Annotated in this window: 52 protein-coding genes and 2 tRNA genes (1 of these 54 running past the window's edge); 29 read left to right on the forward strand and 25 right to left on the reverse strand. The window is 66.4% G+C overall.

The window, feature by feature from the left end; translation table 11 throughout:
- Positions 1–85: 85 nt before the first annotated feature.
- On the reverse strand, positions 86–565 hold the full coding sequence (locus tag ACVOLJ_RS12355) for a glutathione peroxidase (RefSeq protein ID WP_475281209.1): 480 nt from the start codon (positions 563–565) through the stop codon (positions 86–88).
- A gap of 160 nt (positions 566–725) precedes the next feature.
- Between ACVOLJ_RS12355 and ACVOLJ_RS12360 the strand changes: the two genes are divergently transcribed.
- A complete protein-coding gene (locus ACVOLJ_RS12360) occupies positions 726–2,894 on the forward strand; it encodes a M3 family metallopeptidase (protein ID WP_481564242.1) in 2,169 nt (722 codons plus the stop codon).
- Between the two features lie 140 nt (positions 2,895–3,034).
- On the opposite strand, the gene cfa is transcribed toward ACVOLJ_RS12360, so the two are convergent.
- Genes cfa through ACVOLJ_RS12375 form a run of 3 tightly spaced genes read right to left on the reverse strand, consistent with a single transcriptional unit; the run spans position 3,035 to position 5,394 of the window.
- Complete coding sequence (cfa, locus tag ACVOLJ_RS12365; protein ID WP_481564243.1) at positions 3,035–4,153, reverse strand: cyclopropane fatty acyl phospholipid synthase; 1,119 nt, start codon at positions 4,151–4,153, stop codon at positions 3,035–3,037.
- A 20-nt stretch (positions 4,154–4,173) separates the two neighbouring features.
- Positions 4,174–5,055: a DUF3298 and DUF4163 domain-containing protein gene (locus ACVOLJ_RS12370; RefSeq protein WP_475281212.1), complete on the reverse strand. Its 882-nt coding sequence runs from the start codon at positions 5,053–5,055 to the stop codon at positions 4,174–4,176.
- 36 nt (positions 5,056–5,091) lie between these two features.
- On the reverse strand, positions 5,092–5,394 hold the full coding sequence (locus ACVOLJ_RS12375) for a GNAT family N-acetyltransferase (RefSeq protein WP_475281213.1): 303 nt from the start codon (positions 5,392–5,394) through the stop codon (positions 5,092–5,094).
- Positions 5,395–5,603: 209 nt separating this feature from the next.
- On the opposite strand from ACVOLJ_RS12375, the gene ACVOLJ_RS12380 reads away from it, so the two are divergent.
- Positions 5,604–5,765, forward strand: coding sequence for a hypothetical protein (locus tag ACVOLJ_RS12380; RefSeq protein ID WP_475281214.1), 162 nt, complete (start codon positions 5,604–5,606; stop codon positions 5,763–5,765).
- Between the two features lie 60 nt (positions 5,766–5,825).
- Here ACVOLJ_RS12380 and ACVOLJ_RS12385 read toward each other — a convergent pair whose 3' ends face one another.
- Together ACVOLJ_RS12385 and ACVOLJ_RS12390 are read right to left on the reverse strand one after the other, a co-directional pair.
- A complete protein-coding gene (locus tag ACVOLJ_RS12385; RefSeq protein ID WP_475281215.1) occupies positions 5,826–6,452 on the reverse strand; it encodes a rhomboid family intramembrane serine protease in 627 nt (208 codons plus the stop codon).
- Between the two features lie 7 nt (positions 6,453–6,459).
- Entirely contained in the window at positions 6,460–8,025 is a 1,566-nt protein-coding gene (locus tag ACVOLJ_RS12390) for a POT-type proton-dependent oligopeptide transporter (protein WP_475281216.1), read from the reverse strand.
- Positions 8,026–8,187: 162 nt separating this feature from the next.
- On the opposite strand from ACVOLJ_RS12390, the gene ACVOLJ_RS12395 reads away from it, so the two are divergent.
- Positions 8,188–9,033, forward strand: a complete 846-nt coding sequence (locus ACVOLJ_RS12395) for an endonuclease/exonuclease/phosphatase family protein (RefSeq protein ID WP_481564244.1) — start codon at positions 8,188–8,190, stop codon at positions 9,031–9,033.
- A 103-nt stretch (positions 9,034–9,136) separates the two neighbouring features.
- On the opposite strand, the gene ACVOLJ_RS12400 is transcribed toward ACVOLJ_RS12395, so the two are convergent.
- Entirely contained in the window at positions 9,137–9,748 is a 612-nt protein-coding gene (locus ACVOLJ_RS12400) for a superoxide dismutase (protein WP_089236174.1), read from the reverse strand.
- Positions 9,749–9,970: 222 nt separating this feature from the next.
- Between ACVOLJ_RS12400 and ACVOLJ_RS12405 the strand changes: the two genes are divergently transcribed.
- Positions 9,971–10,426, forward strand: coding sequence for a guanyl-specific ribonuclease (locus ACVOLJ_RS12405; protein WP_475281218.1), 456 nt, complete (start codon positions 9,971–9,973; stop codon positions 10,424–10,426).
- Positions 10,423–10,836, forward strand: coding sequence for a barstar family protein (locus tag ACVOLJ_RS12410; protein WP_475281219.1), 414 nt, complete (start codon positions 10,423–10,425; stop codon positions 10,834–10,836). The genes ACVOLJ_RS12405 and ACVOLJ_RS12410 overlap by 4 nt, the downstream gene beginning before the upstream one ends.
- A 175-nt stretch (positions 10,837–11,011) precedes the next feature.
- Here ACVOLJ_RS12410 and ACVOLJ_RS12415 read toward each other — a convergent pair whose 3' ends face one another.
- Both ACVOLJ_RS12415 and ACVOLJ_RS12420 read right to left on the reverse strand, forming a co-directional pair.
- Positions 11,012–12,766, reverse strand: a complete 1,755-nt coding sequence (locus ACVOLJ_RS12415) for a hypothetical protein (protein WP_481564245.1) — start codon at positions 12,764–12,766, stop codon at positions 11,012–11,014.
- Positions 12,767–12,776: 10 nt separating this feature from the next.
- Positions 12,777–13,376 (reverse strand): NfuA family Fe-S biogenesis protein, encoded by a 600-nt coding sequence (locus ACVOLJ_RS12420; protein WP_481564246.1) that lies wholly within the window; start codon positions 13,374–13,376, stop codon positions 12,777–12,779.
- Positions 13,377–13,465: 89 nt separating this feature from the next.
- On the opposite strand from ACVOLJ_RS12420, the gene ACVOLJ_RS12425 reads away from it, so the two are divergent.
- The 3 genes from ACVOLJ_RS12425 (at position 13,466) to zupT (ending at position 15,137) form a co-directional block, all read left to right on the forward strand.
- A complete protein-coding gene (locus ACVOLJ_RS12425) occupies positions 13,466–13,816 on the forward strand; it encodes a 4a-hydroxytetrahydrobiopterin dehydratase (protein WP_475281222.1) in 351 nt (116 codons plus the stop codon).
- Positions 13,813–14,229, forward strand: a complete 417-nt coding sequence (locus tag ACVOLJ_RS12430; protein ID WP_475281223.1) for an energy transducer TonB — start codon at positions 13,813–13,815, stop codon at positions 14,227–14,229. Before ACVOLJ_RS12425 ends, ACVOLJ_RS12430 begins: the two co-directional genes overlap by 4 nt.
- Positions 14,230–14,327: 98 nt before the next feature.
- Positions 14,328–15,137 (forward strand): zinc transporter ZupT, encoded by an 810-nt coding sequence (gene zupT, locus ACVOLJ_RS12435; RefSeq protein ID WP_481564247.1) that lies wholly within the window; start codon positions 14,328–14,330, stop codon positions 15,135–15,137.
- 122 nt (positions 15,138–15,259) lie between these two features.
- On the opposite strand, the gene ACVOLJ_RS12440 is transcribed toward zupT, so the two are convergent.
- Positions 15,260–16,234 (reverse strand): RluA family pseudouridine synthase, encoded by a 975-nt coding sequence (locus ACVOLJ_RS12440; RefSeq protein ID WP_475281225.1) that lies wholly within the window; start codon positions 16,232–16,234, stop codon positions 15,260–15,262.
- 406 nt (positions 16,235–16,640) lie between these two features.
- Between ACVOLJ_RS12440 and ACVOLJ_RS12445 the strand changes: the two genes are divergently transcribed.
- On the forward strand, positions 16,641–19,931 hold the full coding sequence (locus tag ACVOLJ_RS12445) for an Rne/Rng family ribonuclease (protein ID WP_481564248.1): 3,291 nt from the start codon (positions 16,641–16,643) through the stop codon (positions 19,929–19,931).
- 131 nt (positions 19,932–20,062) lie between these two features.
- Here ACVOLJ_RS12445 and ACVOLJ_RS12450 read toward each other — a convergent pair whose 3' ends face one another.
- The 10 genes from ACVOLJ_RS12450 to ACVOLJ_RS12495 form a co-directional block, all read right to left on the reverse strand.
- Positions 20,063–20,950 carry an endonuclease/exonuclease/phosphatase family protein gene (locus ACVOLJ_RS12450; RefSeq protein ID WP_481564258.1) on the reverse strand — a complete coding sequence of 296 codons (888 nt, stop codon included), beginning with the start codon at positions 20,948–20,950 and terminating at the stop codon, positions 20,063–20,065.
- Between the two features lie 2 nt (positions 20,951–20,952).
- Complete coding sequence (locus ACVOLJ_RS12455; protein ID WP_481564249.1) at positions 20,953–24,120, reverse strand: discoidin domain-containing protein; 3,168 nt, start codon at positions 24,118–24,120, stop codon at positions 20,953–20,955.
- Positions 24,117–24,953, reverse strand: coding sequence for a carbohydrate ABC transporter permease (locus ACVOLJ_RS12460; protein ID WP_475281228.1), 837 nt, complete (start codon positions 24,951–24,953; stop codon positions 24,117–24,119). Before ACVOLJ_RS12460 ends, ACVOLJ_RS12455 begins: the two co-directional genes overlap by 4 nt.
- The gene (locus tag ACVOLJ_RS12465) at positions 24,950–25,831 is read right to left on the reverse strand and encodes a carbohydrate ABC transporter permease (RefSeq protein WP_475281229.1); all 882 of its coding nucleotides are present in this window, start codon (positions 25,829–25,831) and stop codon (positions 24,950–24,952) included. Before ACVOLJ_RS12465 ends, ACVOLJ_RS12460 begins: the two co-directional genes overlap by 4 nt.
- Entirely contained in the window at positions 25,828–27,204 is a 1,377-nt protein-coding gene (locus ACVOLJ_RS12470) for a sugar ABC transporter substrate-binding protein (protein WP_475281230.1), read from the reverse strand. The genes ACVOLJ_RS12465 and ACVOLJ_RS12470 overlap by 4 nt, the downstream gene beginning before the upstream one ends.
- Positions 27,173–28,777 (reverse strand): glucoamylase family protein, encoded by a 1,605-nt coding sequence (locus ACVOLJ_RS12475; protein ID WP_475281231.1) that lies wholly within the window; start codon positions 28,775–28,777, stop codon positions 27,173–27,175. Before ACVOLJ_RS12475 ends, ACVOLJ_RS12470 begins: the two co-directional genes overlap by 32 nt.
- 249 nt (positions 28,778–29,026) lie before the next feature.
- Entirely contained in the window at positions 29,027–32,107 is a 3,081-nt protein-coding gene (locus tag ACVOLJ_RS12480) for a TonB-dependent receptor (protein ID WP_475281232.1), read from the reverse strand.
- A gap of 80 nt (positions 32,108–32,187) precedes the next feature.
- A complete protein-coding gene (locus ACVOLJ_RS12485) occupies positions 32,188–33,210 on the reverse strand; it encodes a LacI family DNA-binding transcriptional regulator (protein ID WP_475281233.1) in 1,023 nt (340 codons plus the stop codon).
- Positions 33,211–33,373: 163 nt separating this feature from the next.
- The gene (locus ACVOLJ_RS12490) at positions 33,374–33,649 is read right to left on the reverse strand and encodes a BolA family protein (protein WP_475281234.1); all 276 of its coding nucleotides are present in this window, start codon (positions 33,647–33,649) and stop codon (positions 33,374–33,376) included.
- Positions 33,646–33,945 (reverse strand): YciI family protein, encoded by a 300-nt coding sequence (locus tag ACVOLJ_RS12495; protein WP_475281261.1) that lies wholly within the window; start codon positions 33,943–33,945, stop codon positions 33,646–33,648. The genes ACVOLJ_RS12490 and ACVOLJ_RS12495 overlap by 4 nt, the downstream gene beginning before the upstream one ends.
- 374 nt (positions 33,946–34,319) lie before the next feature.
- On the opposite strand from ACVOLJ_RS12495, the gene ACVOLJ_RS12500 reads away from it, so the two are divergent.
- From ACVOLJ_RS12500 to ACVOLJ_RS12515, 4 genes are all read left to right on the forward strand, one after another.
- A complete protein-coding gene (locus tag ACVOLJ_RS12500; RefSeq protein ID WP_475281235.1) occupies positions 34,320–35,225 on the forward strand; it encodes a segregation and condensation protein A in 906 nt (301 codons plus the stop codon).
- Between the two features lie 13 nt (positions 35,226–35,238).
- Entirely contained in the window at positions 35,239–36,108 is an 870-nt protein-coding gene (gene scpB / locus ACVOLJ_RS12505; RefSeq protein ID WP_475281236.1) for an SMC-Scp complex subunit ScpB, read from the forward strand.
- Positions 36,101–37,828 carry a pseudouridine synthase gene (locus ACVOLJ_RS12510; RefSeq protein ID WP_475281237.1) on the forward strand — a complete coding sequence of 576 codons (1,728 nt, stop codon included), beginning with the start codon at positions 36,101–36,103 and terminating at the stop codon, positions 37,826–37,828. Before scpB ends, ACVOLJ_RS12510 begins: the two co-directional genes overlap by 8 nt.
- 161 nt (positions 37,829–37,989) lie before the next feature.
- The gene (locus ACVOLJ_RS12515; protein ID WP_475281238.1) at positions 37,990–38,283 is read left to right on the forward strand and encodes a hypothetical protein; all 294 of its coding nucleotides are present in this window, start codon (positions 37,990–37,992) and stop codon (positions 38,281–38,283) included.
- On the opposite strand, the gene ACVOLJ_RS12520 is transcribed toward ACVOLJ_RS12515, so the two are convergent.
- The 3 genes from ACVOLJ_RS12520 to ACVOLJ_RS12530 all read right to left on the reverse strand — a co-directional run bounded on the left by ACVOLJ_RS12520 (position 38,270) and on the right by ACVOLJ_RS12530 (position 40,797).
- Positions 38,270–38,707, reverse strand: coding sequence for a hypothetical protein (locus tag ACVOLJ_RS12520; protein WP_481564250.1), 438 nt, complete (start codon positions 38,705–38,707; stop codon positions 38,270–38,272). The two genes, ACVOLJ_RS12515 and ACVOLJ_RS12520, sit on opposite strands and share 14 nt — an antisense overlap.
- Positions 38,708–38,827: 120 nt before the next feature.
- Positions 38,828–39,634, reverse strand: a complete 807-nt coding sequence (locus ACVOLJ_RS12525) for an amidohydrolase (protein ID WP_475281240.1) — start codon at positions 39,632–39,634, stop codon at positions 38,828–38,830.
- 14 nt (positions 39,635–39,648) lie between these two features.
- Positions 39,649–40,797, reverse strand: a complete 1,149-nt coding sequence (locus tag ACVOLJ_RS12530; protein WP_475281241.1) for a pyridoxal phosphate-dependent aminotransferase — start codon at positions 40,795–40,797, stop codon at positions 39,649–39,651.
- A 215-nt stretch (positions 40,798–41,012) separates the two neighbouring features.
- On the opposite strand from ACVOLJ_RS12530, the gene ccmA reads away from it, so the two are divergent.
- The 11 genes from ccmA to ACVOLJ_RS12585 all read left to right on the forward strand — a co-directional run bounded on the left by ccmA (position 41,013) and on the right by ACVOLJ_RS12585 (position 49,401).
- Positions 41,013–41,642, forward strand: a complete 630-nt coding sequence (gene ccmA, locus ACVOLJ_RS12535) for a heme ABC exporter ATP-binding protein CcmA (protein WP_481564251.1) — start codon at positions 41,013–41,015, stop codon at positions 41,640–41,642.
- A complete protein-coding gene (ccmB, locus tag ACVOLJ_RS12540; protein ID WP_475281243.1) occupies positions 41,639–42,334 on the forward strand; it encodes a heme exporter protein CcmB in 696 nt (231 codons plus the stop codon). The genes ccmA and ccmB overlap by 4 nt, the downstream gene beginning before the upstream one ends.
- 43 nt (positions 42,335–42,377) lie before the next feature.
- Positions 42,378–43,154 (forward strand): heme ABC transporter permease CcmC, encoded by a 777-nt coding sequence (ccmC, locus tag ACVOLJ_RS12545; RefSeq protein ID WP_475281244.1) that lies wholly within the window; start codon positions 42,378–42,380, stop codon positions 43,152–43,154.
- Positions 43,151–43,336, forward strand: a complete 186-nt coding sequence (gene ccmD, locus ACVOLJ_RS12550) for a heme exporter protein CcmD (protein WP_475281245.1) — start codon at positions 43,151–43,153, stop codon at positions 43,334–43,336. The genes ccmC and ccmD overlap by 4 nt, the downstream gene beginning before the upstream one ends.
- Complete coding sequence (gene ccmE, locus ACVOLJ_RS12555) at positions 43,333–43,794, forward strand: cytochrome c maturation protein CcmE (protein ID WP_475281246.1); 462 nt, start codon at positions 43,333–43,335, stop codon at positions 43,792–43,794. The genes ccmD and ccmE overlap by 4 nt, the downstream gene beginning before the upstream one ends.
- Complete coding sequence (locus tag ACVOLJ_RS12560) at positions 43,795–45,714, forward strand: heme lyase CcmF/NrfE family subunit (RefSeq protein ID WP_475281247.1); 1,920 nt, start codon at positions 43,795–43,797, stop codon at positions 45,712–45,714. It abuts the gene before it with no gap.
- A 9-nt stretch (positions 45,715–45,723) separates the two neighbouring features.
- Positions 45,724–46,341 carry a DsbE family thiol:disulfide interchange protein gene (locus tag ACVOLJ_RS12565; protein WP_475281248.1) on the forward strand — a complete coding sequence of 206 codons (618 nt, stop codon included), beginning with the start codon at positions 45,724–45,726 and terminating at the stop codon, positions 46,339–46,341.
- Between the two features lie 4 nt (positions 46,342–46,345).
- Positions 46,346–46,804: a cytochrome c-type biogenesis protein gene (locus tag ACVOLJ_RS12570; RefSeq protein WP_475281249.1), complete on the forward strand. Its 459-nt coding sequence runs from the start codon at positions 46,346–46,348 to the stop codon at positions 46,802–46,804.
- The gene (locus ACVOLJ_RS12575) at positions 46,798–47,790 is read left to right on the forward strand and encodes a tetratricopeptide repeat protein (protein WP_475281262.1); all 993 of its coding nucleotides are present in this window, start codon (positions 46,798–46,800) and stop codon (positions 47,788–47,790) included. The genes ACVOLJ_RS12570 and ACVOLJ_RS12575 overlap by 7 nt, the downstream gene beginning before the upstream one ends.
- A gap of 154 nt (positions 47,791–47,944) precedes the next feature.
- The gene (gene metX / locus ACVOLJ_RS12580) at positions 47,945–49,057 is read left to right on the forward strand and encodes a homoserine O-acetyltransferase MetX (RefSeq protein WP_475281250.1); all 1,113 of its coding nucleotides are present in this window, start codon (positions 47,945–47,947) and stop codon (positions 49,055–49,057) included.
- Positions 49,057–49,401, forward strand: a complete 345-nt coding sequence (locus ACVOLJ_RS12585) for a DUF1294 domain-containing protein (protein WP_475281251.1) — start codon at positions 49,057–49,059, stop codon at positions 49,399–49,401. Before metX ends, ACVOLJ_RS12585 begins: the two co-directional genes overlap by 1 nt.
- 126 nt (positions 49,402–49,527) lie before the next feature.
- Here the strand turns inward: ACVOLJ_RS12585 and cydC are convergent, their stop codons facing one another.
- A complete protein-coding gene (cydC, locus tag ACVOLJ_RS12590; RefSeq protein ID WP_481564252.1) occupies positions 49,528–51,207 on the reverse strand; it encodes a thiol reductant ABC exporter subunit CydC in 1,680 nt (559 codons plus the stop codon).
- Positions 51,204–52,949 (reverse strand): thiol reductant ABC exporter subunit CydD, encoded by a 1,746-nt coding sequence (gene cydD, locus ACVOLJ_RS12595; RefSeq protein ID WP_481564253.1) that lies wholly within the window; start codon positions 52,947–52,949, stop codon positions 51,204–51,206. Before cydD ends, cydC begins: the two co-directional genes overlap by 4 nt.
- A gap of 227 nt (positions 52,950–53,176) precedes the next feature.
- On the opposite strand from cydD, the gene ACVOLJ_RS12600 reads away from it, so the two are divergent.
- From ACVOLJ_RS12600 to ACVOLJ_RS12620, 5 genes are all read left to right on the forward strand, one after another.
- A complete protein-coding gene (locus ACVOLJ_RS12600; protein ID WP_475281254.1) occupies positions 53,177–54,760 on the forward strand; it encodes a cytochrome ubiquinol oxidase subunit I in 1,584 nt (527 codons plus the stop codon).
- 15 nt (positions 54,761–54,775) lie between these two features.
- The gene (cydB, locus tag ACVOLJ_RS12605; protein WP_481564254.1) at positions 54,776–55,930 is read left to right on the forward strand and encodes a cytochrome d ubiquinol oxidase subunit II; all 1,155 of its coding nucleotides are present in this window, start codon (positions 54,776–54,778) and stop codon (positions 55,928–55,930) included.
- Positions 55,931–55,984: 54 nt separating this feature from the next.
- Positions 55,985–56,098, forward strand: coding sequence for a cytochrome bd-I oxidase subunit CydX (cydX, locus tag ACVOLJ_RS12610; protein ID WP_025876452.1), 114 nt, complete (start codon positions 55,985–55,987; stop codon positions 56,096–56,098).
- Positions 56,099–56,154: 56 nt separating this feature from the next.
- Positions 56,155–56,231 (forward strand) — tRNA-Pro (locus ACVOLJ_RS12615).
- A 140-nt stretch (positions 56,232–56,371) separates the two neighbouring features.
- Positions 56,372–56,396 (forward strand) — tRNA-Pro (locus tag ACVOLJ_RS12620) (it continues 52 nt past the right edge of the window).

A 56,396-nucleotide genomic window follows, 5' to 3' on the forward strand; every position in this document is an offset into this window, starting at 1 on the left:
TCTCTACAACACGCCGGCCGCCGCCGCGCGGGGGCCCGCGCGCGCGTCCCCCTCGGCGCCTCCGGCCGCCCCGCCCGGGGGCCCGCTACAACAGCGCTTCTACCGCGCTGCGCAGCTGCTCCGGGGTGGTGGTCGGCGCGTAGCGCGCCACCACCTGGCCCTGGCGGTCGAGCAGGAACTTGCTGAAGTTCCATTTGATCCTGGCAATTCCCAGCAGCCCGCGCTTTTCATGCGACAGCCATGCCCACAGCGGGTCGGCGCCCGCGCCGTTGACCTCGATCTTCTGCGACAGCGGGAAACTGACCGGGTAGTCGAGCGAGCAGAACTGGCGGATCTGCGCGGCATCGCCCGGCTCCTGCGCGCCGAACTGGTTGCAGGGGAAGCCGACCACCACCAGCCCGCGATCACGGTAGTCCTGCCACAGCTGCTCCAGCCCGGTGTACTGCGGGGTGAAACCGCAGCGGCTGGCCACGTTGACCAGCAGCAGGGGGCGCCCCTGGTACTGCGCCAGCGACTGCGGCTGGCCATCGAGGTCGCGGAAGCTGAAGTCGTAGGCGGTGGGCATGACGGCAGGTCCAGGGGCGGTGATTGCATGGTACCCGGGCCGCCACCGATGGGGTGGTTCTACGGCTGCGCGGCAGCGCCAGCATGCCTTTTGACACAAGTGCGGGCGCGCCGGACCGGGTTACCCTCGGGCCCTTGTTTGCCTTACCGGAGTATCGACCTTGACCACCCGTCTTGCCCTTGCCGTGGCCATGACCCTCGGCCTTGCCCTGCCCGCCTACGCTGCCAGCGCCGCCACCCCGGCCGCCGCCAGCAACGCCCAGCAGGCCAACCCGTTCTTCGCCGACAGCCCCCTGCCGCTGCACTTCCCGCAGTTCGACAAGATCAAGGACAGCGACTTCGCCCCGGCCTTCGACGCCGGCATGGCGCAGCAGCTGAAGGAAGTGGAGGCCATCGCCAACACCAAGGCCAAGCCGACCTTCGACAACACCATCATCGCCCTGGAAAAGAGCGGTGACACCCTGGATCGCGCGACCACCGTGTTCTTCAGCCTGGTCGGCGCCGACACCAACGACACCCGCAAGAAGCTGCAGGCCGACTACTCGGCGAAGTTCGCCGCGCACAGCGATGCGATCGCGCTGAACGGCAAGCTGTTCGCCCGCATCCAGGCCCTGTACGACAGCCGCACCACCCTGGGCCTGGACGCCGAAGGCGTGCGCCTGGTCGAGAAGTACTACGACAACTACGTGCGCGCCGGCGCCAAGCTGTCCGAGGCTGACAAGACCAAGCTGAAGGAAATGAACGCCGAACTGGCCAACCTGGGCACCAAGTTCAGCCAGAACGTGCAGTCTGAAGTGAACGCCTCGGCGATCACCGTCAACGACGTCAAGGAGCTGGACGGCCTGTCCAAGGAGCAGATCGCTGCCGCTGCCGAAGCCGCCAAGGCCCGTGGCCTGGACGGCAAGTACGTGATCACCCTGCTCAACACCACCGGCCAGCCGCCGCTGACCAACCTGGCCAACCGCGCCCTGCGCCAGAAGATCTACGAAGCCTCCACCACCCGCGGCAGCCGCGGCGGTGACTTCGACAACACCGCGCTGGTGTCGCGCATCATGCAGCTGCGTGCCGACAAGGCCAAGCTGATGGGCTTCCCGAACTTTGCCGCCTACAACCTGACCAACCAGACCGCCAAGACCCCCGAAGCGGTCAACGCGATGCTGGGCAAGCTGGCCCCGGCCGCCGTGGCCAACGCCAAGCGCGAAGCCGCCGACCTGCAGGCGATGATCGACAAGGAACAGAAGGCCGCCGGCAAGAAGACCTTCGCCCTTGAGCCGTGGGACTGGGCGTTCTACAGCGAGAAGGTGCGCCAGGCCAAGTACAACTTCGACGAATCGCAGCTGAAGCCGTACTTCGAAATGAAGAACGTGCTGGAGAACGGCGTGTTCTACGCGGCCGGCCAGGAGTTCGGCCTGACCTTCAAGCAGCGCACCGACCTGCCGGTCTACCACGACGACGTCACCGTCTACGACGTGTTCGATGCCGACGGCAGCCAGCTGGCGATCTTCATCTTCGATCCGTACGCACGCGCCTCCAAGCGTGGCGGTGCATGGATGAACTCGTACGTCTCGCAGTCCAAGCTGACCGGCTTCAAGCCGGTGGTCGCCAACCACCTCAACATCCCCAAGCCGCCGGCCGGCCAGCCGACCCTGCTGACCTGGGATGAGGTGAGCACCACCTTCCACGAGTTCGGCCACGCCCTGCACGGCATGTTCTCCAACGTGAAGTACCCGTACTTCTCGGGCACCGCCGTGCCGCGCGACTTCGTCGAGTTCCCCTCGCAGGTCAACGAGATGTGGGCCGACAACCCGGCCATCCTGAAGAACTACGCCAAGCACTACCAGAACGGTTCGGCGATGCCGCAGGCGCTGCTGGACAAGGTGCTGGCGGCGGCCAAGTTCAACCAGGGCTTTGCCACCACCGAATATCTGGGTGCGGCCATGCTGGACCAGCGCTGGCACCAGATCGGCCCGGACCAGGTGCCGGCCGCCAAGGACGTGATGGCCTTCGAGCGCGCCGCGCTGGAGAAGGACGGCATCTACTACGCGCCGGTCCCGCCGCGCTACAAGACCCCGTACTTCAGCCACATCATGGGCGGCTACTCGGCCGGCTACTACGCCTACATCTGGTCGGAGGTGCTCGACGCCAACACCCAGAAGTGGTTCAACGACAACGGTGGCCTGAGCCGCAAGAACGGCGACCATTTCCGCGCGACCCTGCTGTCCAAGGGCGGCAGCGTGGATGCGATGCAGCTGTTCCGCGATTTCGCCGGCCACGAGCCGCAGATCGAACCGCTGCTGGAAAAGCGTGGCCTGACCGGCGCCGGCAACTGATTGCCAGTGCGGTAGTGTGAAATGAAAACCGCCCGGGAAACCGGGCGGTTTTTCTTGTGCGCCATCCACGCATGGCATGGATCTACCGCCTGGCTGCGTGGTTCCCGTGGATCCACGCCATGCGTGCATGCCCGTTCCGGTCAGCGCGGCGCCACGTAGCCACCCGGTACGCCCTGCGGCGACAGCACCAGCTGCCACAGCTGCGCATGCCGGCTACGGAACGTTGCCATCGACCCCGCCAGGTAGAACCGCCACAAGCGACGGAAGCGCTCGTCGTAGCGCTGCGCGTCCAGGGCCGGCCACGTCGCCTCGACGTTGCGTCGCCACGCCTGCAGGGTCAGGTCATAGTCGGCACCGAAGTTGTGCCAGTCCTCAAGCACGAAGTGCCCTTCGAAGGCCCTGGTGATCTGCACCGCCGACGGCAGCATGGAATTGGGGAAGATGTAGCGCGCGATCCAGGGATCGGTGCGATGCCGCGAGATGTTGCTGCCGATGCTGTGCAACAGCAGCAGCCCGCGCGATGACAGGCAGCGACGTGCCACCTCGAAGAAGCTGCTGTAGTTCTTGTCGCCGACATGTTCGAACATGCCGATCGAGAACACCGCGTCGAATGGCTCATCCAGTTCGCGGTAATCCTGCAGGCGGATCTGGATCGGCAGCCCGGCGCACAGCTCACGGGCGAAATCGGCCTGCTCCTGCGATATGGTCACCCCGACCCCGCTGACACCGTAGCGCTCGGCGGCGAACTTCAGCGCCTCGCCCCAGCCACAACCGATATCAAGCACGCGCTGACCGGGACGCAGCCCGAGCTTGCGGCAGACCAGATCCAGCTTGGCTTCCTGCGCGGCATCGAGCTCATCGGCATGGCGCCAGTAGCCGCAGCTGTACACCAGGCGCCGGCCAAGCATCGCCTGGTACAGATCATTGCCGAGGTCGTAATGGCGGCGGCCCACTTCATAACTGCGCTGGCCGGCCTGCAGATTGAACAGCCGCGCCTTCAAGGCGTCTGCCACCTCACGCCAGCCATGCACGCGCTCGTCCAGATGCGCCTGCATCAGATGGACAAGAAATTCATCCAGGACGTTGGCATCCCACCACCCGTCCATGTAGCTTTCGCCCAGCCCGAGCGAGCCGTGCGCCATGACCCGCGCGAAAAAGCGCGGGTCATGCACCTGGATATCCTGCGGCCGGGTTCCATCGATCTGGACCCCGGCTTCCTGGAGCAGGCCGGCAACCCGCTCCTGCAACCCTGTATCCACGCCTCCTCCTGCCTCTGCGGTTACCCGCGTGCGAACAGCTCCACGTAGTCCTTGGCCACGTGTGGCAACAGCACCGCCGCCGGCACATCGGCAGTCTGGGTGCCATCCGAGTATGGACCCACCTGGTAGGGCGGGAATACGAAACGCAGCGCGGTGATATGGCCCTGCGGATCGGTGACCGGCTGGAACTGGCTGAAATTGTCGGCCTGCGGCCCGGTGCCATCGGCAATCATCCGCGACGCATTGCGCAGTGATTCCTGCAGCTGGGCCGGGTCCATGTCCTCACCGCTCAGGCGGGTGGCCACGCGCTCGCGCAGCTGATCGGCGACGAAATCGCTGATCGCCTTCCAGCCCTTGGCGTCGGCCACCAGCTTGTCGGCACTCAGCATCTGCTGCTGGGCCGGCAGCCAGACAAAACGCGCCACCAACGGCTCGCCGTGGGCGCCACCGGTATAGCGGCTGCCATCGGCACTCACCACCACCAGTTGCGGGGTTTCCAGCAGCTTCTCGAAACTCAGGGAAAGCTCGTACGGCATGGTCGGCTTGTCGTTGCCCAACCCGTCCAGCGCCTGCTGCAGGTCGCTGCGCGCAGCGGTAGCGTAGTCCTGCAGCGCACGCGCCAGGCCCGGGTAGCGGTCGATACCTGCCGGGTAGCTGATCCCGACCACTTCGCGTTCGTTGTTCTCGATCACGTCGCGCAGGTCCAGCGGTGCTTCCGCGGCAGGCGCCTGTGCGACGGCCGGAGCGTCGACCGCAGGCGCTGCGTCGGCGGCCGGTGCCGCCTCGTTTTCACGCTGGCAACCCGCCAGCAGCAACACGCCCACCGCGCCGGCCAGCACGCTCGCGCGCAGTGGCCGGTTGTTTCCAATCTTCATCGGGATCCCCTGTTCATGTTCATACATCATCGCCTGCCCTGGCTGAAGCGTGGCCCGCTGGATTCAGCCTACCAATAGATCGTGATATTCCTCGTGCCGCTGCAGGAACGCCTCGGCGTAGGCACATGCCGGCACGACCTTGTATTTCTTCTCGCGGGCGAACCGCAGCGCAACGCGGGTCAACTCACCGGCAATGCCGCGCCCGGCAATCGCCTCGGGCACCTCGGTGTGGGTAATGACCATCCGCCTGCGTTTGATCTGGTACTCCAGCAGTGCCACCTGCCCGCGGACATGCGCGGTGAAACGATGGTTTGCCTGATCGTGTTCGACCTCGTAAGCCAGACCGGGGGGCGTGACCGAAGCCATGGGACTGTCTCCTGCGGCGACTGCGTGGATGGTGCGCAGGCGGGCGCCATGATCGCGTGAAGCCTGAACAGGGGCAAGTCGCGGCCGAATACGTCAGTTGTTGCCCCTCAAGCTCCAGCCGGGGCTGCCGCTAACCCCTCTGCAGGGGTGCGCCACGCTGGCATGGCCCTTGCGAAAGCTGACTTTGCGACCTGCCGTGGAGGCCCGTCATGACCCCGAGCGATTCCCATACCGACCCTGACCACGCCCTGCTGGAGGGCCTGCTGCAGCTTGCCGTGGAAGGCCAGACTGAAGACCAGGCGTTCCAGAGCATCGGCGAGGAAGTGTTTTCCCGCCTGCTGGATACCTACGGGCAGGAAACCCGGGCCTGACCCGGATCGGGGCGGCGACCCCGAGGGGGCCGGATCCATCGGATCCGACCCCGCCAGACCTCAACCGCCGCCGAGGCGGAAGGTCGGGTTGGACAGCTCACGCAGGAAGTGGGTGAAGATGCTCGGCTGCATGGCCAGCATGAAGATCACGCCGAACGCGGCACCTGCCAGGTGCGCGCTGTGGTTGATGCGATCGCCGCCGCGCTTGTCCATCCAGATGCTGTAGCCGACGTAGAACGCGGCGTACACGATGGCCGGTGCCGGGATGAAGAACACCAGGATGATCGACCACGGCTTGATCAGGATGAAGGCGAACAGCACCGCCGACACCGCACCGGACGCGCCGAGGCTCAGGTAGTTCGGATTCTTCTGGTTCTTCAGGTAGCTGGGCAGGATCGAAACCACCAGCGCCCCGATATAGAACGCCGGATAGGTCAGGTAGCTGCCGGTCAGCTGCACCATCACGCTCTCGATGAATCCCCCGAAGAAGAACAGGGTGATCATGTTGAAGATCAGGTGCGACCAGTCGGCGTGGATGAAGCCATAGGTGACCAGGCGGTCGTACTGGCGGTGGCGGTCCACCGCCGGCGGCCACAGGATCAGGCGGTCGGCCAGCTTGCGGTTGTTGAACGCCATCCACGACAGGATGGCGGTGATGGCGATCAACAGCAGATTGACGGGGGTCATGTCAGGCTCAGGCGGTACGGTAGTTGTCGACCATACGATAGCGCTTGGCATACCAACCGAAGGCCAACGCCGCCACGAACGCAAAGCCGGCGAAGAAGAACATCAGGAATGCCGCCTCGCTCAAGCCGGTACTGGCGATCTTGTGGGTCACCGTGTCGTTGCGTACCGCCGCGTTGGACAGCAGCACCCACAGGTTGCCGATGGTGGTGGTCAGGTTCCAGAAACTCATCACCACCCCCTTCATCGCCTGCGGCGCCTGGCTGTAGGCGAACTCCAGGCCGGTCGCCGACACCAGCACCTCACCGAAGGTCAGCAGTGCGTAGGGCAGCATCTGCCAGAAGATCGACATCGCGTTGCCGCCATCCATCACCACCTGGATGCCACCTACCACGATCCAGGCCAGGCCACTGAAGGCGATGCCGGCGGTCATCCGGCGCAGCGCGGTCGGCTCGAAGCCGAAGCGGCGCAGGGTTGGATACAGCACCAGGTTGTTGAACGGAATCAGGATCATCACCAGCAGCGGGTTCAGCGCCTGCATCTGCGAGGCGGTGAACCAGCTCGGCATCTGCATCTGCTGGCCCTGCAGCACCCAGGTCGATGCCTTCTGGTCGAACAGCGAGAAGAACGGCGTGGTCAGGGCGAAGATCACCAGCACGCGCAGCACCGAGCGCACGCCCTCCACCGCCTCGGCCGGATGCTGGCCGCGGGCGCGGTCCAGCTGCAGCCAGGTGCCGCCACCCACGCCTGCCAGGATCGCAACCAGCGCCAGGCACAGGCAGATGACGATGCCCAGCGAACCGACCAGCCCGAAGGAAGCCACTGCCAGCACGAAGCCGGTGATCGCGATGACCAGGCCCGGACGGCCCTGGCCGGCGATGCGCGTGGTCAGCGCCGTGCGCACCACGTTGGCGAACGAATGCGGATCCTTCGGCGGCAGCGGCACCAGCACGTAGCGCTTGCGGCCCAGCCAGAACACGAAGGTGGCAATGAACATCAGGATGCCCGGGATGCCGAACGCCCACTGCGGGCCCCAGTTCTTCAGCACCAGCGGGATCAGCAGCGAGGCGAACAGCGAGCCGAAGTTGATGATCCAGTAGAAGGCATCGAATACGAACTTGGCCAGGTGCTTGTTGCTCTGGTCGAACTGGTCGCCCATGAACGAGGCCACCAGCGGCTTGATGCCACCGGCGCCCAGCGCGATCAGGCCCAGGCCGAGGAAGAAGCCACCGCGGCTGCCCTCGAACAGCGCCAGGCACAGGTGGCCCACGCAGTAGACCAGGCTGAACCAGAGGATGGTGTGGTACTTGCCGAAGAACCTGTCGGCCAGCCAGCCACCGAGCAGCGGGAAGAAATACACGCCGATCATGAAGCTGTGCATGATGTCCTTGGCTTCACCGGCGCGGCCCTCTGCAGTGATTTCCTGCAGCAGCAGCGAGGTGATCAGGAACTGCACCAGGATGTTGCGCATCCCGTAGAAACTGAACCGCTCGCAGGCCTCATTGCCGATGATGTACGGGATCTGGCGCGGCATCTTTCCCTGGCCGGCGATGGGGGCGACTGCGTCGTGGCTCATCCTGTAAGGCATTCCTGCAAAACGAAAGGCGCAAGAGTACCGGAACCTGTGCGCCCGAAGCACGCTGCAGGGCTGCATGACAGCCGCGCCAAAGCATGGCAGGCATGCCCGGCCCTGCCGGAAGTCACGGAACCTCCACGACAAAAGCGTAAACTTATCGTTATGCGCCCCCACCCCTCTGCCCGCATCGTGCTCAGCTGCCTTGCCCTGCTGCTGGCGATGCCGGCGTTTGCACGGCCGCAGGCACCGCCGGCCACAGGCACGGCCGTGGAAGTGCGCCAGTTGACCGTCGCTGCGCTGGAGCTGCCCAGCCGCGACGAAGGCCAGTGGAAGCAGCGCCGCGAACAGGTGCTGCAGCTGCTGGGCAGCCTGCAGCCGGATGTCATCTCGGTGCAACAGGTGCTGCAGCAGCAAGGGCGCAACCCAGCATGCTGGTTGGCCAGCCGCCTGCGCTACAGCTGCGATTTCGTCACTGCCGACCCGCCCAGCCAAGCGATCCGGCACGGCAATGCGATGCTGACCCGGCTGCCGGTCAGCGAAGATGGCGTCACGCTGCTGCATCCCCCCGGCACCTTCAGCGCGGCCGGCATGATGCGCCTGCGCCTGGGCGAGGATGACATCAACGTGTATGTCGCCCGGCTGCGCCCGGATCCGGATGACGCCACCGCACGACTGCACCAGACCAGCGACCTGATGACCTGGATCAGCGCGACGGCCGACGGCATGCCCAGCTTGATTGCAGGCGATTTTTCCGCAAGCACCGTCGAACTGGTACGCAGCACGCCCGGTTTCCAGCCGGCCCGCCGCAACCCCGGCGGCCGCCCGGAAGCGGCGGCCAGCGGAGGCGGCGCCAGCGGGCATGGCCTGGACGTGCTGTTCCAGGTCAAGCATTTCGGCGGCATCCGCCAGCAGGCGATCGCGCTTCCCGCCGACGGCGACCTGCCCGGCCTGCGCCTGGGCGTGATGGCAACGCTGCGCCTGCAGGGTGTACCGGCAACCACCGAATAACCGTTGCGCTGCGCTCGCCGGGCCATGCCCGGCGGATGCATCGGCAGGCAAACAAAAAGGCCGGGGTCTCCCCCGGCCTTTTCATTTCATTCCGTCACCGCGATCAGGCGATCGCTTCCTGGTAACGACGCTCGACTTCGTTCCAGTCGATGACGTTGAAGAACGCGCCGATGTATTCCGGGCGACGGTTCTGATACTTCAGGTAGTAGGCGTGTTCCCACACGTCCAGGCCGAGGATCGGCGTGTTGCCTTCCATCAGCGGGCTGTCCTGGTTGCCGCTGCTTTCGACCACGACCTTCTTGTCCGGGGTCACGCTCAGCCACGCCCAGCCACTGCCGAAACGGGTCAGGGCAGCCTTGGTGAAGGCATCCTTGAACTTGTCGAAACCGCCCAGGTCCTTGTCGATCGCCTTGGCCACATCACCCACCGGGTTGCCACCAGCGTTCGGAGCCATCACGGTCCAGAACAGCGAATGGTTGGCGTGGCCGCCACCGTTGTTGCGCACCGGGCCCTGCAGGTTCTCCGGCAGCGACTTCAGCTTCTTCACCAGTTCTTCGACCGGCAGGTCGGCGTACTCGGTGCCTTCCAGCGCAGCGTTGACGTTGTTGATGTAGGTCTGGTGATGCTTGGTGTGATGGATTTCCATCGTCGCCGCATCGATATGCGGTTCCAGCGCGTCGTAGGCGTAGGGCAGCTTGGGCAGGGTGTAGGCCATGATGCATCTCCTGATAGCGAGGGCACCCGACGGCATCGTCGGGCGGTGCGCGGTGAATGATGGGGACAGAACGCAAGATTACCAAGGGGGATGTAAAGGAAATTGCGTCCTGCCGGTGAGCATGCCGACAATTGTTACGCCATGGTGAGGCGATGTCGCCCTCATGCATCGTGCAGCGCACAGGCGCTACAGTGCCTGCACTCCCCTTGCCTGCTCCTGCCCATGCGCAACCCCCGGCTGTTGATCACCGCCATCGCCCTGCTGCTGCTCGGGCTGGTCGTCAATCATTTCCTGCAGCGGCCGCCACCGCCACAGTTCGCGCCCGGGCTGCAGAACACGCCGTCGGCCAGCGCCGCGCCTGCGCGCAGCAGCAGCACCGCCAATGGCTTGCCGGCGTTCCTGCCGGCCGAGGCCCGACAGACCATCGCCCTGATCCAGCGCGGCGGCCCGTTCCCGCACCGCCAGGACGGCAGCACCTTCGGCAACCGCGAACAGCAACTGCCGCAGCGTCCGCGCGGCTATTACCGCGAGTACACCGTCGATACCCCCGGAGCAGGCAACCGCGGCGCGCGCCGGATCGTGACCGGCGGCGAACCGCCGGATGCCTGGTACTACACCGACGACCATTACCAATCATTCCGCAGCTTCACCGTACCGGCCTCCGGAGAACGTCAATGAGCCACGATGATTTCGGCCTCGGCCTGCATGACATCAACAATGCCGGCGTCTATGCCATCGACAGCGGCGACATCGGCGCGCTGGCGGCAGCGATGCGCGACGCCGACCTGAAGGTGATACGGATCGATCTGGAAGGCGTGAGCGACAAGCGCACCCTGCTGGCGCGGCTGGCGGCGCAGATGGATTTCCCCGCGGGCTTCGGCGGCAACTGGGATGCGCTGTCGGACAACCTGCGCGACCTGCAGTGGCTGCCGGCCAACGGCTACGCGTTGTTCCTGGCCGATGTCGATGCGCTGCGTGCCGGCGCCGGCAAGGATTTCGACACCCTGCTGGACATTCTGGATGAAGCCAGCCGTGATTGGCTGGGCCGCGACGTGCCGTTCTGGGTGTTCCTGGCGCAGCGCGAATAGACGCAATGCTCCGGTAGAGGCCGACCTTGGTCGGCACTCCTGCCAACCAAGGCTGGCATCTACCAAGCAATCCGCCGCCCCGCCCGCAATGGCTCCGGCGAGGAGCCCCCTTGTTGTTCAAGGGGGCGCGCCAACGGCGCGGGGATAAGGAAACATGCGTGGACAATGGGAGCCGCTAGCGGCTCCCATTGTCTTCCTGCAGCTCTCTCTTGAACGGGATATCCGGCGGCGGCCGCGCCACTGCCGGCTGGTCCTGCATGTTCGGATCGGTCAGGCCACAGCCACCACCTGCCTGCAGGATCGAGATCACGCAGGAAATCTTCGTGCTGGTGCCAGGTAGCGGAATTTCCATCGCCTTGACACCCTTGCGCACCCATTCGGCCAGCAGTGATTCCTGTGGCACCCAGTACTTGTCGAACGAGGTAGGCGTGTAATCGTAGGGCGGCCGCTTCAACCATTTTCCGGACTCGGCGATACGCTCCTTGCTCCAGCCATCGTTGGCACCGCCCGGAGCACCGCGCTCGACCTGGCCGGCGCCGTCCTGGCCTGCCACCCGCACGCTTCCATCTGCATTGAACAGGCCGTCACCCTTGCCGGTGCTGCTGGCGTGTGCCGCGCCCTGCGTGGCGCCATCCCGGTTGCGGCTGGAGGCACCCCAGTCGTCGCCACGTGCCGGCGTCGCCCAGTTGCCAGGTGTCGGCGCTGGACGCGCACCCGCCTGTGCAGCGGCAGCGGCGGTCGCCGGACGCGACGTGCGTGCGTTGTTCTGCGAGGACGCGGCAGAGGGCGCCGGTACCGGCGTCGTCGCGCTTGCATCGGAAGTCGATGCTGACGGTGCCGGCGCGGCCGAAACCGCACGCTCGCGCACCTGCACGTCCCTGCCAACAGGAGCGCGCACGCTTGGTGCGCGCCCCGCCACCGTGGCCATGCGCACCTGCGGATCAGTCACCGCCTGTACTTCGCGTTCCCGCACCTGCACGTCCCGCTGCGGCACGCGGATCTGCACTTCGGCACTGCGCACCGCCGGTGCAGCCACCGGGGCTTCAACGGAGGTGATCTCCCGCTCCTGCACCTGCACGTCGCGGATGCGTGGCGCCTGCACCGGCAACGACGGAGCGGGCACCGGCACGGGTATCGGCACGGCCTGGACCGGCTGCACGCTGCGCTCGCGCACGGTGGGTGTGTTGTCGCGCGGAACCACGCTGACCTCGGTGCGCGGCAGCGCGACCGGTGGTACCACGAAGTCGGTGCTTGCCTGCTCCACCTCGGTGGCCTGCACCGGTGTCGGTGGGGATGTGGCCACTGGCGCCGGTTCGGCCTCGGCCGGCGGCGGTACGCGCGCAGCCGGCGCAGCTGCAGCCGCCGCAGGGGACGGCGCGGCCGCCGCTGGCTGCGGCTGTGGTTGCGGGGCGGTTGCCGCACCGGCATCCTCGCCCGCGGCACCGGCAGGCGACGCGGCGGCGGCCTCCGCGCCTGATTGCTCGCCACCGCCCTCCTGGGCACCGCGGCCGACAAATTCAATCTGCACGCGTTCGCCGTCGGCACCGTCCTCTTCAGGCGAGGTGGTACGGATCACCGCCACCCACAGCAGCAGCAGGAAGAACAGCAGATGCAGCAGCGCGCTGACCACCGCGGAGGTCCAACGCATCCAGCGCTGGTCACGGGGTGCAGGCTCCCAGTCCTGCCAGAACAAGCGGCGCACGGCGGCCCAGCGCCCAAGGGCTGGCAGCCTGCCGGGCGACACCAGCAACGGCCGCGGCAGCAGCACCGCGATCACCTCGCGGGCGTGGAACGGGCGCGGCAACGGTGTCAGCGTGCGCAACCAGATCGCCCAGCCGTACGGCAGGCCGGTCTTCTTCTCAAGGATGGGCGGTCGCTGCTGGCGCGCCAGCAGCAGGTCGATGAGTTGCTCGGCTCTGGGCAGAGGCACGCGTTGGCGGTCAGGCCGCGTTGCCGCGCGGAATATACGGCGCGTGGCCGCTGTCGTGGTCGGTGGCATCGCGTACGGCGGTTACACCCGGTACGCGGCCCATCAGGGTCTTCTCGATGCCCTGCTTGAGGGTCACATCCGCCATGCCGCAGCCCTGGCAGCCACCGCCGAAGCGCAGCAGCACCACGCCGTCGGCCGAAACTTCCTGCACGGCCACCTTGCCGCCATGCGAGGCAAGCTGCGGGTTGACCTCGTTTTCCACCACCCAATGCACGCGCTCGACCAGCGAGGCCGCATCACCGGGCGCTTCACCCTTGATCCGCGGGGCCTTGATGGTCAGCTGCTGGGTACCGGTGGTGCTGGCCACGATGTCGATTTCCGCACCGTCGAGCCAGCCAACGCTGCTGGAATCGACATAGAGCGTGAAGCCATCGCAGTCGACCGCCCACTCGTCGCCGTGCAGGTCGGCCGGTTCGGCGAACTCGAGCCGGGCGTCGGCACGCGAGGTGCCAGGATCGACCGCACTCAAGCGCACGCCCATGCCGGGCACGCCCTCGCGTTCGATCAGCTTGCGGAAATGGGTCTGGGCAGTGTCGGAGATCTGGATCATCAGGCTATTCTAGCCAAGTAAGCGTTAGCCGCTCATTCGTTTTATACACCGGCCGGCGCATTGTTCAGTCAACACGAGGTGGAAAACCCATGTCCGACCTGATTCCGCTGGCACAGGCCCGTTGCGTGCCGCGTAAAGGCAGCGACCACAAGCTGGGCGAGGCCCGCCTGGCCGAGCTGCTGCCGCAGGTGCCCGGCTGGGAGCTGGCCGAGGCCGGCCAGGCGCTGGTGCGCACGTTCCGCTTCAAGGACTACTACGCGACCATGGCCTTCGTGAACGCGCTGGCCTGGATCGCCCACGGCGAGGACCACCACCCGGACCTCGGCGTGCACTATGACCGTGCCGTCGTGCGCTACTCCACCCACGATGTGGGCGGCCTGAGCGAGAACGACTTCATCTGTGCGGCCAAGACCTCGGCCCTGACGGAGCAAGTGAAATGAACGTGCGATTGCTGAGCCTGTCCCTGTTCGCCGCCGCCGGCCTGGCCGGTTGCGGTGCCTCCGAGCCGCCGGCAGCCCCGGCTGCAGCGCCCACCGAAGTGGCCGCGGTGAAGACACCGCCGCCGCAGTATCCGCTTGAGCTGGCCTGCATGGGCGTGGGTGGCACCAGCACGTTCAAGGTGGTGATCGGCACCGACGGCAAGCCCAGCGAGGTCAATCTGCTGACCGGCGCCGGCAACCCTCAGCTGGATGAACTGGCAAAGACCGCCGTGCAGGGCTGGCAGTTCAAGGCCGCCACCCGCAATGGCGAAGCGGTGCCGGCCACCATCCAGGTGCCGGTCAGCTTCAACCCGCCGCAACCCAAGCCGGACCAGTGCTTCGCCATCGAAGAGAGCCTGCGCCGCGGCAGCTGACCGCCCCACAGCGACGAGGCCAGCCGACGCCCGCCTCGCCCTTGCCGTCCCGGCCACCGCCGGGGCGGTTGCCCAGATGACCAGGATTGCGTCGGTACATGCTGCAGATTCCCCCCGAAAACATCTGGATCGCCCTGGCGGTCACCCTTGCTGCGGGCCTGGCCACATCCATCGGCAGCCTGCTGGTGCTGTTCTCGCGCCGCCCGAACCCGCGCCTGCTGGCCTTCGGCCTGGCCTTTGCCGGCGGCGCGATGGTCTACGTGTCGCTGTCGGAGATCCTCAACAAGTCCATTGCCTCGTTCGCCCTGGCCTATGGCGAGCGCACCGGCTTCACCTACGGCACCCTCGCCTTCCTGCTGGGTGTGGTGGTGATCGTGCTGATCGATCATTTCATTCCCAACCCGCATGACAGCCTGGACAAGCAGGACCCGGCCTTCCGCGAAAACAGCCGCGAGTACCTGAAGCGGGTCGCCCTGCTGACCTCGATCGCGATCACCGCGCACAACTTCCCGGAAGGCCTGGCGACCTTCTTTGCCACCCTGGAAAGTCCCTCGGTCGGCATGCCGCTGGCGTTCGCCATCGCCATCCACAACATTCCCGAGGGCATCGCGATCGCGGTGCCGGTGTACTTCGCTACCCAGAACAAGCTCTATGCGTTCACCGCCAGCCTGCTGTCGGGCCTGGCCGAGCCGGTGGGTGCGGCGATCGGTTACGTACTGTTGTCCGGGTCGCTGTCACACGCCACCTTCGGCTGGGTGTTCGGGCTGATCGCAGGCGTGATGGTGTTCCTGGCGCTGGATGAACTGCTGCCGGCGGCCAAGCGCTATGCCAGGGGCCACGAGACGGTCTACGGGCTGGTGGCCGGCATGGGCACGCTGGCGATCAGCCTGGTGCTGTTCAAGTGGTGAGGGGCACCGAAGGGCGCATCCACGCATGGCGTGGATCTACCGAACCCAGGTAGCGCCAGGCCATGCCTGGCGACAGTTCTTCCCGCATCCGCCGGGCATGGCCCGGCGCTTCCTGATCATTTTCAGCGAAGTCGATCCAGCGCCTCGACCAGCTCATCGGCCAACGGCGCGTTCAGCACGTACGGGCTCTTGCCCGCGTCCAGCGCGAACTCCAGCGAGGCCGCGTGCAGGAACAGGCGCTTCAGCCCGATCTGCTCACGAAGCCGCTTGTTGACCGCAGGATCGCCGTACTTGTCGTCACCGGCCACCGGGTGCCCCAGGTGCTGGGCGTGCACGCGGATCTGATGCGTGCGGCCGGTCTCGATGCGCACCTCGCAGTAGGAATGCCCACCCTTGCGCTCCAGCACGCGGAAGTGGCTGATCGATTCCTTGCCGATCGCGTTGACCTGCACATGACGCTCGCCACCCTGGCGCAGGCCGACATGCAGCGGTGCATCGACGGTCATCACCCCGTCGGGCATGCGACCGGCCAGCAGGGTCAGGTAGCGCTTGCGGATGCCGGCGCCATGGTCCTCGCGCAGCAGCGCCTGCAGCTCACTCAGCGCCGAGCGCTTCTTGGCCACGATCAGCAGGCCCGAGGTATCCCGGTCCAGGCGATGGACCAGCTCCAGGGTCTGGCCCGGGCGCAGTGCGCGCAGGGTCTCGATGGCGCCGAAGCTGATGCCGCTGCCGCCATGGCTGGCGACCCCGGTCGGCTTGTTCAGGGCCAGCAGGCGCGCGTCCTCGAAAACAATGGCCTGCTCCAGCCGGCGCATGAACGCTTCCGGGGGGCCGGCCTTGTCCCCCTCTTCGGCGAGACGAACCGGCGGGATACGCACTTCGTCGCCGGCCTCCAGTTTGCGCTCGGCCTTGGCGCGACCGCCATTGACGCGGACCTGGCCGCTGCGGACCAGCTTGTACACCAGGCTGCGCGGGGCACCCTTGAGCTGGCCGAGCAGGAAATTGTCCAGGCGTTGGCCTGCGCGATCGGCAGGAACGGTGATCATGCGCACGGAAGGCTTGTCGCCGGCCGGCGTGGTGGGGTCTTGGGCAGTCATCGGGCTGTTTATTCTGTTACACTCGGGGGGCGAGATAAGGGATTGATTTCGTTGGAAGTTACTCAGGGCCAGAAGCCCAGCTTCCGACGAATCCGGCACAGTGCGCGACCACCGCCCGCGGGGCGGCCATGTTAGCGGCTCACCGGCGTTCCCGGCCATCGCCGATTGCCTGACACGCAGTCGCGCTGAACATGTCCCGTGCGGCGCTCCAGCCTGGCTGACAGCTGCCTCCGGCCCTGCAACACCCAAAACCAGAAAATTGAAGCGCTCCCGCGGCCTGCCGTGGTGTCGTAGCGCTGGAAACCCAAGCCGCCCTCCCCGCGCTTGCGCGAATGGGCGGCGAACCGTGTCCAGAGGCGAAACTCCATGGCGTTCCGCGCGGTAGCCGCTTGCGAGGAACGCAACAATGAAGCGAATGCTGATCAACGCCACGCAGGCTGAAGAGCTGCGTGTTGCCATCGTGGATGGCCAGTCGTTGTATGACATCGACATCGAGCAGCCGTCCAAGGAACAGAAGAAGTCCAACATCTACAAGGGCCGGATCTTCCGCATCGAGCCCTCGCTGGAAGCGGCCTTCGTTGAATACGGTGGTGGCCGCCATGGCTTCCTGCCGCTGAAGGAAATCTCCCGCGATTACTTCCAGGCCGGTGTCGACCACAACAAGGCCGGTATCCGCGAACTGCTGAAGGAAGGCCAGGAGATTGTCGTCCAGGTCGACAAGGAAGAGCGTGGCAACAAGGGCGCCGCCCTGACCACGTTCATCTCCCTGGCTGGCCGCTACATGGTGCTGATGCCGAACTCGCCCAGCGCCGGCGGTGTCTCCCGTCGCATTGAAGGCGAAGACCGGGCCGCCCTGAAGGACGCCCTGGACAAGCTGAACATCCCCGACGAAATGGGCGTCATCATCCGTACCGCCGGCGTTGGCCGCGACGCGGAAGAGCTGCAGTGGGATCTGGATTACCTGCTGAACGTCTGGCGCGCGATCGCCGAAGCGGCCCTGAGCAAGCCGGCCCCGTTCCTGATCTACCAGGAATCGCGCCTGATCGTGCGCGCCCTGCGTGACTACCTGCGCGCCGACATCGGCGAGATCCTGGTGGACACCGAGGAGATGTACGAGCACGCCAAGGAGTTCATGCAGCAGGTGATGCCGCAGACCCTGCGCAAGCTCAAGCATTACAAGGACGATATCCCGCTGTTCAACCGCTTCCAGATCGAATCGCAGATCGAGGGCGCCTACGAGCGCAACGTGCGCCTGCCGTCGGGTGGCTCGATCGTGGTCGACCAGACCGAAGCGCTGACCGCCGTCGACGTCAACTCCTCGCGCGCCACCAAGGGCAGCGACATCGAGGACACCGCGTTCCAGACCAACCTGGAAGCGGCCGAGGAAGTGGCCCGCCAGTTGCGCCTGCGCGATCTGGGCGGCCTGGTGGTGATCGATTTCATCGACATGGCCTCCAACAAGCACCAGCGTGAGGTCGAGAACCGCCTGGCCAACGCGCTGAAGTACGACCGTGCACGCGTGCAGGTCGGCCGCATCTCGCGCTTCGGCCTGCTGGAAATGAGCCGCCAGCGCCTGCGCCCGAGCCTGGGCGAATCCAGCCAGATCGTCTGCCCGCGTTGCGACGGTCATGGCCGCATGCGCAGCGTCGAGTCGCTGTCGCTGTCGATCATCCGCGTTGCTGAAGAGCATGCGATGAAGGAGAACACCGGGCAGGTGCTGGTACAGGCCCCGGTGGAGATCGCCAACTACCTGCTGAACGAGAAGCGCAGCGCGCTGCGCGAGATCGAGCAGCGCCACGAGGCGCCGATCGTGATCGTCGCCGATGAGCAGCTGCACACCCCGCACTACACCGTCACCCGCCTGCGCGACAACGAGCTGGGCGAGGAAAGTGGCAGGCCGAGCTACCAGCGCGGCACGCCGCGCAAGCTGCCGGTGCACGCCCTGACCAAGGGCCAGCTGAACATCCCGCCGCCGGTGGTGACCCAGGTCAAGCACAACTCCCCCGCCCCGGTGCGTGAGGAAGTGGAACCGGCTGCAGCTCCCGCTCCGGCACCGGTGGTCGCAGCAGCTCCGGCCGCCGCCAGTGGTGGCGTCGTTGGCTGGCTGAAGCGCATCTTTGGCGGCGAGCCGGCACCGGCGCCCGCACCGGCCCCCGCCGCACGCCAGCCGCAGGACGGCGGCCGCCGTGACCGCCACAAGGATCGCAACAAGGACCGCAAGGACCGTCGCGAGGACAGCCGCGGCAATGGCGGCAATGGCAATGCGCAGCAGCAGAAGGACGGCGGCAACCGCAAGGACCGCGGTGAGCAGCGCAAGGACGGCCGTCAGGGTGGCAGCAACGCCAATCCGGCCAATGGCAATGCCCAGCAGCCGCCGCAGCAGGGCAAGCAGAAGGATCAGCAGAAGGATCCCCAGCAGCAGCCGCAGCAGCAGAACAAGCCGCGCAACGAGCAGGGCCAGGGCCAGGGCCAGCAGCCGAAGCTGAAGCAGCCCAAGCAGCCGCGTCCGCAGCAGGACGGAGACAAGCCCGCCGAGAAGCCGCAGCGCGCGGCTGTCGAAGCCGCTGTCGATACCGCGACTGCCGCCGTTGCGGTGACTGCCTCGGCAGTGGCCGCCAATGTGGTCACCGCCCAGGAAGCTACCGCACCGGTTGCTGTCGACGCGGCAACTGCCCCGGTGGCAGCGGCCATTCCGGCAGAAGCCCCGGCGGCGGTTGAAACCACGGGCGAGAATGCTGCAGCCAGCGGTGACGATGCACCGACCGATGCCACGGCAGACGCGTCGGGCGAAGGCGCAACCCGCCGTCGTCGTGGCCGTCGCGGCGGTCGTCGTCGTCGTCGTGGTGGCGCCGAGAACGCTGCAGGCGGTGATGTGCTGGGTGATGACCTGGACGATGGTGACGAGGCCGAAGGCGATGACAACGACGGCGATGCCGTTGAGCGCACTGCCCATGCTGCGGTCGATGCCCCGGTGAATGCGGCACAGCCGTCGCGTTCGCAGCCCGAGTTCGATTTCGATGACGAAGCCGAGCCGGCCGCGGCCGAAGCCGGGAAGCCGGCACGCGCCGCCGTCGCGGTCGCCGCCGCTGCCGCCCCGGTGGCTGCAGTAAGCAGCCCCGTGGTCGACGCAGCCACTGCGACGGTATCCGACGTGCAGGCGCCGGCGCCGGTGGCTGCAGCGGCCAAGGCCGATGCAACGCCATCGCCGGTGCAGACCAGCATGCTGGATGTCATCGATGCAGCGACGCCGGCGCAGCCGGCGCCCGAAGCGGCTGCGGTGATCGAGCCGAAGCCGGTGGCAGCTGAAGCCCCGGCAGTGGTCGCGGTTTCGCCGGTTGTCGCGCCGGCACCGGTTGTTGAAGCGGCGCCGGTTGTCGAAAAGTCGCCGGTTGTCGAAGCAACCCCGGTCGCTGAAACGACTCCGGTCGTGGAAGCCGCTCCGGTGGCCGACGTCGTACCGGTCGCTGCAGCCACCCCGGCCACCGAGCCGGAAGCCGTGATTGACGCCGCGCCGGTCATCGCGCAGCCGGCAGCCCCGGTGGCCGTGGAAGCCGCTGTGCCGATCGCCGATGCGGTGACGCCGGCCCCGGTGGACCCGGTGGCTGACGGCCACGCCGATGCTGCCGCCCAGGCCGCCGAGGCACAGGCCAGCGAGGACGATGAAGACGCCGGCAAGCGCACCCCGCCTGCCGTCTGATCTTCGTTCAACCAGCAACAACGAAACGGCGGGGATCGATGATCCCCGCCGTTTTTGTTTGTGCGCTTGGGTGTGGCCGACCTGGGCCGGCGCTGCTGGTGCGTGCCAACCGCGGTTGGCCTACCTGTGCATCAGGGCTTTGGCGCGAACTGCAGGCGGGTCCACACGCCGTAATGGTCCGAGGCCCAACGACCACCGTCGTCCGGCTGATCGAACAGGATCTTTGCTTCGCGCGCGACCATCTGGTCCTGCTGGAAGAAGATGTGGTCGATCCGCGATGGTGCCTGGAAGTAATGGCGATTGAGCGTACTGACCCCGGCCAGGTCGGTGTTGACGTGTACGCTGCCGTAGCTGTCACCGTAGTGGCTGCGCAGTTCGCTCAGATCGCCCGCGTCGACCAGCGCATTGAAGTCACCGGCGATCACCACCGGTGCCCCGGCAGCGGTCGCACTGATGAAGCGCAGCAGGTCCTCGACCTGGGTACGGCGGATCCCTTGCCCCACGCCATCGCTGCGTTCATTGAGGTGGGTGGCGTACACATTCACCGGCTGCCCCTGAACATCGATGCGCAGATGAGCCACGGTGCGGTAGTCGTCGCGGGGCAGCAACAGGTGTTCACCGCGGGCCTGGATCGGCCGCCGGGTCAGCAGCGCGTTGCCATAGCGCTTGGGTGCGCCGACCGGATCGGTGGAAACGAACACGTACTGGTAGCCGAGCTGACTGGCCAGCCACTGTGCCTGGTTGCGCACGCTGCGCTTCTGGATCACTTCCTGCAACGCGATGGCGTCGGGTTGCAGGCGCCTGAGCTCGGCCAGGATGGTCCGGCGCCGGCTGGGCCAGTCCTCGCGGTCATGGTGCAGGTTGAATGTCACCATGCTCATGCCGGGTTCGCTGGCTGCCGTCGCGGCCACGCGGCCGGCAGCTTGCGGCGGCGCCGCAGCCACCAGCCCCGGCAGCGCCAGGGCGATCGCCAAGCCCAGCGCGCGCCAACCCCGGCGCGCTGCATCCGCGTGCACCACGGTCACTGGCCCTTGCGTTCGGCGCGACGCACCGCACTTGGCACGTCGATCTCGACCCGTGCCGGCAGCTGGTGCACATGCAGTTCGTTGTTGACCCACTCCGCCGCTTCACCGTTCACCGATGCGTTGCCAGGTTCGCCGGCATACGGCCACGGCAACACCACGCCACCGGTGGGCGGCACCAGGCCCGGCTGCACCTCCAGAACCAGCTGCTTGTCACTGCGCTGCAGGCGGTAGTTGAGCTGACCCTGCGGCGTGCGCAGGCCCTTCACGGCGATGCCCTCGCCCTGCAGCCATGCCACCGGAATGCCTGCAGCGAGCACCAGCGCTTCATCCGCATCGCGGTTGTAGGCGAACATGTCCAGCGCCGAGCGCACGAAGTCCGATGCCACCCAGGCATGCGGCAGGTCGCCCACGAAGAACGGTTTGCGCGGGGTACGCGAGACGACTTCGGCCCACTGGTTCCAGGCCTTCGGTGCGCGATCCTTGAAGAAGAACTCGGTGGCCTGCCAGGCGCGGTCGCGCCAGCCCAGGCGCACGAAGGCGGCAACATTGCGCCACTCGTAGGGGGTGTAGTCCTTCCACTCGCGCTTGCCATCGCGGCGCGCAACGAATTCATTCCAGTAGCGCTGGAAGGTGGCGTCCAACGCCTCCTGCGGCAGCCTGCCCTGCTCGCCACCCGGCGCCAATGCGATGGTGGTCGACGTTGCGTCGAAGTCACCCAGCTCGGCGGAGCCTGGCAGGTAGTCGATACGATGCTGCTGCATCGCCGACAGCAGCGACGCCTGCAGGTCATCACGGAACTGGTCGCGGGATTCGCTGATCTGCATCGCCTCGACCTTACCCAGCTGCGCGGCCAGCTGCGCGGCATCCTTGTAGCCACGCAGCGCCCAGAAGTTGTCCCAGTACGAATGCATCGGCTTGGCCGAATAGCCCTCGTGGCTGATCGAGGCCGGCATCATTCCGTAGAAGGCCGGATTGCGCGCGCGGTTCTCGTCGGTGCGCTCGCTGGCGCGCAACTGCTCCATGTAGGTGTAGGCGCCGATGACGTGCGGCCACATCTGTTCGAGGAAGGCCGTGTCGCCGGTGTAGCGCCCGTACTCTGCGATGTTGTAGATCAGCTCGCCATGGCTGTCGTTCTCCGGCACCGGGTCACTGCCCCGGGCATCGACGCAGCACGGCACCTTGCCATTGTCGAACTGGAAGGGCGCATACCAGGTCACGTAGTCGCGCACCGCATCACTGCGGCCCATCCGCAACAGGCCCTCGGAAATCATCGCGCCATCGCGGATCCAGCTGCGTGCATACGAACGCGTGCCGGGCTGCAGGCGCGGGCCAACGCGCGAGATCAGCATGTGCGCCACGGCCGTACGCAGGGTTTCCACCAGCGGCTGGCCGGCAGCGGGCACCTGCAGGGTCACCGCGCCCAGCTTGTCGCGCCACAGCGCCGCGACCTGCGCCTGGGCCTTGGCCACATCCAGTGCCTGCGGTGCCCAACTGCCGGTCTGCGGCAGCACGATCGCCACCTCGCGACTCTGGCCCGGCTCAAGCTTGATCGTATACAGCAGCGCACCGGAAGCCATGCCGGTGGGGTCCTTCACCGCGGTGGTGGCGGGCAACTTCCCGCTGGCCAGGTGCATGGCGTCCAGCTTGCCGTCGAAGCTGCTGGCAAAGCGCGCGTCCGGCGCCTGCAACGGGTACAGCCGCGGTTCGCCATTGATGCGCACCAGCTGCTCGCCCACGTCCAGGCTGTCGATGCGGCTGAAGCCACCGACGGTGTTGAGGAACTGGGTCGGCGGATTGACCTGCCATGGCCGGATCGCCAGTGCCAGGGTGTATTCGTGCGCGACCTTGTCCGGATTGCTCAACCGGTAGCGCCCGATCAGCTGTGCGCGTTCGGGCGTGCCCTGCACGAAGCTGGTCACCGACAGGCCTGCTTTTTCGTGCACCCAGTCGACATTGGCGATCGGCAGGTAGCGATCCTGCAGCGACTGGGTGACGGCCACGTTCGACCAGTCCAGCAGCTTGCCGTCCAGGCGGATGAACGGCTCGACGCTGAAGCTGCCCTTGGCCGGCTCCAGCGCGCCGTCTTCGCTGATCAGCGCCTGTTCCTGCCCGCCATCCAGGCCCAGCAGGGTCCAGTACGGCTGCTCACCGACGTAGGCGCGCGGCAATGAACCGCGCGGCAGGTCAGCTGCCACCGCCGACAGGAAGGCATTGGGCGTGGCCGCGAAATCCAGCGGCTTCAAGGTGATGTCGCGAATGCCGTAGCGCCAGTTCGGTCCGCCCTGCAGGTCGAAACGCACATAGCGGGCGTCGGTATCAGGCATCGCCAGCCAGTCACGGCCACCGGCACCGGCGGTCACCTCGCGCACGGTGCGCCAGTCACGGCCATCTTCGGAAATGCGCACGGTATAGCGGGTCGCTTCCAGGCTGGGCAGCCAGTCGATCACCGCACCGCCGATCTCACGGCTCTTGTGCAGGTCCAGGCTGATGGTCTGCTGCTTGACGCCGCCGCTGACCCAGAACGTATCGGACTTGCCGTCGATCATGCGTTCCTGCAGCGCCGTGGCGGTATCGGCGATCACCGACGGCCGCAGCGGCGAGTCGTCCTGCGCAGGCAGGCCCTGCAGGGTCAGCTTGTCGAAGCAGACCGTGCCACGGCCACCGACCTTGCTGTAGATCGTGAACTCCATCGACGCGCTGCGCGCCATGTCCTTGTCGGGCGACGGCCCCCAGGCCTTGTCGATCTGCCGCCGGCGGTACTCCACCGGCGTCCACGCCTTGGGGAAGGCATAACCGGGGCGGTTGACCCACCACACGTTGTCGCCGCTGGCATCGATCAGCTTGACCTGCAGGTCATTGGCCGGCGAATCACCGCGCAGCTGGAAGCCGAAACGATAATTGGCCGGGTACTCGATGTTCAGCGCACGACGGATGCCGACATAACCGGAGACTTCATGGAAGTCGTAGTCCAGGCACAGCGCGCGGCCACCGCCGGCGCCGCTGACCGGGCGCAGCGAACCGCTGACCTGGTCGGACAGCACCAGCTTCCAGGCACCGATATCGTCGAAGTCATCCAGCACCTTCGGTGCGGGCAGCACCGGTGGGGCGGCGATCGCCAGGGAAGACCACAACAGGCCCAGTCCAACGGCGATCGCACGCTTCATCCCTTCACGCTCCCCAGCAACAATCCTTGGATGTAGTACCGCTGCAGCACCAGGAACAGCGCCAGCACCGGAACCACGGTGACCACCGCGCCGGCCATCATCATTTCCACGTCCATGATGTGTTCGCGCGAGAGGGTGGCCAGGGCCACCGGCAGAGTGTAGTGCTCCTGGTCGGTCAGCACGATCAACGGCCACATGAAATCGTTCCAGGCGCCCATGAAAGTGAAGATCGCCAGGGTCACCAGCACCGGCTTGAGCATCGGCAGCACGATCTGGAAGAAGATGCGCAGCTCCCCTGCCCCGTCGATGCGCGCCGCTTCCAGCAGCTCGTCGGGAATCGAGCGGGCGTACTGCCGCACCAGGAAGATGCCGAACACGCTGGCCAGCGCCGGCACGATCACGCCACCGAAGCTGTTGACCAGGCCCAGCTGCTTCATCAGCAGGAACAGCGGCAGCATCGCCACCTGCGCCGGGATCACCAGCGCGGCCATCAGCACCTGGAACAGGCGCTCGCGGCCGACGAAGTTCAACTTGGCGAACGCATAGCCGGCCATGGTGTTGAGCAGCAGCGAGCCCAGGGTGATGCCGACCGACACCAGCAGGCTGTTGGCGAAGTTGCCGCCCATGCCGGTGCGCGCGAACAGCTCATGGTAGTTGCGCGTGGTAATGCTCGAAGGCAGCAGCGGTGGCGGGAAATGGGTGGCCTCGCCCTGCGGCATGAACGACACCGACAGCATCCACAACAACGGCGCCAGGCTGACCAGGGCCAGCACCAGCAGGGCGCCATTGATCATCCACGGGTGCCAGCGCGACTGGCCGATTTCACGACTCATACCAACTGCCTCTTGCGGCCAAAGCGCAGCATCACGGTGGTCACCGCCAGGATGATCAGGAACAGCAGGAACGCCACCGCGGAGGCGCGTCCCAGGTTCCACCACTTGAAGCCTTCCTCGAACATGAAATACAGCACGCTGACAGTGCTCTGCAGTGGGTCGCCGCGGGTCATCACGTAGGGTTCGGCAAACAGCTGGAAGTAGCCCGAGACCGTGATCACGCCAACCACCAGCAGCACCGGGCCAAGCATCGGCAGGGTGATGTGCAGGAACTGCTTCCAGCGCGAGGCGCCATCGATGCGCGCGGCCTCGTACAGGTCATGCGGGATCGCCTGCAGGCCGGCCAGGAAGATCACCATGTTGTAGCCGAAGTTCTTCCACACCGCGAACAGCATGATGGTCGGCATCGCCCAGTTGGGGTCGCCCAGCCAGTCGATCGGGCTGATGCCCAGATGGCCCAGGCCATAGTTCACCAGGCCGTAGCTGGTGTGGAACAGGTAGCGCCAGATCACCGCCACCGCCACCAGGGTGGTCACCACCGGGGCGAACAGCGCGGTACGGAACAGGGCCTTGAAGCGCGCGGCCGGCGCATTGAGCAGCATCGCCGCCCCCAGCGATACGCCGATCGACAGCGGCACGCCGATCACCACGAAGTAGGTGGTGTTCCACAACGACTTCCAGAACATCGGGGTCTGCAGCAGGTCGACGTAGTTGCCGAGGCCGACGAAACGCAGGTTGCCGCCATCGGCCAGCGCGTACAGATCGAAATCGGTCACGCTCAGCGCCAATGCCGAGGCAACCGGCAGGCCGAAGAACATGCCCAGCACGATCAGCGAGGGGCCGGCGAAGATCCAGCCGGCAAGCGAGGAACGTTTCATTGCGGACTCCCGGCCGCGACCGCACTGGTCGTGCCCGATGGCGATGCACTGCGTTGCAGGCGTTGTTGTTCATGCATCCAGCGGCGCTTGGCCAGCACCTTGTCCACGCGCTGGTCCAGTTCTTCCACGGCCTTGTCCTGCGGCATGCCACCGCGCACCACCTTCTCGGTGACGATGCGCATTTCCTGCACGATGCGCTCCCACTCCAGAACCTTCGGGGTCGGCTTGACCCGCTCCAGCTGGTCGCGGAATGCAGCCGCCAGCGGGTCGTTGGCCAGTGCCGGCGCGTTCCAGGTGCTGCGGCGAGGCGGCAGGTCGCCGATGATCGAATGGAAGCGTGCCTGGATTTCCGGGCGCGACAGGAATTCGATCAACTTCCAGGAGGCTTCCTTCTGCTGCGACTTGCGGAAGATCACCAGGCTGGTGCCCCCGGCAATGCCTGCACCGGGGCCGTCCGGGCCCGGCAGCGCGGCGGTGCCCCACTGCCCTTCCAGTTCCTTCGGTTGCAGCTTCTTGAACTCGCGGATGTTCCAGGGCCCGGAGATGTAGAACACGTTGAAGCCACGGAAGAATTCGTCCCAGACGTTGGAGATCTGCGTCTCGGACATCTTCGGCGCCCAGCCCTGTTCGAACATGTTGGCGTAGAACCCCAGCGTGCGGCGGAAGCCGGGGCTGGAGAAATTGCCGCGCGTGTCATCATCGCGCAGCAGCGGATCGGGCTGCTGCAGCGCCAGCGACAACTGCTGCTCGAATTCGTTGATCGGCATCAGCACTGCATAGCGGTTCGGGCCCTGCATGCGCTTGATCGCGGCCATCTGCTCGTTCCATTCCGCCCAGGTCCGCGGCGGGTGGTCGAAGCCGGCCTTGGCCAGCAGGTCCTTGCGGTAGTAGATCAGGCGGGTATCGACGTACCACGGCACCCCGACCAGCTCGTTGTGGATCACGTTGGTATCCCAGATGCCCTGGAAGTAATCCTTGGGATCGACCACCTTCGAGCGCTGCACATAGGGCTGCAGGGGGGTCAGCGCATCCAGCTCGGCGAACTCAGGCACCCAGGTGTTGCCGAGCTGGCACACATCGGGCAGCCCGTCGGCGGCGAACGCGGTCAGCAGCTTCTCATGCGCGGCCGTCCACGGAATGTTCTGCACGTCCACCTTGATGCCGGGGTTTTCGGCCTCGAACTCGTGGATCAGCTCGCTGACAACTTCAGCTTCGCGCCCCATCGCCCAGAAGCGCACGGTGGTGGTGCCCTGCTCCGGGCGCGCGCAGCCGGCAATGGCCAGCGCGGCCAGTGCAGGCAGGGCCCAGCGTCGCAGGCGGTGTTTCCAGTCGTGCACCTTGTTACTTCCCCTGGCCGGTGTTGCGGTTGGCATTGTTCTTCTGTTCCTGCGCGGCGGCCGCGCGTGATTCGGCGATACCGACCGCGCGTGCTGCCGCGGCCTTTTCATCCTTCTGCAGTTCCAGCGGCTGGAACTGGCCTTCCGGTGCCAGCCAGCCACCGCTGAAACCGGCCCGTTCCAGGCCCTTGCGGATGTACGGGTTCTTCTTCATCACATCCCAGACGAAGTCGTTCCGGTAATTGGCGATCATGGTCAGGATCGGGCCCTGGTCGATGGCGATGTAGTCGCTGGCGACCCAGCCGCGATCAGGCACCACGCGCCCGGTCTTGATCGGGATGTCGTAGTTGAAGCTGGGGTTGAACGAATCCAAAAAGCCGTAGCTGGAATAGATGTAGTCGCCGTAGCGCTTGTGCATTTCCAGGGTCGCCGGAATCACTTCCTCGGGGGCGAACACCACCGAGGAGATCGCGGCGGTCGGCGCGATGGTGCCGTCGTCGAAGTTCTCGCGCAGGCCTGCACCGCGCGAAGAGTAGTGGCGGAACTGGCGCTGCTCGCCGCGGTATTCCTGGCTGGTGTTCTGCGGGCCGTCGCTGGCGGTCAGGCCCCATACGTTCTCGCCGTATTCCTTCCAGTTCATCGGATTGGCGATGGCGTACTCGCGCTGGGCCAGTGCAGCCGAGCGGCTGTTGAGGAAATAGGTGCTGCCACGCTCGCGCATGTACGCATCCTGGATGTCGCGGAAGTCGATCCAGACATGGCTGTACTGATGGCCGAACAGCGGGCCGAAGGACAGGTATTCCTGACCCTGGTACACGCCCCAGTCGTTGTCGTAGGTACGCGTCCACACCGTCCAGGCGTCCGGGCTGACCGGATGGCTGGGCGAGCCCAGGGCGAGGATGTAGACCATCATCGCCTCGTTGTAGCCCATCCAGTCATGATCGATGAAGCCGTTCTCGGGGAACCAGCCCATCGAGATCAGCGGCGCACGCTGCTGCAGCCACGGCCAGTCGACCTGCTTGTACAGCGTGTCGGCGATCTGCCGGATTTCCTTTTCGCGCGGGTCATCGCCGTCGTAGTAGGACTGTGCGAACAGCACGCCCATCATCAGCAGCGCGGTATCCACGCTGGACAGCTCGACCCAGCTGTCATAGCGACGGCCCTGCTGCATGTCCAGGAAGTGGTAGTAGAAACCCTTGTAACCGGCCTTGCCGGTACGCTGCGGGCCCATCGGCACATCGCGGAAGAACTTCAGCGTGGTCAGGGTGCGGTCGATGGCCTGGTTGCGGCTGACCCAGCCGTTCTCGATGCCGATCGGATAGGCGGTGAGCGCAAAGCCCACCGAAGCGATGCTGGCGAACGGCCGCGATGGGTAGCGATCCGGCGTGAGGCCGTTGATCTCGTTGGTGGTGTCCCAGAAGAACTGGAAGGTGCGGCGCTCGATGTCGTCAAACAGCGGCGGCAGCTCAGGCTTCATCGGCCGCGGCGGCGCATCGGCTTCGATCAGGATCACCGGTGGGCGCGGCTTGGCAGGCTCCTGCGGGGCCGGTTTGCAGGCGGCGATGGCCAGGGTCATCGCAGCGGCGGTCATCAGGTGGCGTGCCTGCATGGCGCGGTTCCTCCGGTGGGCTGATCGATCCAAGAGCATAACGTCCAATGACCTGAAATCGTTTACAAAGTGCGGCCTTAAAAAACCACGAAACCGTGGCTTGACACCGCGATCATTGCCCACGCCGCTGCCCCCTGGCCGGCAGCGGCGTGGGCAATGGACCGGCACGGGGCCGGCCATTGCCGTTTTCACGCGACCGATGCCGCCGGCAGAGCGGCGGCATCGGGATGCTGCGTCGAGCAGTTCCGCTTAGAAGCGGAAGCCCACCTCAGCCTTGACCTGGCGCGGGGTACCGATGATGTCGCCGGTCTCGTTGTAGCTGACCAGCAGCTTGCCGTCGCTCTTCACGTAGTTCAGCTTGGAGAAGTTGTCGAAGTTGAGCACGTTGATGATGTCGATACGGGCATACAGCTCGGTATCGCCGGCCAGCTTGAAGGTCTTGGTCGCCTGCAGATCCAGCGAGCGGTAGCCGAAGATCTTGCCGCCGAGCAGGAAGTGGCCGTTGCCCGAGGGAGTGCCGGCAGCCGGAGTCGGCATGCAGTTCGAATTGCCGGCCTGGGCGATGCAGGACCAGTCGTTGCCCGGGGTCGGCGTGGCCAGGGTCAGCTTGCCACCAAAGGTGATGCCCCAGAAGCCGTCATACGAACCGGTGACCACCAGGCGGTGGCGCGGTGCGCCGTTGGACTTGATGGTCGGGTACTCACCAATGGTGCCGCGATCGAACGAGTAGTGCTCGTTGATGTTGCGGTTGTGGCGGGCATTGGTCCAGGTGTAGGCGATCGAGGTGCCCCAGCCGCTTTCCTTGCTGTAGGGCTTCTGCGCCGACAGCAGGATCTGGGTGGAGCGGGTCTTGATGCCCTGCTGGCCAATGATCAGGCTGCCGAAGCCCGGGATGCTGCAGCCCCACGGCTGACCGTAGGTCGGCTCGTCAGCACCGCACAGCATCTGGTTGTCGAAGAAATTGCCGTTGTTGAAGCGGTTGCCCAGCGTGTAGGCGAAGCCGTCGTAGGTCAGCGTGCGTGAAATCGTGGCATCGGTCAGCCACTCGCCGATCTGGTTGCTCATGCCGAGGCTGAACTGGTCGGCGTACGGCACCTTCATATTGTTGTTCAGCAGATCGACTTCCATGCCTTCGTTGCTGGTGGAGCCCAGCAGCGCCTGCACGTTCTCGATGCCGTTCAGCAGGTTCGGGTTCCAGTCAAAGCACGGGGTCTGTCCGTACATGCAGCTGCCGGTGGCCGGGTTGCGGAAGAACACGGTCGGCTGCGGCAGTGCCAGCTTGGTGGTCTCCAGCGCCAGGTTGTCGAACAGGTCGCGGTCGTAGGACCGACCGGCGCCACCATGGAACACGTGCTGCTCATCGGCGTTGACGTCATACGAGAAGCCCAGGCGCGGCTGCCAGGCATTCTTGAAATTCTTGCGGTTGTGGCCGGTGCTGATGTAGTCGTTGACGTTCAAACCACTGAGCGCCAGCGTCTGCGCATAGGTCTGACCCGGAGGCGCATGCCTGTCCTGCGAGAACAGTGCGTTCACAACTTCCGGCGGGGTCACGAAATCGGTATACACCGGGTTCTTTTCGTAATCCCAGCGCAGGCCGATGTTCAGCTGCAGGTGGTCGTTGACCTGCCAGTCGTCCTGGATGAACAGGCCGATCTGCTTGACCTTGGCGCGCACTTCAGACTGCACGCCGGTGACGCCGGTGCTGGCCTTGGTGAACTGCGCTTTGTAAGGGGTACCGGATGCGAAGGCGGGGTTGTCGATGGTGTAGAAGAACTGCGGATTGATCTGCGCCGCGTCCGAAGCGTACAGATCGATCTGCTTGTACTTGGCGCCCATCTTGATGGTGTGGTCGCCGGCCCACTGCAGACCATCCAGGGTCAGGTTGTCTTCGATCGCCCAGCCCTTCTGGCCCTTCACCTGCGAGGCGAACGCATCGGCTGCGCCGATCTGGACGAGGGTCTTTTCCTGCGGGGAGTTCCGGTTCTTGTCACCGAAGTCCGGCGCGGTGTAGACGATACCGTTGCCGTAGGTCAGCGGCAGCGGATTATTGAACGCCTCTTCATGGGTGACCATCAGCTCGTTGTAGAACCGCTCGCCGCTGTGGTTCCAGCGCAGGGCGTAGCGGCGGTCGGTGTTGTCCACCACCTTGCCGTGCACCTTGGCGGTCTGGTCGCTGAACTGCTGCTGGGTTTCGTCGCGGTCCTGGAAGGTCAGTTCGATGCGATCGTTGTCGGTCGGTTCGAAGTCGATCTTGGCGAAGATCAGATCCTGCTGGAACGGCTGGCTGGCCGGGCCGAGACCCGCAGCGCCATCGGCGGGCAGATTGGCGGCCGCCGAGCTCACCGCGCCATCCGGTGCGATGGTCACCGGCAGGTCGAAGCGCTTGGCTTCATAGGTGACGAAGAAGTGGGCCTTGTCCTGGATGATCGGACCGCCCAGCGCGAAACCATACTCCTTCTCGGCCGATTCTTCCTTGCTCTTGCCCGGCTGGCGTTCGGCCGGGGTCATCGCGCGCATGCTGTCGTTGGTGTAACGGTAGAAGGTTTCACCCTTGAACTCGTTGGTACCGGACTTGGTGGCGGCGGTGATCGCAGCGCTGGACACCTGGCCATATTCGGCCTTGTAGTTGCCGGTGATGACCTTGTACTCACCGATGGCCAGCTGCGGGAACGGATTGCCAGCGCTGCCGGACTGGCCGGAGATGCCGCCGCCCTTGACGTAGCTCTTCTGGCCCACGCCGTCAATGTAGACGTTGGTGCCGTCGGAGTTGGTGGCACCGCCACGCAGCGAGGTGTTGCCCTTGGCATCGCGGGTGAAGATCATGCCCGGCACCGCGTCGGCGAACTCCAGGAAGTTGCGCGACACCTGCGGGGTGGTCTGGATCTGCTGCAGGCTGACGGTCTTGCCGACTTCGGAGGTGCGCACTTCCTGCAGCAGGGTCGGCGCGACGACGTTGACGGTGTCCAGGTTGGTGGCGGCGCTGGAGCCAGCGCCGCCGGCAGCAGCTTCGCTGAAGTTCAGCGTCGCGGTGGAGGCCACGGTGACGGTGACCTTCTGGCTCTGGCCGTTGGCGACCACGTTGTAGGTGCCCGGGTCCAGGCCCATCAGCGAGTAGCTGCCGTCGGCGCGCACGGTGCCGCGGCGCACGGTGCCGGTGGCCACGTTGGTGGCGGTGACTTCAGCGCCGGCCTGTGCGCCGGACACCTGGCCGCGCAGGCTGGCGTTGGCCGACTGCGCCATGACGTTCGGAGCAGCGGCCAGCATCAGGCAGCTGACCAGTGCGGTGCTCAGCAGCCGGCGTGCCGGCGTGCGGATAGTGGAATGCATCATCTACTCAATCTCCGGGTGGCGGTGGCCGCTTGCACGGCCCCTGCGATCAATCAAAAAAGAAAGAAGGAACGCCTCTGGCTTCAATGGCCGGATGGCGGAGTGGTGGAATCGCGAACAATCAGGCGCGGGACCAGGGTCTGTTTGTCCCCTGCCCCTTCCGTGGAGGTGCCGTCCATCAACTGCAACAAGCGCGACATCGCCCGATCGCCTAGTTCGGCGATGCTGACCTGCATGGTGGTCAGCGACGGGTGGACGAAACGTGCAAGCGGAATGTCATCGAAACCGGCCAGGGCGACGTCGGACGGGACATGGACACCTGCCTGCGCGAAGGCATACAGGCAACCCAGGGCCATCATGTCGTTGGCGGCGAATACGGCATCGGGCAGCGTGCCGGCTGCCAGCAACTCCTGACCGGCGCGATGGCCGGAAGCTTCGTCGAAATCACCGGGCAACTCGATTCCTTCGGCACCGCTGCCAAAAGCCGCCAGCGCATCACGGAAGCCGCGCAGGCGCTCACGCGCGTCGAAGTTGAGGTCCGGGCCAGAAATGAAGGCGATGCGGCGATGGCCGGCATCGAGCAGGTGGCGGGTCATCGCCATCGCCCCTGCATGGTCGTCGATGCTCAACACCGGATGGTCCTGGCCAGGCAGGTAGGTGTTGATCAGTACCGTCGGCAGGGCCTGCGGCAGGTTGTCGGTCAGGAAGCCGGGGCTCTCGGCATAGGGCGAGAGCACCAGCAGGCCGTCAACCCGGCCGCGCATGGCGCGCAGGGCCGCACCCTGTTGCTCCTGGTCACCGTGGTAGCTGGACACCAGCAGGTGCTGGCGCCGGCTGCGGGCGACATTGTCGATACCGCGCATCAGCTCGGAGAAGAATTCGCCGTACAGGTCGGGCAGCACCACGCCCACCGTATTGGTACGGCGGCTGCTCAGGCTGCGGGCGGCGGCGTGCGGGGTGTAACGCAGCCGGGCGGCCACCTCCAGCACAAGCTGGCGGACCGGTTCGGCGACATTTTCATGCCCGTTGAGCGCACGCGAAACGGTAGCCACAGAGACCTTGGCTTCACGGGCGACGTCTTTGATTGTTATGGCTGACTTGTTCACGAAGCCGCCCTCCACGGCTTGGATCTACCAGCAGTGGCGCGGAATGTAAGCGTTTCCATCTGCGCTTGTAAACAGTCCGTTAGACCAATGACCGCAAACGGACACGAAAATCTGTCCCTGGCGAGCCCCCGAAGGACCCGCCAGGACAGCGCGGGACAAGGGCTCAGCCGTTTTCTGACGGGGTGTGTGCGCGGATGGACAGCGCGTGGATATCGGTTTCCATCAAGGCGCCCAGTGCCGCGTAGACAGCACGGTGACGGGCCAACGGTGCCAGCCCGGCGAAGCGCTCGCTGACCACGTGCACGTTGAAATGGCCGCGGCCATCGCGCGCGCCGGCATGCCCGGCGTGACGATGGCTGTCGTCTTCGATCTCAAGCACGCTGGGGGCCAACGCTTGCTGCAGTGCGTCACGAATCTGTTCGATCCGTTGCGCGTTCACGGCAGCACCTTGCGGAACGGCCGCACCTGCACCCGCACGTAGACGCCGGCGGCGACATACGGGTCGGCATCCGCCCAGGCCTGGGCCTGTACCAGCGAGTCGAAGGCGGCAATCACCACCGAGCCGCTGAATCCAGCCGGGCCGGGATCTTCACTGTCGATCGCCGGGCACGGACCGGCCACCAACAGGCGGCCCTCGTCGCGCAGCGCGGTCAGCCGCGCCAGGTGTTCCGGTCGCGCCTGCAGGCGCTGCGCCAGTACGTCCTGGCCGTCATATCCTTCAATCACATACCACACCGGCGTTTCCTCGCTTGGCTTGCTGGAGTGCACCGATTCTAGCCAATCCCGGGTCCTGCCCGGCCGTGGCTGGACACTGGCGCGGCAAAGGCTTACCCTAGGGTCCATTGCACGTGGCTGGATGCAGCAGCCCGTCGGTTTTTGCGGCCAACGCAGCCCCCGACGACCGACCCGCTGCTTCAAACCGGACGACCCGACCGGGCCACGTAGACGACCTCCCGTAGCTCTGTCGCTGCCGTCTTCTGCGGCGCGTCCTGCTGTTTGATGTGTGGAACCGCGCCAAGCCTGGCGTGCCTGGTGTCCTGGCGATCCGTGGCAGTTGCCCGGCACGCCCGTTACCGCGACTGGTCCGTTGCAATCCTGATGTCCATTAGATGACTTCCGAACTCGCGCTCGACGCGAACCCGCCAACCCGGCCGCCCGCCCCCCAGCAGCAGGAAATGCCGCTGGCCGTGGTGCATGGGCAACCGGTCCTGCAGATCCCGCAGGACCTGTACATCCCGCCGGATGCGCTGGAAGTCATCCTGGACGCCTTTGAAGGCCCGCTGGACCTGCTGCTGTACCTGATCCGCCGGCAGAACCTGGACGTGCTGGACATCCCCGTGGCCGAGATCACCCGGCAGTACGTGGAGTACATCACCGTGATGCGCGAGCTGCGATTCGAGCTGGCCGCCGAGTACCTGGTGATGGCCGCCATCCTGGCCGAGGTGAAGTCGCGCATGCTGCTGCCGCGGCCGCCCAGCGTGGAGGGCGATGAAGCCGACCCGCGCGCGGAGCTGGTGCGACGGCTGCAGGAGTACGAGCGTTTCAAGCAGGCCGCCGAGGACATCGACGCCCTGCCCCGGCAGGACCGGGACACCAGCATCGCGCATGCCTTCATGCCCGAGCGCGCTGCAGTGAAGCTGCCGCCGCCGGTGGACCTGAAGGAAATGCTGATGGCACTGCACGACGTGCTCAAGCGCGCCGAGCTGTTCAGCGGCCACGCGATCAAGCGCGAGGCGTTGAGCGTGCGGCAGCGCATGGGGGAAGTGCTGGGCAGGCTGGAAGACGGCAGGTTCTATCGTTTTGAAAACCTGTTCACCGCTGAAGAAGGCAAGCTGGGCGTGCTGGTCACGTTCCTGGCAGTGCTGGAACTGGCCAAGGAACAGTTGCTTGACCTGGTCCAGGAAGAACCGCTGGCGCCGATCTACGTGAAGTCCCTGGCCGCCGGCAACACCAACGCCCCGCTGCAGTTCAGCAGCGAGTTCGACGACAACGACGCCGCCAATGAAAACGAGTGAGCGCTGACTGCCGATGGATCAAACGCTGATCAACCGCATTGTCGAGGGTGCCCTGCTGGCCTCCAGCCAGCCGCTCACCCTGGCCCAGTTGAAGGACCTGTTCCCGGAAGAGGAACCGGCGCCGCCGGGCAGCATCGAACGTGCGCTGGAGCGGTTGCGCGAGGCCTGCCAGGATCGTGGCGTGGAACTGATCGAGGTCGCCTCGGGCTTCCGCTACCAGGTAACCGCCGAGGTGCACGGCTGGATCAGCCGGCTGTGGACCGAACGCAAGACCCGCTATACCCGCGCTACCCTGGAAACACTGGCGCTGATTGCCTACCGGCAGCCGATCACCCGTGGCGAGATCGAACAGGTGCGCGGCGTGGCGGTCAGCAGCAACATCATCCAGGCCCTGGAAGAACGCGAGTGGATCCGCGTGGTTGGCCACCGCGACGTGCCGGGCAAGCCCGCGCTGTTCGGCACCACCAAGGGCTTCCTGGATTATTTTGGCCTCAAGCGCCTGGACGAACTGCCGCCGCTGTCCGAACTGAAGGACCTCGGCGAGCTGGAACCGCAGCTGGCCCTGGATCGCGACGCACCTCCGGTGGCCAGTGCCGCCGGCCCGGATGTGAGCGCCGACCCGGATGCCGCCGCGAATGACGACCCCGGCAATGCCGGCAACACCCCTGATTCTGCCGACGCAGTTGCTGCGGCGGCCGACGATGAGCAAGCACCTTCGCCCTCCGATGATGGGCACCCCGATTCCGCGCCGGGCGAGCGCGCGGTGACAGTGAACGAACGCGAAGACAACGCCGTCGCGAAGACGACCGTGGCTGTTGACCAAGCCGATTCCGAACCAGAGGCCGACCTCGAAACCGTCGGCCGGAGCAAAACTGATGAGTGACACCCCCCGCAAGCCCTCGTTGAACAAGCTTTCGCTCAAGCGCGAAGCCACCTCCGAGCAGTTCAAGCTGGAAGAACGCCTGCACAAGGTCCTGGCCCAGGCCGGCCTGGGCTCGCGCCGTGCGCTGGAACAGCGCATCGCCGAAGGCCTGGTCAAGGTCAATGGTGAAGTCGCGCAGACCGGCATGTCGGTCAAGAGCGGCGACAGGATCGAGCTCGACGGCCGTGGCTTCGTCGCCACCGCGCTGGCCGAGCCCTCGCGCGTGCTGGTCTACAACAAGCCGGAAGGCGAAGTGACCACCCGCGAAGATCCCGAAGGTCGCCCGACCGTTTTCGAATCGCTGCCGCCGCTGAAGGGCGCCCGCTGGATCGCGGTCGGCCGCCTGGACATCAACACCACCGGCCTGCTGCTGGCCACCACCGACGGTGAGCTGGCCAACGCCATGATGCACCCCTCGTTCGAGGTGGAGCGCGAATACGTGGTGCGCGTGCGTGCCCCGGAAGGCCAGGAAAAGGTGGAGGACGCCATCGTCGACCGCCTTACCCGTGGCGTCGCGCTGGAAGACGGCCCGGCCAAGTTCGACGAGATCGAACGCATCGGCGGCACCGATTCGCACGACTGGTTCCGCGTGGTGGTGAAGGAAGGCCGCAACCGCGAAGTCCGCCGCCTGTGGGAATCGCAGGGTTGCCAGGTCAGCCGCCTCAAGCGCACCCGCTACGGCAAGGTCAGCCTGCCGCGCGAACTGGCCCGCGGCCAGTCGGTCGAGCTGCCGGGCACCCAGGTCGAAGCGCTGCGCGCCCAGCTGAAGCTGGAAGAAGGCGCGCCGTCGGCACTGACCCTGCAGCCGGTGATCGGCCAGCGTCGCGCTGCCAAGACCACCGTGCGCGTGCGTGAAGGTGGCCGCGGCAATGCCTACGTCAACGGTCACAGCACCGCCGATGAAGGCCGCGAACTGCGTCGCTTCGACAACGTGCGCGAAGATCGCGGCCGTGGTCGCGGTGGCAAGGGTGGCGGTGGTTTCAAGGGTGGCCTGACGGTCACCGGTGAAGCTGCAGCCAAGCAGTCGCAGAAGCCGTTCAAGCAGCGTGCACCGCGCAACGACCGCGCGTTGCCGGACGGCAACCCGGCGGCGTTCCGCACCTGGTACGTGCCGGACGGTGTCAGCACCGGCCCGAGCGGCCATCGCAATGCCGGTCCGGGCGCTCGCGGCCCCGGCGCCCGTGGTCCGGGTGCAGGCGCAGGTGCAGGCGGCCAGGGCCGTCCGTATGGCAAGCCGAAGGGCCCGGGCGCAGGCGCCGGTGGCGGCCAAGGCCGAGGCGGCTTTGGTGGTGAAGGTCGTGGTGGCTTTGGCGGTGAAGGTCGTGGCGGCGCAGGCGGCCAGGGTCGTCCGGCCGGTGCCGGCAACCGCTCGCAGGGCCAGGGCAACAAGCACCCGTACGGTCACCCGGGCAACGCGCCGAGCTTCCCGTCCGACCACGCCAATCCGGGCTACAGCCCGTACGGCAATGCACGTCCGGCCGGCAACGCTCGTCCGGGTGGCAATGCCAATGCGCGTCCGGGTGGCAACCGAGGCCCCGGCGGCCCCGGCGGCAACCGTGGACCGGGCGGTCCCGGTGGCAACCGTGGTCCGGGCGGCCCGGGTGGCAACCGCGGCCCCGGTGGCCCCGGCGGCAATCGTGGACCGGGTGGCCCGCGTCGCAGCGGCCCGCGTGGCGGCTGATCGGCAGCGGCGCTGACATGAAAAACCCCGGCTCCGGCCGGGGTTTTTTGTTGCATCGTTTTCTAGGAATCCGTGCAAACACCGCGCACTGTGCGCCACTGCCGGAAACCGCGCCGCAACGCTGGCTATCGTGCGCGCTCTCCCCAACCAGGCAGATGCCGATGATCACCATCACCGCCGAACAGGCCCGCGCAAACGCTGACGCGGCAATTCGACCGATCGAGCAGTACTACAGCGATCTGGACAAATCGATCCAGGTCGGCTCGGAAAACGGCCGCCGTTACATCGTGTTCGGTTTCAGCCAGGCACTGGCCAGCGAGCGGCTCGTCGACGGTGTCGTGGAGCAGCTGCTGAAGAATCGCTTCCATGTCGAGCGGCTGCCCAGCGACGCCGAGCAGCACTTCATCCGCATCAGCTGGGACGGCAGCGAACCGGTCCGCCTCAACGACGGCTGATGGTGAACGCGGCACCGTCCACGCCCAGATCCCAGCCCTTGCCGGTACCGGACAGGGCCAGCGAGATATCGCCCTTGGTCATTATCTGCGCGTTGCTGGATTTCACCGCGCCGGCGTGCGCACCGACCGAAGCATAGGTGCCCAGCAGTTCACCCACGCTGCTGGCGCCGGTGAAACTGCCGCGGCCATCGGTGATCTTCGACTTGCCCACGGTCAGGCCGCCCCCCTTGAGCTGGATGCGCACCGGCATGCTGGCACCGTTGGTGCAGTGGATGGTGCCGGTGCCCGACGCGGTCTTGTAGATCAGCGACCAACCGGACAGGTTGTAGCGCAGCTGGCAATCCATGTTGCCAGCGGCCTGTGCGGCGGGGGCCAGGGCGGCGGCGGCAAGCGCCAGCAGCAGGGCAACATGTTTCTTGTTCATCGGCAGGACTTCCACTTCGGTCGGACTGCCGGCGAATCTAGCAGCGCGCACGTGCACGTTGGATGCAGGCGCGCGCGATGATGCGGACAGCGTTCAGGCATCCGCCAAGGCCCTGCCCTGTCAGGCCTGCACGTCCAGGTGGAAGGCATCGGCATCGAGCATCGCCGGGAAGCGTGCACGATGCGCGGCCAGCGCTTCGGCGGAGATGGTGGTGGTCACCACCTGCTCGCGCTCGCGGATCTCCACCTGCGGCTGGCCGAGGAAATCGATCACCGCGCTGTCGCCGGCGTAGTGCAACTGGTTGCCGTCCACGCCGACGCGGTTGACGGCTGCGACGAAGCACAGGTTTTCGATCGCCCGCGCGCGCAGCAGGGTCTTCCACGCATACGCGCGCGCCGACGGCCAGTTGGCCACGAAGATCTGCAGATCGAAGTCCAGCTGCTCGGCACGCTCGACGTTGTAGCGGTTGCGGCAGAACACCGGGAAACGCAGGTCGTAGCAGACCTGCGGATTGATCCGCCAGCCCTTCCATTCCACGCACAGGCGGTCACGGCCCGCGGCATAGCGCTCGTGCTCGCCGCCATAACGGAACAGGTGGCGCTTGTCGTAGTACTGCAGGCCGCCATCGGGGGTGGCAAACAGCAGGCGGTTGTACACGCCTTCGCCATCGCGCAGCTGCACGCTGCCGATCACGGCCGCATCCATGACCCGGGCCTGCTCGCGCACCCAGGCCACGGTCGGGCCATCCATGCCTTCGGCGTGGGCGATGGCTTCATTGGAAAAGCCGCTGGTGAAGGTCTCCGGCAGGATCACCAGGTCGGTGGTTCCGGCCAGCGGCGCCAGCAACGCACCGTAGTAGGCGCGGTTGCCGGCCGGGTCGTGCCAGCGGGTGTCGCCTTGCACGAGGGAAATGCGCAGGTCCTGCATCGTCATTGCTCCACTTACAGCAGGCGCAGGCGTTCGATCGCCGCGTCCATGGTCGCTTCGTTCTTGGCAAAGCACAGGCGTACCAGACGCTGGCCGGCCGGCGGGTTTTCGTAGAACGGCGACAGCGGGATGGCGGTGACGCCCTTCTCGATGGTCAGCCACTTCACGAACTCGTGGTCCGGCAGATCGCTGATGGCCGAGTAGTCGACCAGCTGGAAGTAGCCGCCCGGGACCGGCAGCGCTTTCAGGCGGGTGCCGGCCAGCTGCTCGCGGAAACGGTCACGCTTGGCCTGGTAGAACGCGCCCAGTTCCAGATGGTGCTGCGGTTCGTCGCGGATCATCGCTGCGAATCCATACTGGGCCGGGCCAAAGCTGGTGAAGGTGTTGTACTGGTGCACCTTGCGGAATTCGGCGGTCAGCAGCGGCGGCGCCACCGCATAGCCGATCTTCCAGCCGGTGCAGTGGTAGGTCTTGCCGAAGCTGGAGATGACGAAGGTGCGCTCGCGCAGTTCCGGGTAGCGCAGCGCCGATTCGTGGCGGCGGCCGTCATAGATGATGTGCTCGTACACTTCATCGGAGATCAGGTAGATCTGCGTGCCGCGCAGCACATCGGCCAGCGCCTGCATGTCGGCCTCATCCAGCATCGCGCCGGACGGGTTGTGCGGGGTGTTGACCATCAGCATGCGGGTGCGCGGGGTGATCGCCGCACGCACACGGTCCCAGTCCACCGCGAAGGTCTGCGGGTCCAGCGGCACGTGCACGGCGGTGGCGCCGGCCAGCTCGATGGCCGGCTCATAGCAGTCGTAGGCCGGGTCGAGCACGATCACTTCCTCGCCGGCACGCACCACCGCGTGGATGGCGTTGAAGATCGCCTCGGTGGCACCGCTGGTGACGGTGATTTCGGTATCCGGGTCGATCTGCGCGCCGTACAGGTCCAGCGACTTCTGCGCGATGGCCTGGCGCAGCGGCGCCACGCCGGTCATTGGCGGGTACTGGTTCAGCCCGGCCGCCATGGCCTTGCCGGTTTCATCGATCAGCCGCTGCGGCGCGGAGAAATCCGGGAAACCCTGGCCGAGGTTGACCGCGCCGTGTTCGGCGGCGAGCTGGGACATCACGGTGAAGATCGTGGTTCCGACCTTGGGCAGCTTGGTGGTGGGTTGCATCGGCCTGGGATGTGGGGGAACAAGGGCTGGAAGTGTACGAAATCCGGGCCCGGCCTGCGCCGACGACGGTAGCGCCGGGTCATGCCCGGCGGCTGTTTGCATATGCCATGCCACCAGCATGCCGCGCGTCGCGCTCGCCGGGCATGGCCCGGCGCTACCGGGTCGGATTCACCGCTACAATTGGCACCGCACTCCTGCATGAAGATGCCCCCGCCTTGAACACCCCTGCATTGCTGGCTGCCAGCGGCCTGAGTTTTTCCCGCAATGACGAGCCCGTGTTCGGTCCGCTGGCGTTCCGCGTGGACGCCGGCGAGGCGCTGCTGGTGCAGGGTGGCAACGGTGCAGGCAAGACCACCCTACTGCGGGTGCTGGCAGGGCTGGCACGCCCGGGCGCAGGACAGGTGCTGATCGATGGCAAACCGGCCAGCAACGCCGAACGTGCGCGCTACGTCGCCTACCTCAGCCACCTGCCTGCGCTGAAGCCGGACCTGGACACACTGGAAAATCTGCATTTCCTGTGCGGGCTGCATGGCCGCCGCGCGCGCCAGATGCCAGGCAATGCGCTGGCCATCGTCGGCCTGGCCGGCTACGAGGACACGCTGGTGCGGCACCTGTCCGCCGGACAGAAACGGCGCCTGGCACTGGCCCGCATCTGGCTGTCGCCCGCCCCGCTGTGGCTGCTCGATGAGCCCTACGCCAACCTCGATCTTGAAGGCATCAACCTGGTCAACCGGATGATTTCCGCTCACCTCCGCAGCGGTGGCGCTGCTCTGGTCACCACCCACGGCGCGTATGCCGCGCCGCCGGTGCGTACCCGCCAGCTCGACCTGGGCGGTGAGGCATGATCGCGCCCGGCACCGAACCCGGCCTGTGGCAGACCGCGCGCGCCCTGTTCACCCGCGACCTGCGCCTGCTCTGGCGCCGCCGTGGCGATGCATTGCAGCCGGTGCTGTTCGCCTTGCTGGTGGTGGTGCTGTTCGCCCTCGCCCAAGGCCGTGACCCGCAACCGCTGGCGGCCACTGCCGGTGCGGTGGTCTGGCTGGCGGTGCTGTTGGCCGGGCAGCTGGCGCTGGATTCGCTGTTCCGTTCCGATGCCGAGGACGGATCGCTGGAACAATGGCTGCTGGCGCCGGTACCGCTGGCGTGGCTGGTGCTGGTGCGGGTGCTGCTGCACTGGCTCACCACCGCCCTGCCACTGATCGTGGTGAGCCCGCTGCTGGCGGAAATGCTGCATCTGCCGCATGACCAACTGCCGATGTTGCTGGCATCGTTGCTGCTGGGAACCCCGTTGTTGAGCCTGATTGGTGGTGTTGTTGCCGCACTGACCGTGGGCATCCGGCGCTCTGGTATTCTCGTTGCGTTGCTGTCGTTGCCGTTGTACGTACCGGTGCTGGTGTTCGGTGCAGGCAGCCTGGCCGCAGCCAGCCGCGGGCAGGACCCGATCGGCGCGCTGCTGATGCTGGGCGCTGGACTGGTGATCGCCCTGGTACTTGCGCCGCTGGCCACCGCCGCTGCCATTCGTATTTCTCTGAGTTGACCGAGCTGAGAGCCAATCCACCCCTGCTGGATAGCCACCACGCATGAATCCGATTGTCCGCTGGTTCCACCAACTCGGCTCACCGCCCACCTTCGATCGTTTCGCTGCGCGCTGGTCGCGCGTGTTCTACATCGCCGCGCTGCCGGTGCTGCTGATCGGCCTCTGGCAGGGCCTGTTCGTGGCGCCGCCGGAACAGAACCAGCACGATGCCTTCCGCATCATCTACATCCACGTGCCCAGTGCCTGGATGAGCCTGTTCGTGTTCGCGCTGATGGCGCTGTACTCGGCCATCGCGCTGGTCTGGCGGATCAAGATCTGCGAGATCCTGGCGATGGCCTGCGCGCCGATGGGGGCCGGCTTTACCCTGATCACGCTGCTGACCGGCAGCATCTGGGGCAAGGGCACCTGGGGCACCTGGTGGGACTGGGACCCGCGCATGACCAGCGAACTGATCCTGCTGTTCCTGTACCTGGGCGTGATCGGGCTCTACCACGCCATCGAGGACCGCCGGAGCGCCGCGCGCGCGGCCGGCCTGCTGGCCATCATCGGCGTGGGCCTGCTGCCGGTGATCCGCTATTCGGTGGACTGGTGGGGCGCGTTGCACCAGCGCCAGTCGATCAACGTATTCGGTGACAACGCGGTGCGGCCGGAACTGATCGCACCGCTGTGGTGGATGGTGGTCGCCACCAAGCTGTGGTTCGTCGGTTCGCTGCTGGCCAAGGCGCGTGCGGACAATCTCCTGCGCGAGTCCGGCAAGGCCTGGGTGGGCGAACGGTTTGGCGCACCGGATGTGCAACACGAACGGGAGCCACTGCGATGACCCATCTTCCCTTCATCATCGCCGCCTTCGCGGTGTTCCTGCTGGTGCTGGCCTGTGATGCACTGGGCTCATGGCTGCGGCTGCGGCATGCGCGGCGCCAGGCACTGCGCCGGCAACAGCGCCTGCAGGCCCGCAGCAACGCGTCGGCGCCGGCAGCGCTGGCCGGCGAGCTCAGCCGATGACGCCGGTCCAGCGACGCCGCATGATCTGGGTGCTGCTGCTGTTGCTGGCCTCCGGGCTGGCGACCACGCTGGTGGCCTTCGCCCTGCAGCGCAATATTGCCTATCTGTACACGCCTTCGGAAATCCTGCGCGGCGACGTCGACGCACAATCACGCTTCCGCCTGGGTGGCATGGTGGTGAAGGGCTCCTTCAACCGCCCCGAGGGTTCGCTGGATGCACACTTCGTGGTCACCGACGGTGACGCCACCTTGCCGGTAACCACCTCGCGCATCCTGCCGGACATGTTCCGCGAGGGCACTGCCGTGGTCGCCAGCGGACGCCTGCTCGATGGCGTCTTCGTTGCCGACGAAGTACTGGCCAAGCACGATGAAAACTACGTGCCCAAGGAAGTGGCCGACAAGATGGGCGATGCCCATCGCAAGCATGACGTGCCGGTCACGGCGCCCGAGGTGCGTTGAGTGCTGCCTGAACTTGGACAGATCCTGCTGGTGTGTGCGTTGCTGGCCTCGCTGTTGCAGGCTGCCCTGCCACTGGCCGGGGCGCAACGCGGCAATACGGCCTGGATGGCGGTGGCACGCCCGGCCGCCTTCGCACAGCTGGCATTGCTGGCAGGTGCCTTCGCGGTCCTGACGGCAAACTTCGTGCAACAGGATTTCTCGGTGCGCTACGTGGCCGAGAACTCCAACTCGCTGCTGCCGCTGATCTACCGCTACCCGGCCGTGTGGGGCGCGCACGAGGGTTCGCTGCTGATGTGGGCGCTGGTGCTGGCGCTGTGGACCGGCGCGGTCGCCCTGTTCTCGCGGCATCTGCCCGCGCCGGTACAGGCGCGGGTGCTGGCGGTGATGGGCATTGTCAGCGTCGGCTTCCTTGCGTTCCTGATCTTTACGTCCAATCCGTTCCTGCGCCTGGACAGCGTGCCGCTGGAAGGCCGCGACCTCAATCCGCTGCTGCAGGACCCAGGGCTGATCATCCACCCGCCGATGCTCTATTTCGGCTACGTCGGTTTCGCGGTGCCGTTTGCGTTCGCCGTGGCTGCCCTGCTTGAAGGGCGCGTGGATGCGCGTTGGCAGCGCTGGACGCGCCCCTGGACGAACGTGGCATGGGGCTTCCTGACCCTGGGCATCGCACTGGGCAGCTGGTGGGCCTACTACGAACTGGGCTGGGGCGGCTGGTGGTTCTGGGATCCGGTGGAGAACGCCAGTTTCATGCCCTGGCTGGTGGGCGCGGCGCTGATCCACTCGCAGGCGGTCACTGAAAAGCGCGGCACCTTCGGCAGCTGGACCCTGCTGCTGGCGATCGCCGCATTCGCGCTGTCGCTGCTGGGCACCTTCCTGGTGCGCTCCGGGGTGCTGACCAGCGTGCATTCGTTCGCCGCCGATCCGTCGCGCGGGCTGTTCATCCTGGTGTTCCTGACGGTGCTGGTGGGCGGAAGCCTCCTGCTGTATGCGCTGCGCGCGCCGCGGCTGGCGGTGGACGCCGGCGATCCGCGCCGTGGTTTCGTGGCCACCTCGCGCGAGACCCTGCTGCTGGCCAACAACCTGCTGCTGGCCAGCGCCTGTGCAATGGTGCTGCTGGGCACGCTGTACCCGCTGCTGGCCGATGCGCTGTCGCTGGGCAAGATCTCGGTCGGCCCGCCCTACTTCGGCAGCCTGTTCCTGCTGCTGATGGCGCCGATGGTGCTGCTGCTGCCGTTTGGGCCGCTGGTGAAGTGGCAGCGCGACCAGCCCTCGCGTGCGCTGGCGCTGCTGCTGCCGTGGCTGGGGCTCGCCCTGCTGTTCGGTGCGTGGGCCTGGTGGCAGGCACCGCAGAACGGCTGGAAGGCCGGCATCGGCGTGGCCGCGGCGGCCTGGGTGTTCCTCGGCACGGCGCGTTTCGTCTGGCAGCGCCTGCGCGGCAATGGCCGCTTCACGGCCGAGATGCTGGGCATGATCATCGCCCATGCAGGTGTTGCGGTATTCCTGGCCGGCGCACTGCTGGTGGAAGCCCTGAACGTGCAGCGTGAAGTGGCACTGTCGCCGGGCCAGCAGGTCGTGGTGGGCCGGCATGAAGTGCGCTTTGAAGGCGTGGACCATCGCGAAGGCCCCAACTTCATCGCCGATCGCGGCCATCTGCGCGTACTGCGCGACGGTCGTGAACTGGCCCTGCTGCATCCGGAGAAACGCCAGTACGCCAGCGGCGGCCAGGTAATGACCGAGGCCGGCATCGATGCACGCATCGGCGGCGATGTCTACGTGGCATTGGGCGAGCCGCTGGGCAACAATGCGTGGGCGGTACGGGTGCATATCAAGCCCTTCGTGCGCTGGATCTGGCTGGGCGCGCTGCTGATGGCGCTGGGCGGATTCATCACCGCCGCAGATCGCCGCTTTCGTCGTCCGTAGGAGTTGCCCATGTCCGAGTCACCCGCCCCACGCCCTTCCCGCCCGCTGCCGCCGGTAGCCATCGTGATCGGCGTCCTGTTCTTCTTCGGCCTGCTCGGCCTGATGATCTACGGGGTGATGAAATCGGGCGACCCGCAGCGCGACGTGCTGCCTTCGGCCTTGATCGACAAGCCGGCGCCGGCATTCGCGCTGCCGGTGCTGCACGATCCGCAGATGATCGTTCGCAGCGAGGAACTGCGCGGTGCGCCCTATCTGCTCAATGTCTGGGGCAGCTGGTGCGCGGCCTGCCGCGAAGAACACCCGGTGCTGACCCGTTTCGCCGAGAGCAAGCGCGTGCGCGTGATCGGCTACAACTGGAAGGATGAACCGACCGACGCACTGCACTGGCTGGAACAGCTGGGCAATCCGTTCATGGTCGTGGTGAGCGACATTGAAGGCCGCACCGCCATCGACTGGGGCGTGACGGCGGCACCGGAGACGTTCCTGGTGGATGGCAGCGGCATCGTGCGCTGGAAGTACAGCGGTGCGATGACCCAGCAGGTGGTCGACCAGAAACTGATTCCGGCACTGGAAAAGCTTGAAAAGGCCCAGGGCGATGCCGGCAACACCCTGCACGCCTCGCCGTAAGCGCATGCGCTGGCTGCTGCCCCTGCTGCTGGCGATCACCCTGGCGGCGCCATTGCCGGGCCTGGCCCAGCAACCGGTGCATGATCCACGGCCGCTGGCATTCCGCGATGCCGCCGAGGAAGCGCGCTTCCACGACCTGGCCGCGCAGCTTCGCTGCGTGCAGTGCCAGAACCAGTCGCTGGCCGATTCCAACGCGCAGATCGCGCAGGACCTGCGCCGCGAGGTGCTGCAGCTGATGCAGCAGGGCCACGATGACGCCGCGATCAAGCAGTTCCTGGTCGCACGTTATGGCGGGTTCGTGCTCTATCAGCCGCCGCTGCAGCCGGGCACCTGGCTGCTGTGGGGCGGCCCGCTGCTGGTGCTGGGCGGCGGAGCGCTGGTGGTGCTGGGCATCGTTCGTCGGCGCAGCCGGCAGTTGGGCACAGCCGCCGCCGGCAATCCAACCGAGGGAGACGACTGGTGATGCACGGGTTGACGGTGCTGGCGGCATTGATCGCTGCGTTGCTTGCCGCGGTGGTGCTGTGGCCGCTGCGCCGCGATGGCCGCATCGGCTTCGCGCTGGGCGTGGCGGCACTGGGCGTGGCCGGCGGCTGCCTGTACGCGCTGGTTGGCAATCCGCGCGCCGCACAGGTACAGCCGGCGCCATCGGTGGCGACCCTGCGCGACGGTGTGCAGGCGCTGCAGCAGGCCCTGCAGCGTGACCCGCAGCGCGCCGATGGCTGGGCCCTGCTGGGCCGTTCGCAGGCCGAGCTGGGCAATGCCACCGCCGCAGCCGAAGCATTCAATCGCGCAGCCGCACTGGCCCCGGACGAACCCGGCGTGCTGGTCGAGGCCGCGCAGGCACGCGCCCAGGCCGACCCGGGCAAGCAGTTCGATGACACCGCGCTGGGCTGGTTGCAGCGCGCACGCACCCTGTCACCCGATGCCGAACGCGCCAGCTGGCTGCTGGGCATCGCATTGCGCCAGCGCGGCCGCAACGCCGAGGCCGCCGATCTCTGGAGCACGCTGCTGCCGCGGCTGGAGCCCGGCGCGGCACAGGCCCTCAAGGCGCAGATTGCCATCGCCCGCGAGGCAGCCGGGCAGGCACCGGACGCAGCGCCACCGGCGGCAGCCGCCCTGTTGCAGGTCAGGGTGCAACTGCCGGCCTCGTTGAAGACAACCGACTGGCCTGGCAGCACCCAGGTGTTCGTGCTGGCGCGCGCAGTGGGCGGTCCGCCGATGCCGGTCGCCGCGCGCAGGCTGCCGCTTGCCGGTTTCCCGGCAACGGTTGCACTGGGCGACGGCGACAGTCCGATGCCGACCGCACCGCTGTCGGCGCATCGCGAAGTGGAAGTGCTGGCACGCATTTCGCGCAGTGGCAGCGCAAACCGCAGCGATGATGATCTGCAGAGCCTGCCGGTGAAGGTACAACTGCCGCACGACGGCGTGATCGAACTGCGGTTCCCGTAAGGCACGGCCGCTGCACTCGCCGGGCATGGCCCGGCGCTCCCCCTGCATCGTGCCGTCGGTAGCGCCCGGCCATGCCCGGCGGCCCTGCATACAGACCTGCCGATGGAAACCAGCGTGTCGCCAGCTGCACATGCCGCCCCGCTAGAATGCCTGCATGACCGAATTCATTCCGCCCGGCACCCGCTTCCATGCCCTGCCCTCGCCCTTCCCGTGCAAGCGCGGTGGTGCCCTGCACGGTGCCCGCATGGCCTACGAGACCTGGGGCACGCTGGATGCCGAAGCGGGAAACGCGATCCTGATCGTCACCGGCCTGTCGCCCGACGCCCATGCCGCGGCCAACGCCGACAATCCAGCCCCCGGCTGGTGGGAAGCGATGGTCGGGCCCGGCAAACCCATCGATACCGATCGCTGGTTCGTGGTCTGCGTCAACTCGCTGGGCAGCTGCAAGGGCTCCACCGGCCCGGCATCGATCAACCCCGGCAGCGGTGAGCTCTATCGCCTGGATTTTCCGGAACTGTCGATCGAGGACGGTGCACGGGCAGCGATCGAGGTGGTGCGCGCACTGGGCATCGAACAACTCGCCTGCGTGGTCGGCAACTCGATGGGCGGGATGACGGCGCTGGCAGTGCTGATGCTGCATCCGGGCATCGCCCGCAGCCACATCAACATTTCCGGCAGCGCGCAGGCGCTGCCATTCTCGATCGCCATCCGTTCATTGCAGCGCGAAGCGATCCGTCTGGATCCGCGCTGGAACAGTGGTCGTTACGATGACGATGCCTACCCGGAATCGGGCATGCGCATGGCGCGCAAGCTGGGCGTGATCACCTACCGCTCTGCGCTGGAATGGGATGGCCGCTTCGGCCGCGTGCGGCTGGATTCAGACCAGGCCGATGATGATCCGTTCGGCCTGGAATTCCAGGTGGAAAGCTACCTGGAAGGCCATGCACGGCGGTTCGTGCGCTTCTTCGATCCGAACTGCTACCTCTACCTCAGCCGCTCGATGGACTGGTTCGACCTGGCCGAGTATGCCGACGGCGACGTACTTGCCGGACTGGCGCGGATACGGGTTGGCAAGGCGCTGGCGATCGGTGCGAACACCGATATCCTGTTCCCGGTGCAGCAGCAGCAGCAGGTGGCCGATGGCCTGCGTGCCGGCGGCGCCGATGCACGCTTCATCGGCCTGGAATCGCCGCAGGGCCACGATGCGTTCTTGGTCGATTTCGAGCGCTTCGGTCCGGCCGTGCGCGGCTTCCTCGACGCGCTGTAATGGCCTGGCGGCGTAACCTCGCACTGGCCGCAGCGGGTGCACTGGTCGGGCTGACCGCAAGCGGTGTTTTTCCGTGGTGGCTGGGCGCGTGGTGCGCGCTGGCCAGCCTGGTGTCGTTTGCGCTGTACGGTCGTGACAAGCGTGCAGCACAGCACAGGCAGCAGCGCACACCGGAGCGCACGCTGCAGCTGCTGGCCTTTGCCGGCGGTTGGCCGGGAGCGCTGCTGGGCCAGGCAGTGTTCCGTCACAAGCATCGCAAGATGCAGTTCCAGTGGGTGTTCTGGCTCTGCGTGCTGGCCAACGTGGCATCGATCGCGGTGATGCTGCGCGAATTTTCGCGATGAGAACCCGCCGGGCATGGCCCGGCGCTACCGATGCGTACCCTTGCGTCGATCCGCCGGGCATCGCCCGGCGCTACCTGCGTCCAGTAGATCCACGCCATGCGTGGATGTGCCGACCGAGGTCGGCATCTACCGAGGCGGTTCGCGGACCAGCACCCCATCACGCAACCGGTACTGCACATCCACCACGCCTGGGGGCAGGTCGTCGTGGGTGATCATCAACAGGCTGCGCCCCTCCAGCAGTGTCGGCAGGTCCAGCAGCAGTGCGCGGGCGGTATCCACGTCCAGTCCTTCTGTGGGTTCATCCACCACCAGGATCGGCGCCGGGCGCAGCAGCGCGCGGGCCAGCGCCAGACGGCGCGCCTGCCCGGCCGACATGGTCGCGCCGTTCTCGCCGACCCAGGCCTGCAGGCCACCGTTGTGCTCGGCCCACTCACCCAGGCGCACCCGTTGCAGCACTGCCCACAATGCCTCGTCGCTGGCGACGGGATCCCCCAGCCGCAGGTTCTCGGCCACGGTGCCGGCAAACACCGGCGCATTCTGCGGCAACCAGGCCAGCTGGCGGTGCCAGTCGGCCTGGGCCAGATCACGCAGGTCCCGGCCGCCATAGGTCAACCGGCCCTGTTGCGGGTCCCACAGGCGCAGCAGCAGGCTCGACAGGGTGGTCTTGCCGCTGCCGCTGTCGCCGCCGATGGCGATGCGTTCGCCCGGCGCCAGGGTCAACTGCAGGCCACGCAGCACCGGGCGCGCTGCACCGGGCCACTGGAAATGCACGTTGTCCCAGTGCACGGTCGCCGCCTGCGGCAGCGGCTGCGGCGACGCGGGCTCTTCCACCGCAGGCGCCTGCTCGACGATCGCCTGCAGGCGCGCAGCGGCGATGCGCCCGGTCTGCAGCGACTGCCATGCCAGGCCCATGCCGGCCCACAACTCGATCATCGCCACGGTCAGGAATACCAGGCCAGCAGCCATTTCCGGCGCGATCTGCTGCTGTTCGGCCGCCTGCAGCGCCAGCGCCAGCATCGCCACCAGGCCGAGCCCGGCCAGCACGCCATGCAGCGTCGATGCAGCGATGAGCCGCAGGCGCCGGCGACGATCACGTGACGCCACCTGCTTGGCCGCCACCCGCACTTTCAACTGCCAGGCGTTGCCCGCGTGCAGGGCGGCAAGATCGGCCGCACCCTCCAGGCCCTCGAATGCCGCCGTACGCAATGCCGAACGATGTGCCGCACGATCGGCCTCCTCGCCATCGTGGCCGCGCACCCCCAGCCAGGGCACGCCCACGCCGATCAGCAGCGACAGCACCGCCAACAGTACCGCTGCCGAGGGCAGGATCAGTGCTGCCGAAGCAATACCGACCAGCGACAGTGCAGCCAGTGCCAGCAATGGACCGATGGCGCGTACCAGCAGGCCATCGACTTCGCCGATGTCGCCCAGCAGGCGCGCCAGCAGTTCACCGGTGCGGGTCGCACCGAGTCGTGCCGGAGCCAGCGGCAGCGCGCGCCGGAAGAACCACACCCGCAGGTCGCGGGCAATGCGCAGCGTGGCGTCATGCCCCACCAGCTTTTCAAAGTAGCGCGAGGCGATGCGCGCCATCGTCAGCCCGCGGATACCTGCCGAGGGGGTGAAGAAATTGAAACCCTGGCCGAGCCCGGCGGCACCGGCCAGCGCCGCAGCTGTCAGGAAGCCACCGGACAAGCCGAGCAGCGCCGTGCCAGCCAGCATCGTCGTCCACAGCAGCAGCACCGCCAGCAGCAGGCGCGGCCGATGGCGCAGAAATACAGTGCGCAGCGCATCAGGCGAACGGCTCACGGGCGCACCGCCTGTGCCGGCTCAACCAAACGCCCCTCGGGCAGCAACAGGCAGCGATCGGCCCAGGCGATCACCGCCGGGCTGTGGGTAGCGACCACCACGCTGCGTCCGCGTGCGTAGGCGGCCAGGCTGCGCAGCAGCGCCGCTTCGGTTCCGGCATCAAGGAATGCAGTGGGCTCGTCCAGCAGCAACACCTGCGGATCGCGCAACAGCAGGCGTGCCAGGCCAATGCGTCGGGCCTCTCCACCGGAGAGGCCGAAGCCACGCTCGCCGATCAGCGTATCCAGCCCCTGCGGCAGCCGTTGCGCGAACTGCAGCACCTGCGCCGCTTCGGCAACGGCGCGCAGGCGCGCATCGCTCGCGCCGGGGTCGGCCAGGCGCAGGTTTTCTGCGATGGTGCCGTGGAAAAGATAGGGGCGCTGGCTGGCGTAGGCGACCTGCAGCCCCGGCCGCAGCTGCACCCGGCCTGCACGCGGCGGCAGCCACCCGGCCAGTGCTTCCAGCAGGGTGCTCTTGCCACTGCCGCTGGCACCGACCAGGGCCAGGCGTTGCCCCGGCTCCAGCTGCAGGTCCAGGTTCTGCAGCACGTCGTGCGGTGCGCCCAACGGACGCAGTGCCAATCCACGCGCCTGCAACGGCGGCAGCGCCGCCTCGGCCGGCTCGGGTGCCAATGCCGGGCCGTCCTCGGCCGGCGTGGTGTCTTCTTCCGGCAATACCTGCAGCAGGCGCTGCACTTCGGCTGCAGCAGCCAGCGCATTGGCGCGGTCGTGGTAATGCGCGGCCAGGCGCCGCAGCGGTGCGTAGAATTCCGGCGCAAGCAGCAGGCAGAACAGGCCCGCGCCCAAGGTCGGCACGCTTGCATGCAGTGACATCAGGCCCAGATAGCTCAAGCCCAGGTACAGCGCGACCATGGCCACGCTGACCGAGGCAAAGAATTCCAGCACCGTGGATGACAGGAAGGCGATGCGCAGCACCTTCATGGTGCGCACGCGCACGCCTTCCGCCGCCGCCTCGATGCCGGCAAGTTCGGCCTCGCCCTGGCCATACAGGCGCAGCAGGCCCAGCCCCTTGATGCGATCGGCGAAGTGCCCGCTCATGCGCGCCAGTTCGCCCAGCTGCGCACGGCCAGCCGCTTCAGCGCCCCAGCCCACCAGCATCATGAAGAACGGCACCAGCGGTGCGGTGAACAGCAGGATCAGCGCCACCACCCAATCGACCCAGGCCACCGCCGCCAGGATCAGCAGCGGTACCACCACCACTTCGGTGCGCACCGGCAGGAAACCGCTGTAATAGTTTTCGATGGCATCGCCGTGGTGCAGCATCAACTCGCCCAGCTCGCCGCTGCGGCGCTGCCGCAGCCACAGCGGCCCGTGTGCCAGCAGGCGGGCGAACACGCGTTCGCGCAGCGCAAGGCGCGCCGCATCGGCAACGTCACCGGCAGCGGCCTGGGTGACGCTGCCCAGCAGCGCACGCACGATCAGGATCACCGCCAATGCAGCCAGCACCGGCAGGCCCTGCACCAGCGGAATGCGCTCGACCAGCACCTGCTGCACCAGCCAGGCGATGGCGGCGGCCTGACCGATCAGCAGCCCGCCGGATACGCTGATGCACACCGACGCCAATCGCTGCCGCCCCCGTGCGGCACGGGCCAGATCGGCCAGCCAGGCGGTGCGGACGCGCCGCAGATGGGTCGATTCATCGTCCTGTTCACGGGCGTCAGCGGTCGGTTCGGCAGCGCTCAAGGCTCTTCACAGGCAACGGGGGATGGACGGCATTGTAGGCGCAGGCAACAGCCTCCCCCTGCGGCCGGCGGTCGCAGTCTTCGGTGGGTTGGCATACGATCCTCCTGAATACCCATTCATACATTGATCTGGATCAAGGCTGTTTGAAGTAGTCGGTCACATCATTCACCCCGTAGACCACCCTTCCCGCCACCTGCAACGGCACTATCCAACGAGGTAGCCAGGCCATGATTGATCAGACAGTCGTAGAACTGTCGCGGCTGCAATTCGCTCTGACCGCGATGTACCACTTCCTATTCGTACCGCTCACCCTTGGCCTGTCCTTCATGGTGGCCATCATGGAGAGCGTGTATGTGATGACCCGCAAGCAGGTCTGGCGGCAGATGACCCTGTTCTGGGGCACCCTGTTCGGCATCAACTTCGCCATCGGCGTGGCCACCGGCCTGGTGATGGAATTCCAGTTCGGCATGAACTGGTCGTACTACAGCCACTACGTGGGTGACATCTTCGGTGCGCCGCTGGCGATCGAAGGCCTGATGGCGTTCTTCCTGGAAGCGACCTTCATCGGCCTGTTCTTCTTCGGCTGGAAGCGCCTGACCCCGGTCAAGCACCTCACCGTCACCTGGTTGATGGCGCTGGGCACCAACCTGTCGGCGGTGTGGATCCTGATCGCCAACGGCTGGATGCAGAACCCGACCGGTGCGGTGTTCAACCCGGAAACGATGCGCATGGAGGTGGTCGACTTCGCGGCGGTGCTGCTGAACCCCGTGGCCCAGGCCAAGTTCGTGCATACCGTCAGTGCCGGCTACGTGACCGGTGCGATCTTCGTGATGTCCATCAGTGCGCTGTACCTGCTGCGCAACAAGCACCGCGACATGGCGCGTCGTTCGTTCGCGGTCGCCGCCGCCTTCGGCCTGCTGTCCTCGCTGTCGGTGGTGGTGCTGGGTGACGAGAGCGGTTATGCCGCCAGCGAACACCAGAAGATGAAGCTGGCCGCGATTGAAGCGATGTGGGAGACCGAGCGCGCACCGGCCGACTTCACCGCCTTCGGCATTCCCAACCAGGAAACCCACACCAACGACTATGCGATCAAGATTCCGTACCTGATGGGCCTGATCGCCACCCGTTCGCTGGACCAGCCGATTCCGGGCATCCTGGAACTGGTGGAGCGTGCCGAGCATCGCATCCGCGGTGGCCAGATCGCCTACGGCGCGCTGGAACGGGTGAAGAAGGACCGCAACGATCTTGAAGCACGCGAGATGTTCGATCGCCATTGGCAGGACCTGGGCCATGGCCTGCTGCTGAAGCGCTACCGCGAGGACATCCTCAATGCCACCCCGGAGGAAATCTCCAAGGCGGCGATGGACACCGTACCGCGTGTGGCGCCGTTGTTCTGGACCTTCCGCATCATGGCCGGGCTGGGCTTCTACCTGATCGCCTTCTTCGCCCTGGCCTTCTATTACTCGTGCCGCAACAATTTCCAGGACAAGCGCTGGTTCCTGAAGCTGGCGGTGTGGTCGCTGCCGGCACCGTGGATCGCGATCGAATGCGGCTGGTTCGTGGCCGAGTACGGCCGCCAGCCGTGGGCGGTGGATGGCGTGCTGCCGACCTTCTACGCCGCATCGGGCCTGGCACTGCATGAAATCCTGACCACGCTGGCGGTGTTCACCGGGCTGTACACGGTGCTGCTGGTCATCGAGATCAAGCTGATGCTGAAGGCGATCCGCAAGGGTCCGGACGACATCCTGCCGACGCTGCAGGCCGATATCCGACCCGCTTCCCCCAATGCAGTCGCCCCCGGCCAAGCCTGAGGCAGGAGAATCCAGATGGAATTCATTGCACTTGATTACACCACGCTCCGCGTGATCTGGTGGCTGCTGCTCGGCATCCTGCTGATCGGCTGGGCGGTGATGGATGGTTTCGACCTTGGCGTCGGCACCCTGCTGCCGTTCGTTGCAAAAACCGATGAAGAACGCCGGCTGGTGATCAATACCGTCGGCCCGGTGTGGGAAGGCAACCAGGTTTGGCTGGTGCTCGGTGGCGGCGCGATCTTCGCCGCCTGGCCGCCGCTGTATGCGGTGAGCTTCTCCGGTTTCTACCTGGCGGTGTTTGCGATGCTGTTCGGGCTGATCCTGCGCCCGGTCGGCTTCAAGTACCGCAGCAAGCTGCCGTCCAAGCGCTGGCGCGACAACTGGGACCGCGTGCTGTTCGTCGGTGGACTGCTGCCGGGCCTGATCGCCGGCGTCGCGGTGGGCAACGTGCTGCTGGGCGTGCCGTTCCACTTCGATGACACCCTGCGCGTGACCTACACCGGTTCGTTCTTCGGCCTGCTCACGCCGTTCGCGCTGATTGCCGGCCTGATCAGCGTGGCGATGCTGGTATCGCATGGTGCGGCCATGCTGGTGATCAAGACCGACGGCCCGGTGGCAGAACGTGCGGCACGCTACGGCAGTGTCGCGGCCATCATCAGCTTCGTGTTGTTCGCCGCTGCCGGCGCCTGGGTGGCCTTCGGCCTGCCGGGCTACCAGATCACCTCGCAGGTGGTCACCGATGGCCCGACCAATCCGCTGCTGAAGACCGCTGCACTGGGCACGGCCGCCGGCGGCTGGCTGCGCAACTACAGCAGCATGCCGGCCACCATCGTGTTCCCGGTGCTCGGCCTGATCGGCGCGCTGGCCAGTGCAGTGCTGCTGCGTGCCCGTCGTGGCGGACTGGCCTTCATCGCCTCGGGCGCATCCATCGCCGGCATCATCCTCACCGTCGGCTTTGCGATCTTCCCCTTCCTGCTGCCGTCCTCCAGCCAGCCCACTTCCAGCCTGACCGTGTGGGACAGCTCGTCCAGCCACCTCACGCTGTGGGTCATGCTGCTGGCCACGGGCATCTTCCTGCCGATCATCATCGCCTATACCACCTGGGTGTACCGCGTGCTGAAGGGCAAGACCACGGTGGAAGAAATGGGCGACAACCCCAACGCGTACTGATTGCCCGTGTGCCGGCCTCCGGTCGGCACACCCCTTGAACACAGGAGATTGACCATGTGGTATTTCGCTTGGATTCTCGGCGCTGGCCTGGCCTCGGTCGTGGCCATCCTCAACGGGATGTGGTTCGAAGCGCGCGAAAGCGCCCGCGCCGACAAGGAAGTGCGTTGAAACTGTAAAAAAGGGTTGCCGATACGGCCTTCACACCGTATTCTTGGCGGCTCCTTCGGGGTGTAGCTCAGTCTGGTAGAGCGCTACGTTCGGGACGTAGAGGTCGCAGGTTCGAATCCTGTCTCCCCGACCACTTCGGTGGTCGCATTGAAGCCTGGTGAAGTCTTCCAGGCTTTTTTGTTCCCCGCAGGAACCGTTGCCTCGGCAGCGAAGCAGTACGGCCTTCCCCCTTGCCGCCATCGGGGGAAATGGCTAGAATAGGCGGCTACCCTTCGGGGTGTAGCTCAGTCTGGTAGAG

The organism is Stenotrophomonas sp. STEN046 (assembly GCF_056759755.1).

Coding starts and splice junctions, on each gene's coding strand:
- ACVOLJ_RS12355 (WP_475281209.1), bottom strand. CDS start 565: ATGCCCACCGCCTACGACTTCAGCTTCCGCGACCTCGATGGCCAGCCG.
- ACVOLJ_RS12370 (WP_475281212.1), bottom strand. CDS start 5,055: ATGTATGAACATGAACAGGGGATCCCGATGAAGATTGGAAACAACCGG.
- ACVOLJ_RS12375 (WP_475281213.1), bottom strand. CDS start 5,394: ATGGCTTCGGTCACGCCCCCCGGTCTGGCTTACGAGGTCGAACACGAT.
- ACVOLJ_RS12380 (WP_475281214.1), top strand. CDS start 5,604: ATGACCCCGAGCGATTCCCATACCGACCCTGACCACGCCCTGCTGGAG.
- ACVOLJ_RS12385 (WP_475281215.1), bottom strand. CDS start 6,452: ATGACCCCCGTCAATCTGCTGTTGATCGCCATCACCGCCATCCTGTCG.
- ACVOLJ_RS12390 (WP_475281216.1), bottom strand. CDS start 8,025: ATGAGCCACGACGCAGTCGCCCCCATCGCCGGCCAGGGAAAGATGCCG.
- ACVOLJ_RS12395 (WP_481564244.1), top strand. CDS start 8,188: ATGCGCCCCCACCCCTCTGCCCGCATCGTGCTCAGCTGCCTTGCCCTG.
- ACVOLJ_RS12400 (WP_089236174.1), bottom strand. CDS start 9,748: ATGGCCTACACCCTGCCCAAGCTGCCCTACGCCTACGACGCGCTGGAA.
- ACVOLJ_RS12405 (WP_475281218.1), top strand. CDS start 9,971: ATGCGCAACCCCCGGCTGTTGATCACCGCCATCGCCCTGCTGCTGCTC.
- ACVOLJ_RS12410 (WP_475281219.1), top strand. CDS start 10,423: ATGAGCCACGATGATTTCGGCCTCGGCCTGCATGACATCAACAATGCC.
- ACVOLJ_RS12420 (WP_481564246.1), bottom strand. CDS start 13,376: ATGATCCAGATCTCCGACACTGCCCAGACCCATTTCCGCAAGCTGATC.
- ACVOLJ_RS12425 (WP_475281222.1), top strand. CDS start 13,466: ATGTCCGACCTGATTCCGCTGGCACAGGCCCGTTGCGTGCCGCGTAAA.
- ACVOLJ_RS12430 (WP_475281223.1), top strand. CDS start 13,813: ATGAACGTGCGATTGCTGAGCCTGTCCCTGTTCGCCGCCGCCGGCCTG.
- zupT (WP_481564247.1), top strand. CDS start 14,328: ATGCTGCAGATTCCCCCCGAAAACATCTGGATCGCCCTGGCGGTCACC.
- ACVOLJ_RS12440 (WP_475281225.1), bottom strand. CDS start 16,234: ATGACTGCCCAAGACCCCACCACGCCGGCCGGCGACAAGCCTTCCGTG.
- ACVOLJ_RS12445 (WP_481564248.1), top strand. CDS start 16,641: ATGAAGCGAATGCTGATCAACGCCACGCAGGCTGAAGAGCTGCGTGTT.
- ACVOLJ_RS12455 (WP_481564249.1), bottom strand. CDS start 24,120: ATGAAGCGTGCGATCGCCGTTGGACTGGGCCTGTTGTGGTCTTCCCTG.
- ACVOLJ_RS12460 (WP_475281228.1), bottom strand. CDS start 24,953: ATGAGTCGTGAAATCGGCCAGTCGCGCTGGCACCCGTGGATGATCAAT.
- ACVOLJ_RS12465 (WP_475281229.1), bottom strand. CDS start 25,831: ATGAAACGTTCCTCGCTTGCCGGCTGGATCTTCGCCGGCCCCTCGCTG.
- ACVOLJ_RS12470 (WP_475281230.1), bottom strand. CDS start 27,204: ATGCCAACCGCAACACCGGCCAGGGGAAGTAACAAGGTGCACGACTGG.
- ACVOLJ_RS12475 (WP_475281231.1), bottom strand. CDS start 28,777: ATGCAGGCACGCCACCTGATGACCGCCGCTGCGATGACCCTGGCCATC.
- ACVOLJ_RS12480 (WP_475281232.1), bottom strand. CDS start 32,107: ATGATGCATTCCACTATCCGCACGCCGGCACGCCGGCTGCTGAGCACC.
- ACVOLJ_RS12500 (WP_475281235.1), top strand. CDS start 34,320: ATGACTTCCGAACTCGCGCTCGACGCGAACCCGCCAACCCGGCCGCCC.
- scpB (WP_475281236.1), top strand. CDS start 35,239: ATGGATCAAACGCTGATCAACCGCATTGTCGAGGGTGCCCTGCTGGCC.
- ACVOLJ_RS12510 (WP_475281237.1), top strand. CDS start 36,101: ATGAGTGACACCCCCCGCAAGCCCTCGTTGAACAAGCTTTCGCTCAAG.
- ACVOLJ_RS12515 (WP_475281238.1), top strand. CDS start 37,990: ATGATCACCATCACCGCCGAACAGGCCCGCGCAAACGCTGACGCGGCA.
- ACVOLJ_RS12520 (WP_481564250.1), bottom strand. CDS start 38,707: ATGAACAAGAAACATGTTGCCCTGCTGCTGGCGCTTGCCGCCGCCGCC.
- ACVOLJ_RS12525 (WP_475281240.1), bottom strand. CDS start 39,634: ATGCAGGACCTGCGCATTTCCCTCGTGCAAGGCGACACCCGCTGGCAC.
- ACVOLJ_RS12530 (WP_475281241.1), bottom strand. CDS start 40,797: ATGCAACCCACCACCAAGCTGCCCAAGGTCGGAACCACGATCTTCACC.
- ccmB (WP_475281243.1), top strand. CDS start 41,639: ATGATCGCGCCCGGCACCGAACCCGGCCTGTGGCAGACCGCGCGCGCC.
- ccmC (WP_475281244.1), top strand. CDS start 42,378: ATGAATCCGATTGTCCGCTGGTTCCACCAACTCGGCTCACCGCCCACC.
- ccmD (WP_475281245.1), top strand. CDS start 43,151: ATGACCCATCTTCCCTTCATCATCGCCGCCTTCGCGGTGTTCCTGCTG.
- ccmE (WP_475281246.1), top strand. CDS start 43,333: ATGACGCCGGTCCAGCGACGCCGCATGATCTGGGTGCTGCTGCTGTTG.
- ACVOLJ_RS12565 (WP_475281248.1), top strand. CDS start 45,724: ATGTCCGAGTCACCCGCCCCACGCCCTTCCCGCCCGCTGCCGCCGGTA.
- ACVOLJ_RS12570 (WP_475281249.1), top strand. CDS start 46,346: ATGCGCTGGCTGCTGCCCCTGCTGCTGGCGATCACCCTGGCGGCGCCA.
- metX (WP_475281250.1), top strand. CDS start 47,945: ATGACCGAATTCATTCCGCCCGGCACCCGCTTCCATGCCCTGCCCTCG.
- ACVOLJ_RS12585 (WP_475281251.1), top strand. CDS start 49,057: ATGGCCTGGCGGCGTAACCTCGCACTGGCCGCAGCGGGTGCACTGGTC.
- ACVOLJ_RS12600 (WP_475281254.1), top strand. CDS start 53,177: ATGATTGATCAGACAGTCGTAGAACTGTCGCGGCTGCAATTCGCTCTG.
- cydB (WP_481564254.1), top strand. CDS start 54,776: ATGGAATTCATTGCACTTGATTACACCACGCTCCGCGTGATCTGGTGG.
- cydX (WP_025876452.1), top strand. CDS start 55,985: ATGTGGTATTTCGCTTGGATTCTCGGCGCTGGCCTGGCCTCGGTCGTG.